The sequence below is a fragment of the Chelatococcus reniformis genome (assembly GCF_014640075.1).
Taxonomy (GTDB): Bacteria; Pseudomonadota; Alphaproteobacteria; order Rhizobiales; family Beijerinckiaceae; genus Camelimonas; species Camelimonas reniformis.
On sequence record NZ_BMGG01000008.1, the window covers coordinates 392285 to 449955 of the forward strand.

Annotated in this window: 49 protein-coding genes (2 of these 49 running past the window's edge); 22 read left to right on the forward strand and 27 right to left on the reverse strand. The window is 68.6% G+C overall.

Annotated elements, in window-relative coordinates; genetic code table 11:
* The 3 genes from IEW34_RS22500 to IEW34_RS22510 form a co-directional block, all read left to right on the forward strand.
* Positions 1-578, forward strand: partial view of a long-chain-fatty-acid--CoA ligase gene (locus IEW34_RS22500; RefSeq protein ID WP_188611449.1) — the 3' end only. It extends 976 nt beyond the left edge of the window; 578 of the gene's 1554 nt are visible here — the last part of the coding sequence; its start codon lies beyond the left edge, outside the window; it ends in the stop codon at positions 576-578.
* Between the two features lie 230 nt (positions 579-808).
* Positions 809-1165 (forward strand): DMT family protein, encoded by a 357-nt coding sequence (locus IEW34_RS22505; RefSeq protein ID WP_188611450.1) that lies wholly within the window; start codon positions 809-811, stop codon positions 1163-1165.
* Between the two features lie 119 nt (positions 1166-1284).
* On the forward strand, positions 1285-1941 hold the full coding sequence (locus IEW34_RS22510) for a TIGR02466 family protein (protein WP_188611451.1): 657 nt from the start codon (positions 1285-1287) through the stop codon (positions 1939-1941).
* Positions 1942-1965: 24 nt separating this feature from the next.
* Here the strand turns inward: IEW34_RS22510 and IEW34_RS22515 are convergent, their stop codons facing one another.
* The 6 genes from IEW34_RS22515 to IEW34_RS22540 form a co-directional block, all read right to left on the reverse strand.
* Positions 1966-2880 (reverse strand): aldose 1-epimerase family protein, encoded by a 915-nt coding sequence (locus tag IEW34_RS22515; RefSeq protein WP_188611452.1) that lies wholly within the window; start codon positions 2878-2880, stop codon positions 1966-1968.
* A 36-nt stretch (positions 2881-2916) separates the two neighbouring features.
* Positions 2917-4134 (reverse strand): MFS transporter, encoded by a 1218-nt coding sequence (locus IEW34_RS22520; protein WP_188611453.1) that lies wholly within the window; start codon positions 4132-4134, stop codon positions 2917-2919.
* Between the two features lie 86 nt (positions 4135-4220).
* Complete coding sequence (locus tag IEW34_RS22525; RefSeq protein ID WP_244642142.1) at positions 4221-5372, reverse strand: adenylate/guanylate cyclase domain-containing protein; 1152 nt, start codon at positions 5370-5372, stop codon at positions 4221-4223.
* Positions 5373-5548: 176 nt separating this feature from the next.
* Positions 5549-7555 carry an RNA polymerase sigma factor RpoD gene (gene rpoD, locus IEW34_RS22530; protein WP_188611455.1) on the reverse strand — a complete coding sequence of 669 codons (2007 nt, stop codon included), beginning with the start codon at positions 7553-7555 and terminating at the stop codon, positions 5549-5551.
* Between the two features lie 560 nt (positions 7556-8115).
* Positions 8116-10101 (reverse strand): DNA primase, encoded by a 1986-nt coding sequence (gene dnaG / locus IEW34_RS22535; protein ID WP_188611456.1) that lies wholly within the window; start codon positions 10099-10101, stop codon positions 8116-8118.
* Positions 10102-10421: 320 nt separating this feature from the next.
* The gene (locus IEW34_RS22540) at positions 10422-10880 is read right to left on the reverse strand and encodes a GatB/YqeY domain-containing protein (RefSeq protein WP_188611457.1); all 459 of its coding nucleotides are present in this window, start codon (positions 10878-10880) and stop codon (positions 10422-10424) included.
* A gap of 176 nt (positions 10881-11056) precedes the next feature.
* Here IEW34_RS22540 and carA point away from each other — a divergent pair, with 176 nt between their 5' ends.
* Positions 11057-12280 (forward strand): glutamine-hydrolyzing carbamoyl-phosphate synthase small subunit, encoded by a 1224-nt coding sequence (gene carA, locus IEW34_RS22545; protein ID WP_188611458.1) that lies wholly within the window; start codon positions 11057-11059, stop codon positions 12278-12280.
* A 126-nt stretch (positions 12281-12406) separates the two neighbouring features.
* Positions 12407-13123 carry a class I SAM-dependent methyltransferase gene (locus IEW34_RS22550; RefSeq protein WP_188611459.1) on the forward strand — a complete coding sequence of 239 codons (717 nt, stop codon included), beginning with the start codon at positions 12407-12409 and terminating at the stop codon, positions 13121-13123.
* Between the two features lie 12 nt (positions 13124-13135).
* Here IEW34_RS22550 and IEW34_RS22555 read toward each other — a convergent pair whose 3' ends face one another.
* The 4 genes from IEW34_RS22555 to IEW34_RS22570 all read right to left on the reverse strand — a co-directional run bounded on the left by IEW34_RS22555 (position 13136) and on the right by IEW34_RS22570 (position 15105).
* Positions 13136-13714 carry an HdeD family acid-resistance protein gene (locus IEW34_RS22555; RefSeq protein ID WP_188611460.1) on the reverse strand — a complete coding sequence of 193 codons (579 nt, stop codon included), beginning with the start codon at positions 13712-13714 and terminating at the stop codon, positions 13136-13138.
* 94 nt (positions 13715-13808) lie between these two features.
* Complete coding sequence (locus IEW34_RS22560; protein WP_188611461.1) at positions 13809-14210, reverse strand: GtrA family protein; 402 nt, start codon at positions 14208-14210, stop codon at positions 13809-13811.
* A 33-nt stretch (positions 14211-14243) separates the two neighbouring features.
* Positions 14244-14741 carry a hypothetical protein gene (locus IEW34_RS22565; protein WP_188611462.1) on the reverse strand — a complete coding sequence of 166 codons (498 nt, stop codon included), beginning with the start codon at positions 14739-14741 and terminating at the stop codon, positions 14244-14246.
* A 154-nt stretch (positions 14742-14895) separates the two neighbouring features.
* Entirely contained in the window at positions 14896-15105 is a 210-nt protein-coding gene (locus tag IEW34_RS22570; RefSeq protein WP_188611463.1) for a TOBE domain-containing protein, read from the reverse strand.
* Between the two features lie 398 nt (positions 15106-15503).
* Here IEW34_RS22570 and carB point away from each other — a divergent pair, with 398 nt between their 5' ends.
* The 6 genes from carB to IEW34_RS22600 all read left to right on the forward strand — a co-directional run bounded on the left by carB (position 15504) and on the right by IEW34_RS22600 (position 23200).
* Positions 15504-18869 carry a carbamoyl-phosphate synthase large subunit gene (gene carB, locus IEW34_RS22575; protein ID WP_188611464.1) on the forward strand — a complete coding sequence of 1122 codons (3366 nt, stop codon included), beginning with the start codon at positions 15504-15506 and terminating at the stop codon, positions 18867-18869.
* Between the two features lie 235 nt (positions 18870-19104).
* Positions 19105-19578, forward strand: coding sequence for a transcription elongation factor GreA (gene greA, locus IEW34_RS22580; RefSeq protein WP_188611465.1), 474 nt, complete (start codon positions 19105-19107; stop codon positions 19576-19578).
* 34 nt (positions 19579-19612) lie between these two features.
* A complete protein-coding gene (locus IEW34_RS22585) occupies positions 19613-20137 on the forward strand; it encodes a hypothetical protein (protein WP_188611466.1) in 525 nt (174 codons plus the stop codon).
* A gap of 49 nt (positions 20138-20186) precedes the next feature.
* The gene (locus IEW34_RS22590; RefSeq protein WP_244642143.1) at positions 20187-21137 is read left to right on the forward strand and encodes a mitochondrial fission ELM1 family protein; all 951 of its coding nucleotides are present in this window, start codon (positions 20187-20189) and stop codon (positions 21135-21137) included.
* 117 nt (positions 21138-21254) lie between these two features.
* Positions 21255-22217, forward strand: coding sequence for a thioredoxin-disulfide reductase (gene trxB, locus IEW34_RS22595; protein ID WP_188611468.1), 963 nt, complete (start codon positions 21255-21257; stop codon positions 22215-22217).
* Between the two features lie 92 nt (positions 22218-22309).
* The gene (locus IEW34_RS22600; protein WP_188611469.1) at positions 22310-23200 is read left to right on the forward strand and encodes a LysR family transcriptional regulator; all 891 of its coding nucleotides are present in this window, start codon (positions 22310-22312) and stop codon (positions 23198-23200) included.
* A gap of 842 nt (positions 23201-24042) precedes the next feature.
* Here IEW34_RS22600 and IEW34_RS22605 read toward each other — a convergent pair.
* The 4 genes from IEW34_RS22605 to IEW34_RS22620 all read right to left on the reverse strand — a co-directional run bounded on the left by IEW34_RS22605 (position 24043) and on the right by IEW34_RS22620 (position 28505).
* Positions 24043-25749 carry an AMP-binding protein gene (locus IEW34_RS22605; protein ID WP_188611470.1) on the reverse strand — a complete coding sequence of 569 codons (1707 nt, stop codon included), beginning with the start codon at positions 25747-25749 and terminating at the stop codon, positions 24043-24045.
* Between the two features lie 124 nt (positions 25750-25873).
* Positions 25874-26380 (reverse strand): DUF992 domain-containing protein, encoded by a 507-nt coding sequence (locus IEW34_RS22610; RefSeq protein WP_188611471.1) that lies wholly within the window; start codon positions 26378-26380, stop codon positions 25874-25876.
* A 249-nt stretch (positions 26381-26629) separates the two neighbouring features.
* Positions 26630-27154: a DUF992 domain-containing protein gene (locus IEW34_RS22615; protein WP_188611472.1), complete on the reverse strand. Its 525-nt coding sequence runs from the start codon at positions 27152-27154 to the stop codon at positions 26630-26632.
* Between the two features lie 148 nt (positions 27155-27302).
* Positions 27303-28505: a pyridoxal phosphate-dependent aminotransferase gene (locus IEW34_RS22620; protein WP_188611473.1), complete on the reverse strand. Its 1203-nt coding sequence runs from the start codon at positions 28503-28505 to the stop codon at positions 27303-27305.
* Between the two features lie 385 nt (positions 28506-28890).
* Between IEW34_RS22620 and IEW34_RS22625 the strand changes: the two genes are divergently transcribed.
* On the forward strand, positions 28891-29118 hold the full coding sequence (locus IEW34_RS22625; protein WP_188611474.1) for a hypothetical protein: 228 nt from the start codon (positions 28891-28893) through the stop codon (positions 29116-29118).
* Positions 29119-29147: 29 nt separating this feature from the next.
* Positions 29148-30305 carry a PQQ-dependent sugar dehydrogenase gene (locus IEW34_RS22630; protein ID WP_244642144.1) on the forward strand — a complete coding sequence of 386 codons (1158 nt, stop codon included), beginning with the start codon at positions 29148-29150 and terminating at the stop codon, positions 30303-30305.
* Positions 30306-30346: 41 nt separating this feature from the next.
* Here the strand turns inward: IEW34_RS22630 and IEW34_RS22635 are convergent, their stop codons facing one another.
* On the reverse strand, positions 30347-31060 hold the full coding sequence (locus IEW34_RS22635; RefSeq protein WP_188611475.1) for a class I SAM-dependent methyltransferase: 714 nt from the start codon (positions 31058-31060) through the stop codon (positions 30347-30349).
* A 306-nt stretch (positions 31061-31366) separates the two neighbouring features.
* Between IEW34_RS22635 and IEW34_RS22640 the strand changes: the two genes are divergently transcribed.
* Positions 31367-31777, forward strand: coding sequence for a (R)-mandelonitrile lyase (locus IEW34_RS22640; RefSeq protein WP_188611476.1), 411 nt, complete (start codon positions 31367-31369; stop codon positions 31775-31777).
* A 128-nt stretch (positions 31778-31905) separates the two neighbouring features.
* Positions 31906-32376: a type ISP restriction/modification enzyme gene (locus IEW34_RS22645; RefSeq protein ID WP_210324561.1), complete on the forward strand. Its 471-nt coding sequence runs from the start codon at positions 31906-31908 to the stop codon at positions 32374-32376.
* Between the two features lie 469 nt (positions 32377-32845).
* Here IEW34_RS22645 and IEW34_RS22650 read toward each other — a convergent pair whose 3' ends face one another.
* The 5 genes from IEW34_RS22650 to IEW34_RS22670 all read right to left on the reverse strand — a co-directional run bounded on the left by IEW34_RS22650 (position 32846) and on the right by IEW34_RS22670 (position 37364).
* The gene (locus IEW34_RS22650; protein WP_188611478.1) at positions 32846-33370 is read right to left on the reverse strand and encodes an RNA polymerase sigma factor; all 525 of its coding nucleotides are present in this window, start codon (positions 33368-33370) and stop codon (positions 32846-32848) included.
* Between the two features lie 164 nt (positions 33371-33534).
* Entirely contained in the window at positions 33535-35028 is a 1494-nt protein-coding gene (locus tag IEW34_RS22655; protein ID WP_188611532.1) for a DHA2 family efflux MFS transporter permease subunit, read from the reverse strand.
* Positions 35029-35146: 118 nt separating this feature from the next.
* Positions 35147-35650, reverse strand: a complete 504-nt coding sequence (locus IEW34_RS22660) for an isoprenylcysteine carboxyl methyltransferase family protein (RefSeq protein ID WP_188611479.1) — start codon at positions 35648-35650, stop codon at positions 35147-35149.
* Entirely contained in the window at positions 35647-36693 is a 1047-nt protein-coding gene (locus IEW34_RS22665) for a type III polyketide synthase (RefSeq protein ID WP_244642146.1), read from the reverse strand. Before IEW34_RS22665 ends, IEW34_RS22660 begins: the two co-directional genes overlap by 4 nt.
* 167 nt (positions 36694-36860) lie before the next feature.
* Positions 36861-37364, reverse strand: coding sequence for a GFA family protein (locus IEW34_RS22670; RefSeq protein WP_188611481.1), 504 nt, complete (start codon positions 37362-37364; stop codon positions 36861-36863).
* A 237-nt stretch (positions 37365-37601) separates the two neighbouring features.
* On the opposite strand from IEW34_RS22670, the gene IEW34_RS22675 reads away from it, so the two are divergent.
* On the forward strand, positions 37602-38075 hold the full coding sequence (locus tag IEW34_RS22675; RefSeq protein ID WP_188611482.1) for a PaaI family thioesterase: 474 nt from the start codon (positions 37602-37604) through the stop codon (positions 38073-38075).
* Here the strand turns inward: IEW34_RS22675 and IEW34_RS22680 are convergent.
* Both IEW34_RS22680 and IEW34_RS22685 read right to left on the reverse strand, forming a co-directional pair.
* On the reverse strand, positions 38059-39132 hold the full coding sequence (locus tag IEW34_RS22680; RefSeq protein ID WP_188611483.1) for a DUF2855 family protein: 1074 nt from the start codon (positions 39130-39132) through the stop codon (positions 38059-38061). The genes IEW34_RS22675 and IEW34_RS22680 overlap by 17 nt on opposite strands.
* Positions 39133-39218: 86 nt before the next feature.
* Positions 39219-40142 carry a LysR family transcriptional regulator gene (locus IEW34_RS22685; protein ID WP_188611484.1) on the reverse strand — a complete coding sequence of 308 codons (924 nt, stop codon included), beginning with the start codon at positions 40140-40142 and terminating at the stop codon, positions 39219-39221.
* Between the two features lie 441 nt (positions 40143-40583).
* Here IEW34_RS22685 and IEW34_RS22690 point away from each other — a divergent pair, with 441 nt between their 5' ends.
* The 6 genes from IEW34_RS22690 (at position 40584) to uvrB (ending at position 51665) form a co-directional block, all read left to right on the forward strand.
* Positions 40584-43751 (forward strand): efflux RND transporter permease subunit, encoded by a 3168-nt coding sequence (locus tag IEW34_RS22690; protein ID WP_188611485.1) that lies wholly within the window; start codon positions 40584-40586, stop codon positions 43749-43751.
* A gap of 13 nt (positions 43752-43764) precedes the next feature.
* Positions 43765-44940, forward strand: a complete 1176-nt coding sequence (locus IEW34_RS22695; protein WP_188611486.1) for an efflux RND transporter periplasmic adaptor subunit — start codon at positions 43765-43767, stop codon at positions 44938-44940.
* Between the two features lie 831 nt (positions 44941-45771).
* The gene (locus tag IEW34_RS22700) at positions 45772-46575 is read left to right on the forward strand and encodes a phytanoyl-CoA dioxygenase family protein (RefSeq protein WP_194446528.1); all 804 of its coding nucleotides are present in this window, start codon (positions 45772-45774) and stop codon (positions 46573-46575) included.
* A 32-nt stretch (positions 46576-46607) separates the two neighbouring features.
* Positions 46608-47819, forward strand: a complete 1212-nt coding sequence (locus IEW34_RS22705) for an ABC transporter substrate-binding protein (RefSeq protein ID WP_188611488.1) — start codon at positions 46608-46610, stop codon at positions 47817-47819.
* Between the two features lie 128 nt (positions 47820-47947).
* Positions 47948-48733, forward strand: coding sequence for a phytanoyl-CoA dioxygenase family protein (locus IEW34_RS22710; protein ID WP_188611489.1), 786 nt, complete (start codon positions 47948-47950; stop codon positions 48731-48733).
* A gap of 142 nt (positions 48734-48875) precedes the next feature.
* A complete protein-coding gene (gene uvrB, locus IEW34_RS22715) occupies positions 48876-51665 on the forward strand; it encodes an excinuclease ABC subunit UvrB (protein ID WP_188611490.1) in 2790 nt (929 codons plus the stop codon).
* A gap of 77 nt (positions 51666-51742) precedes the next feature.
* On the opposite strand, the gene IEW34_RS22720 is transcribed toward uvrB, so the two are convergent.
* From IEW34_RS22720 to IEW34_RS22740, 5 genes are all read right to left on the reverse strand, one after another.
* Complete coding sequence (locus tag IEW34_RS22720) at positions 51743-52522, reverse strand: DUF169 domain-containing protein (protein WP_188611491.1); 780 nt, start codon at positions 52520-52522, stop codon at positions 51743-51745.
* Positions 52523-53306: 784 nt separating this feature from the next.
* Entirely contained in the window at positions 53307-55040 is a 1734-nt protein-coding gene (locus IEW34_RS22725; protein ID WP_188611492.1) for an alpha-galactosidase, read from the reverse strand.
* A 337-nt stretch (positions 55041-55377) separates the two neighbouring features.
* Positions 55378-56376, reverse strand: coding sequence for a branched-chain amino acid ABC transporter permease (locus IEW34_RS22730; RefSeq protein WP_210324562.1), 999 nt, complete (start codon positions 56374-56376; stop codon positions 55378-55380).
* Positions 56376-57242: a branched-chain amino acid ABC transporter permease gene (locus IEW34_RS22735; RefSeq protein ID WP_188611493.1), complete on the reverse strand. Its 867-nt coding sequence runs from the start codon at positions 57240-57242 to the stop codon at positions 56376-56378. The genes IEW34_RS22730 and IEW34_RS22735 overlap by 1 nt, the downstream gene beginning before the upstream one ends.
* On the reverse strand, positions 57239-57671 hold the 3' portion of the coding sequence (locus IEW34_RS22740) for an ABC transporter ATP-binding protein (RefSeq protein WP_188611494.1). It continues 299 nt past the right edge of the window; only the last 433 of its 732 coding nucleotides appear in the window; its start codon lies off the right edge, out of view — the gene reads right to left on this strand; the stop codon is at positions 57239-57241. The genes IEW34_RS22735 and IEW34_RS22740 overlap by 4 nt, the downstream gene beginning before the upstream one ends.

Below are 57671 nucleotides of genomic sequence, written 5' to 3' on the forward strand. Positions count from 1 at the left end.
CCAAGGGGCGGCACCGTTCCGCCGGCCGGGCGGCCATCGGCGTCGACGTGCGCATCGTCGACGAGGATGACAACGAGGTGCCGCGCGGCACCATCGGCGAGATCGTGGCGCGCGGCGCCAACGTGATGATGGGCTACTGGAACCGGCCGGAGGAGACGGCCAAGGCCGTTGTCGACGGCTGGATGCACACCGGCGACGGCGGCTACATGGACGAGGACGGCTTCGTCTACGTGGTCGACCGCATCAAGGACATGATCATCTCTGGCGGCGAGAACATCTACTCGACCGAGGTGGAGAACACGGTCGCGCAATACCCCGGCGTGCTTCAGTGCGCCGTCATCGGCATCCCCGACGAGCGCTGGGGCGAGGCGGTGCACGCCATCATCGTCGTGCGACCGGACGCCGAGATCGACCCGGCCCAGGTCATCGCCTTCTGCAAGGAACGCATCGCCGGTTACAAATGCCCGCGCAGCGTCGAGGCCCGCACCGAGCCGCTGCCCATGTCGGGGGCCGGCAAGATCCTGAAGCGCGACCTGCGCCAGCCGTTCTGGCAGGACCGGAACCGCCGCGTCGCCTGAGCCCGGCAAGGTGCCCGCATCAGCGTCATGGCCGGGCTTGACCCGGCCATCCATCCGCTGAGAAACGTGGCGTCGGGTCAGCCCTGAAGCTGGATCTTATTGGATTGATGGATGGCCGGATCGACTCCGGCCATGACGGCAGGGCGCGATTCGCCCTCGTCGCGCCGCGAGGCGCTTTGCAAGTCGCGCTCCATCTGGCAAAGGCTCCACGCCACCGGAGCTCAGATTCCATGGATCGCACCACGGCGCTCGTGCTGCCCGTCGTCATGTTGATGGCCTCGAACGTGTTCATGACGTTCGCCTGGTACGGCCATCTCCGCTTCACCGAGCGGCCGTTGTGGCTGGTGATCGTGGCGAGCTGGGCCATCGCCTTCGCCGAATATTGCCTCGCGGTGCCCGCCAATCGCATCGGCTACGCCGTCTACAGCGCCGCCGAATTGAAGACGATGCAGGAGGTCATCACCCTCGTCGTCTTCGCCGGCTTTTCGGTGCTGTTCCTCAAGGAAAGCCTCACCATCAATCACGCCATCGGCTTCGCCTTCATCATGCTCGGCGCCTTCTTCGTCTTCAAAGGGCCGCTGGGCTGATGGCGCGGGGTGACCGCCGACGCAATTCATCGCGGCGCAAGGCGCGGCAATAGGAGTTGGAGCTCTTCTATCCGGACAGAGATTGAATTCGACCGGATAGAGATGCTCTCGAGACCCGCATGACCATCATCGAGCACCTCTTCGCCACGCCGATCTACCGCGCCGAACTCGCCGGCGACGGCGGCCCGTCCGCCCTCGTCGCCGAGCTCGACGCCGCCTGCCGCTCCGTCGCCGTGGACGACGAGGCCGGGCAGCGCTGGTGCGCCAGGAACGGCTACCCCGGCTACACCTCCTACGCCTCGCTCGACGACCTGCCTTGGCGCCTCCCGGTGTTCGGCCGGCTCGTCAAGCAAATCGACCGGCACGTCGCCGCCTTCACCAAGGCGCTCGAGTTCGATCTCTCCGGCGGCAAGCTCGTGTGCGACTCGCTCTGGATCAACGTGCTGCCGCCGGGCGGTGTGCACACCTCCCACATCCACCCGCATGCGGTGGTGAGCGGCACTTTCTATGTCGCCATTCCACCCGGCGCGAGCGCGCTCAAATTCGAGGACCCACGGCTCGGCTTCATGATGGCGGCCCCGCCGAGGAAGCGGAAGGCTGCGCAACAGAACCGGCAGTTCGTCTCGATCGCTCCGGCGCCCGGCACGCTGCTTTTGTGGGAGAGCTGGTTACGCCACGAGGTGCCGCTGAACGAGGCGGACGAGGAGCGCATCAGCGTGAGCTTCAACTACGCCTGGAAGGACGGCGGCGAGCGCCGACGCGGCAAGGGCGCCTGACGTCGCTGTCCGCAGGCCTGCTGATCACCCGCCCTGCGCCAGCGTGACGGAGAAGCCGAAGCTGCGACTCTGCGTCGGCGCGACCTCGACGATGCCGGGTTTGGCGAACAGATCCGCCGGCTTCTGATCGGCGCCCGCGGGCCGGGCATCGTCGGCGTAACCCTGCCACGGCTCAATGCAGATGTAGGGGGCGCCGGCTCCCGGTTTGGTCCAGATCCCGAGGCTCGTCATCTCCGGGAAGTCCACGACGAGGGACGGCCCTCCCGGCGCACCATAGACGATGCGGCGGCTCGCCGTCTGCTTGAAGACGAGGGCCCCCGCGGCGAGCAGCGCGTCGGAGAGCGGCAACGTGCGGCCGATGACCGGGTTCGGCTCGGGCCGGGTCAACAGACCGTCCGCGTCTGGACGGACGACCGGCGCCGTCTCGTCCCTGTCGAAGGTGAGGGTGTGGGCGGCGCGCTCCGCGCCGTAGGGCAGCGGCCAGCAGAAGGCCGGATGGAAACCCAGCGAGAACGGCAGGGGCTTGCGGCCGGTGTTGGTCACGCTCGCGGTGACAGAGAGGGTGGAACCCGCCAGCGCGTAGGTGACATCCAGGCGGAACGGGAACGGATACACCGCCCGCGTCGCCTCGCTTTCGGTCAGCCGCAGGGTGGCCTGGTCGGAATGGCGCTCGACCAGGCTGAACTCGCTGCGGCGGGCAAAGCCATGCTGCGGGAGACGGTAGACTTCTCGACCGATGCGGTAGGCCCCGCCGGCCAGCGCGCCGACGATGGGGAACAGAAGTGGCGCATGCCCGCTCCACACGGCGGGATCCCCGTTCCAGAGCAGATCGCGGCCGTCGCCGTCCCGCAGCACGACCATTTCGGCGCCGAGCGTGGCGACCTCCACGAACAGACCATCGGATTTGATCGAGATGCGATCGTCGTTGCTCGCCTGCATCGGATGTCACTCGCAGTGTGGAGTTGAACCAGTCGATCACTTCCCCGCCAGCGCCGGTCGCACCGCCGGCGTGCGCCGGAGCGTCATCGTCGCGGCGAGCACGATCAGCCCGCCAGCGAACAGCAACAGCCAGATCGGGACGGCCATGGTGAGCAGCGCTGCGGCGAGGCCGGCCACGAAGAAAGCCAGCGCCGTCATCGCCGCGCCGATGCCGAGCGCCCAGCCCTGCTCATCGGCCGAGGCGGAATCGCTGATCAAGGCGAGCAGGCCGACGAAGGCCGGCAGGTTGGCGGCTGCGACGATGAACGCCAGCGCCCATTGCACGTGGACCGGCAGCGGCGCCGCGGCAACGAGGATGCCGATGCCGCAGGCCCAGCAGCCGATGGCGGCCACCCGCCTCTCGTCCTTCAACCGTGCCGCCAGCCCATTATAGACAACGGTCGTGCCGATGACGAAGCCAAGCCCCACGGTCCCCGAGAATAGGCCGAGCTCGAGCGAGGACAAGCCGTAGACCCGCTGCATGATGACCAGGATGTAGATGTAGTAGAGCGCAAAGCCGAGTTGGAACAACAGGAACGTCAGCGCCAGCGGACCGATGACGGGATGGCGCAACGCCCGCACGAAGAGCTCGACGGGGCGCCGCCAGCTCAACCGCAGTGGCCGCAGCACCCCGTCAGCCAGCGGCGCCAGGCCGATGAGCGCCAGCGCCGCGAGGCACAGCACCAGCGCAAAGGCCAGTGGCGCGCGCAGGTCCAGATGGCTCAGCGCGCCGCCCGCCATCGGCCCGACCACCAGCCCGACGCAATTCACGAACACCACCATCGACAGATCCCGACCGCGCTCTTCGTCCGTCGACCTGTCCATCATCGCCGCCTGGGCGATGGGGCCGGTTCCCGCCATCAGTCCCGACATGAGTCGGCCGGCGAGGAAGAGGAGGAGCTCCCGCGTCTCCACCGCGAGCCACATCAACGCGTAGGCGACGGCAAGGCCAGCCATGCAGAGCATCAGCGTGCGCTTGCGCCCGAACGCATCCGACAGGTCGCCGAGCAGGCTCGCGCCGAAGAACATGCCAAGGGGGAATAACGAGAACGCGAGCGACAGATAAACCTCGCGCAGGGCCGGCCGGTAGATGCCGACCACCGCCGGATCGTGGAAGAGCGCCACGATGACCGGATACATCAGCCCGAACGAGAAAATGTCGATGAAGACCGCCGCGAACAGCGGCAGCATGGCCTTGATACGCGGATCAAACATCTCGTGGCCCCCGCCGGTGCGCGCAAGGTGCCCGTTCCGGGGAGCGGCGTCAAAGCGGCCGGCCCCAGTGCGCGCCGGGGCGTTCCTCAGGCTCCGAGGACCGGCACCGCGAACAGCCGCTGGGGCGTGGCGAAGCCGCGCAGCGAAAACGCGCCGAGCGGCGTCAGCTGCTCGGGCGCGTGGTGGGCGAACTCCTGGGAGGCGATGATGGGGTGGCCGAGATCCGCCGTCATCCCCTCGATGCGAGCCGCCAGGTTCACCGCCGGCCCGATGCAGGTGAAGTCGAGCCGGTTGCCACCGCCGACGTTGCCCCAGAGCACGTCACCGAAGTGCAACGCCAGGCCGTGGCGAAGATCCGGCGCCTTGGCGGCCAGCTCCGCGCTGGCCTGGCGCGCCGCCCGCAGGGCAGCGGCGCACGTCGCCGCCGCAGCGGCCTCGACGCCCGCCGGAAAGATCGCCAGCAGCCCGTCACCCAGGAACTTCAGCACCTCGCCCCCATGCTCGGCGATCGCGGGCACCTGACAGTCGAAGTAGAGATTGAGGGTCGCCGTCAGCTCCGCCGGCGACAGGCGATCGGCGAGCGGCGTGAAGCCGCGCAGGTCCGACAGCCAGACGGCGGCCCGCACGCTCTCCGTGTCACCGCGCCGAATGTGGCCCGCGAGAATGCGCGCGCCGGCGTTCCGGCCGACATAGGTGTCGAGCAGTGTCGTCGCCGTGCGCCGCATGGCCCAGATCTCGGCCAGCCGCGCCAGCGGGGCCATGAGCGCCTCGAGGGCGGCGACCTGCGGGTCGGCGAACCCCTGGGGAGCCGCCGTCGCCCAGGTGCCGACCTGAACATCGCCATTGGTGAAGCGCAGCGGCATCGCCAGAAAGTCGGTGACACCCTGTTCGCGCAGATCCGCCAGGATGGGGAAGTCGAACGGGCAACCGGGATCGATCAGCCGCCGGCGCAGCCCCACGCCGGTGCGTCCCACGGCCGACACGGGGCTGTCGCGGAAGACGTCGCTGTCGCGGAAGGCCAGCGGCGCATCATTGATGCTCACGCCCTCGCCCGCCCGCCAGATCAGCGCCCGGCCCATGATGTCCGGATGCAGCATTTCCACGAAGGCCGCAGCTCGTGTCAGGGGCAGTCCGGCGGCCAGCAGCCGCTCGCAGGTGCCGGAAAGGACCTCCTCCGCCGCGGCAGCGCCAGGCGCGCCGGCGATCAGCCAGCGCATCACCGCCCCGGTGTCGGTCACGCCTGCCTCCCGGCTGCGTCGGCGCATGGCGCCGACGCATGGCGTCCTTCCCGCAGGCGCCGCAGCGCTCCGTGCTCAAGGATGTGGAGCATCTCGATCCGACCGGACGATGCCATCCGATGAAACGATGTCCGAGGCCCGGGGCCGATCCCGCCGGCCCTCGGACCACGCCCGGATCAGTTGTCGAGGAAGCTGCGCAGCTTGCGCGAGCGGCTCGGGTGCTTGAGCTTGCGGAGCGCCTTGGCCTCGATCTGACGGATGCGTTCGCGGGTCACCGAGAACTGCTGGCCGACCTCCTCCAGCGTGTGGTCGGTGTTCATGCCGATGCCGAAGCGCATGCGCAGCACGCGCTCCTCGCGCGGCGTCAGCGAGGCGAGCACGCGTGTCGTCGTCTCGCGCAGGTTCGACTGGATCGCTGCATCGATCGGCAGGATCGCGTTCTTGTCTTCGATGAAGTCGCCGAGGTGGCTGTCCTCCTCGTCGCCGATAGGCGTCTCGAGCGAGATCGGCTCCTTGGCGATCTTCAGCACCTTGCGCACCTTCTCGAGCGGCATGGCCAGCTTCTCGGCCAGTTCCTCCGGCGTCGGCTCGCGGCCGATCTCGTGCAGCATCTGCCGTGAGGTGCGGACGATCTTGTTGATCGTCTCGATCATGTGCACCGGGATGCGGATGGTGCGGGCCTGGTCGGCGATCGAGCGGGTGATGGCCTGCCGGATCCACCACGTCGCGTAGGTGGAGAACTTGTAGCCGCGCCGGTACTCGAACTTGTCCACCGCCTTCATCAGGCCGATGTTGCCCTCCTGGATCAGGTCCAGGAACTGCAGACCGCGGTTGGTGTACTTCTTGGCGATGGAGATGACGAGCCGCAGGTTCGCCTCGATCATCTCCTTCTTCGCCTGGCGGGCTTCGCGCTCGCCCTTCTGCACCATCATCACGATCTTGCGGAACTCGGCGATCTCGAGCCCCGTCTCAGCCGCCAGCGTCTGTATGTCCTGACGGATGGCGCGGATGCGGTCCTTCTCCTGGGCGACGAAATTCTTCCAACCGCGGGTGCCGAGCTTGGAGACGCGGAGGATCCACTTGGGGTCGAGCTCGGCGCCTTGCGACTGGCGCAGGAAGTCTTCGCGCGCCACGCCGTAGCTCTCGCCGAGCCGCAGCAGCCTGCTCTCCATGCCGATCAGGCGCTTGTTGATATCGTAGAGCTGCTCGACCAGCGCCTCGATGCGGTTGGCATTGAGCGACAGCGACTTCACGTCGGCGACGATCTCGTCCTTGAGCTTGCGGTACTTGCGCTCCTGGGCGGGCGACAGGCGCAGGCTCTGCAGCCGGTTCTCGATATCCTGGTCCTGCAGGCGGCGCAGGCGCTTGTAGGCGTCGGCGATCTTGTCGAACGTCTCCAGCACGCGCGGCTTGATCTCGGCTTCCATGGCCGACAGGGAGATGTTGTTCTCCATGTCGTCCTCGTCGAGATCGTTCGGCAGCTCCGGCTCGGCGATATCCGGCGCGCCGTCGGCCGCCCCTTCGGCCGCAGCCTCGCCCGCGGCGCCGTCACCACCGATCTCGACCGGCGAGTTCTTGGCGTCGGGACCGGCGTAGGTCGCCTCCAGGTCGATGATGTCGCGCAGCAGCACCTTGCCTTCGACGAGTTCGTCGCGCCAGATGATGATGGCCTGGAAGGTCAACGGGCTTTCGCACAGACCGGCGATCATGGCCTCGCGGCCCGCCTCGATGCGTTTGGCGATGGCGATCTCGCCCTCGCGCGACAAAAGCTCGACCGAGCCCATCTCGCGCAGGTACATGCGGACGGGATCGTCGGTGCGCTCGGACGGCTCGCTCTTGGTCTCGGTCTTGACCACGACGGCGCGCGGCTGCGCCTCCACGAGTTCGCCGCCCTCGGCCTCCTCCTCCTCGGACTCGCCCTCCTGGGCCTCCTCACCCTCGTCCGACTCGACGACGTTGATGCCCATCTCGGAAAGCTGGGACAGCACGTCCTCGATCTGCTCCGAGTTGAACTCCTCCGGCGGCAGAACCTCGTTCAGCTCGTCGTAGGTGACATAGCCGCGCTTCTTGGCAAGCTTGATCATCCGGCGGACGCCGGCGTCGGTCAGATCGAGGAGCGGTCCGTCCGCCTGCGGCTCCGCGGCCTCCGGGGCGTCGTCCCGCTCTGTCGTCTTCGTTGCCATTCGCTCACGCTCCAACTTCGGCCGCAGTGCGCCTGCGGCATCGGGCGCTTTCGCGTCCCTCTGAATCAGGATGCATGCGGGGCGCACCGCCCCACATGCATCCTGACCGATGCACAACCTGCGGTATGAGCCCATTCGGTCCATGCCGCATCCCCGCAGCGGACCCAAGGTCCGGCCGCAGGCTCCGATCTACCCCTGGCCCCAGCACAGCAGGGCGGCGCAGGCCCCCTTGCCCGGCCACCCGATCCATGCTCGATACGCGAACGGATGTCGAATCGTCCGACAGGATATGGCGTCCGCCGATCCGTTCCGACACCCCCTGGCCGGCGAAGCCGCGACCGGCTTCCTGGCGAGCAGGCCGCAGGGGCACCTCGTCCCGGACCAACCGCCGCCGGGCGCTTCCAGAATCTGTCCCGATCAGATGGGCCATCCGCGCGGACCATCCCCAACTCTTTGAATCTGGCTGGCTTCATTGCGAACGGGCGAGCCCGCTCGCTGCGAAGCGCTCTAGCCGCAAGAGAGTTAACCTCTCCTTGCGACGGTATGCCACCGACACTCCTTCATATACGCAGATGGCCGTGGTGACCGAAGCCGTCGATGTCGGCCTCCGTGCCCTCTAAAGAGGTAAGCTGCATCTTCACGTCCCGCAGCCAGGCGAGATTCGCCTCACTCTCGTCTTCGGCGAGCGCGCGCTCGGCTGCCCGCAGCTCGCTATTTAGCGCGCCGGCGCGGCGATGCAAGACCATGACTTGCCGCAGCATTTCCTCCGCGTCGGCCGGATCCGCCTCCGGATCGAGCGCCCAGGTGTCGCCCGGACGCAGCAGCAGCCGCAGACGGGTCAGCGCGTCCTCGAGCCCGGCCCGCCGCACCTGCGCCCGCAGCCGCTCGGCCAAGCCGTCGGCGGGGTCGGGCCCACCTTCGTCATGGTGCGAGGCAGCGCAGTCGATCAGCTGCGCGGCAAGCTTGCGTGTCTCGGCGCCGGTGAACTCGATCTCGGCGAGTTCTTCGCAGTGGCGGGCCAGCAAGCGCGGATGCGCCAGCAGAACCAGCAGAATCAACGCCTCGCGCGGCTCGTCCGCGGGCTTGGTCCGCAGGAAGAGCGGGTGGCGGGAGAGCGCCGCGCTGGCGCGCAAGGGCGCGCCGGCACCGACCGAGGTGCCCAAGCCCCGGCGGAAGCCGCCCGCGGCGGGGCGCGAATCACGTCCAGCCCGGCCCTGATTGTAGCCGGAGCGGCGTGTGGGCCCGCGCGAATCGGGAATCAGCGCCGCGATTCGGCCGTTCATCTCGGCGCGGTAGTGACGCCGCACCGTCTCATCCTGGATGGAGTTGATGATTTCCCGCACGCGATGCTCCAACGCTGCCCGTTGGTCGGGGGTATCGAGTGGCGTTGCCTCCGCTTCGCGCGCCCACAGCAGCTCGACCAGGGGGCGTGCCGCCGCCACGACGGCGCGGACCGCCGCCGCACCCCCGTCCCGTAGCAGGTCGTCGGGGTCCTGCCCCTCCGGCAGGAGGGCGAAGTTCACCGACTTGCCCGGCGTCAGCAGCGGCAGCGCCAGGTCGATGGCCCGATAGGCGGCGCGGCGCCCGGCCCTGTCGCCATCGAAGCAAAGCGTCGGCGCATCGGCTGCCCGCCAGAGCAGCCCGAGCTGTTCCTGCGTCAGCGCGGTTCCCAGCGGTGCGACCGCCTGCGGAAGCCCCGCCCGCGTCATGGCGATGACGTCCACATAGCCCTCCACCACCACGATGGCCGCCGTGTCGGCGGGGCCACTGCTCACCGGCCCGCCGCGAGCCGTCTTGCGCGCCTGATGGAAGTTGTAGAGCAGCGATCCCTTATGGAAGAGCGGCGTCTCGGGGCTATTCAGGTACTTTGGCTGCACGTCGGCCGCCATGGCCCGGCCGCCGAAGGCGACGATTCGGCCCCGAGCATCGGCGATGGGGAACATGACGCGGTCGCGGAACCGGTCATAGGGGACGGCGATGTCGTCGCCGCTGACCAAGAGTCCCGCATCGATCATCGGCTCGCGGCCGAAGCCCTTGCTCGCCAGATAGTCGCGCAGCGCGAAGCGGTCGGCAGGAGCATAGCCGAGGCGAAAGCGGCTGCGCACGTCGGGCCCGAGCTCGCGGCCGTCGAGATAGGCGCGGGCGCGGCCGCCGCGGCTGCCGCCGAGCTCGGCTTCGAAGAAGGCCGCGGCCAGCTCGAGCGCCTCATGCAGCCCTTGCCGGCGCTCCTCGCGCCTGGCGTCATCCGCGGTGAGCTGCGGCAGGGCGATGCCGGCCTCGGCCGCCAATCGCTCCACCGCCTCGTTGAAGCTCAGCCCCTCCGTCTCCATGACGAAGGTAAAAATGTCGCCGTTCTTGCCCGACGAGAAATCGAAATAACGCTGCTTGTCGTCGTTGACGAAGAAGGACGGCGTCTTCTCCGCGTTGAATGGCGAAAGCCCCTTCCACTCACGCCCGGCCTTGATCAGCCGCACGCGCTTGCCGACCACCGCCGTCACCGGCAGCCGCATCTTGATCTCGTCGAGAATGGACGGAGGGAAACGCATGGGCTGTCTGCTGTGGCCCCTCGGCGGGACGATCGCAAGATCGGATCATGCCCGGTTCGGCCACGCCGCTCCACTGCGAGCTGCGTCTGCCTTTCCGGCAGTTGGAGCGCCGGCTCGGGCCTGCGGGTCGGGAGCCTCGGTGGACGCTCGCAGCTGCGAGGCGGCGCACGATCGCGGCAGCGACCTCGCGCCGACGGAGATATCCCCGGTTTTCCCAGTTATCCACAGCCGTCATACGATTGTCGCGGTCGCCAACCTGCGGGCCCACAACGGATCGGCCCTGCCGCCGGCGCGGCCAGACGTCGCCGCGCAGGCCTCAGTCAGCCGGCGCCCAGCTCGTGCTTTACCACGGCGCTCGCCTTGGCGAAGTCCATTTGGCCGGCATAGCTGCCCTTCAGGCTGGCAATGACCTTGCCCATGTCCTTGATCGACGCGGCGCCGGTCTCGGCGATCGCAGCCTTCACCGCAGCGAGGATTGCCGCCTCGTCCATCTGAGCCGGCAGGAAGCTCTCGACGACGATGATCTCCTCGCGCTCCTGCTGCTCAAGCTCGGCGCGGCCGGCCTTGCCGTAGATATCCGCCGATTCCTGGCGCTGTTTGATCATCCTCTGCAGCAGGGCGAGGATCTCTTCATCGGTCGCCTGGCCCTTGCCGGCGCCGCGTGCCTCGATGTCCTTGTCCTTGAGTGCCGCCTGGATGAGGCGCACGGTCGACAGGCGCCGTTTGTCACCGCTCCGCATGGCGTCTTTCAGACTGTCGGAAAAGCGCTCGCGCAGCATGGCATTCTCCCTCGCCGGGTCGTCATCGTTGACGGTGGCTGGCACTGATCCTAAGTGTCCGGTGAAAGATGGGCGACGCCGCAGCTGCGAGCCGCCATAGCCCTCACAGCGCGATACGCCCGCTTCGCCGATCGTCGGAAGGTGTTCGCGCGCCCGCACTTAGGACGACCGCGATCATGGTTCAAGTCAACTCGACTGACGCCCGGGACAGCGACGGCTGGGCCGAGCCCATACCCACGGCGCTCCTGGTGCTGGCGGACGGCACGGTGCTGGAGGGCGCCGGCATCGGCGCAACCGGACAGAGTGCCGGCGAAGTCTGCTTCAACACCGCCATGACCGGCTACGAGGAGATCCTCACCGATCCCTCCTACGCCGGGCAGATCATCACCTTCACCTTCCCGCACATCGGCAACGTCGGCACCAACGAGGAGGATGTCGAGACCATCAACCTCGCGGCCAATTCGGGCGTGCGGGGCGTGGTGCTGCACGCCGACGTCACCGAGCCGGCGAGTTGGCGCGCCACGCGCCATCTGAATGCATGGCTCGCCTCGCGCGGCATCGTCGGCATCACCGGCATCGACACCCGCGCCCTGACGGCGCTGATCCGTGACCGCGGCATGCCCAACGCCATCATCGCGCACGCGCCCGACGGCGGCTTCGACATCGAGGCGCTGAAGCAGGCGGCGGCGGCGCTGCCGTCCATGGCCGGGCTCGACCTGGTGCCGGGCGTGACCAGCGCGCAACGCTTCGACTGGGACGAGACGTCCTGGCAGCTCGGCGACGGTTACGGCAAGCGGGGCGGCGCCAGATACCACATCGTCGCCATCGACTATGGCGTGAAGCGCAACATCCTGCGGCTATTCGCGGACCGCGGCTGCCGCGTGACCGTCGTCCCGGCAACGGCGAGCGCGGCCGACATCATGGCGCTCGAGCCGGACGGCGTCTTCCTCTCCAACGGTCCGGGCGATCCAGCCGCGACTGGCGACTATTCCGTGCCGGTGATCTCGGCTCTCCTGGACAGGAAGCTGCCGACCTTCGGCATCTGCCTCGGCCACCAGATGCTGTCGCTTGCGGTGGGCGCCAAGACCGTCAAGATGCACCAGGGCCACCATGGGGCCAATCACCCGGTGCAGGACCTGACCACGGGCAAGGTCGAGGTGGTGTCCATGAACCACGGCTTCGCCGTCGACCGCGACTCGCTGCCGGCCAACGCCAAGGAGACTCACGTCTCGCTGTTCGATGGCTCCAACTGCGGCATTGCGCTCACCGACATCCCCGCCTTTTCGGTCCAGCATCACCCGGAAGCTTCGCCCGGTCCGCGTGACAGCCACTATCTGTTCGACCGCTTCATTGCCATGATCGAGGCCGAGAAGGCCAAGGCGGCAGCCGTGCCCGCCTGACCAGGGCGTTGCGCCCTTGGATCGGGATCATCCGATGGCGCAGGTCTGCTCCAGTCCTATGCTAACAAAGCGATAGGGCGGCAGCTCCGCTCCTCTCGGAGCGCCTTGCACGCCGGCGGGGCTCGCATGCGCTGGATCGACTATTGGAACTCGGACAGCCCGATTTACGTCAGCGAGCGCCATAAGACGCTGCACTACCAGGGGATTGCGCGCGATACGGCTGCCCTGCTGGCCGAGCTCGGCGCGGGCGCCACGGCGCGCGTGCTCGACTATGGCTGCGGCGAAGCGCTGTCGGCCGAGCGCGTCGCCCGAAGCATTGGCGAACTGGTGCTCTGCGACGGCGCGCCCGCCGTTCGCGACCGGCTTGCGGCGCGCTTCAGCGGCGCGGCGCGCATCGCGGTGCGGTCGCCGGCGGAGGTCGCGGCCGAGCCACCGGGCCGCTACGACGTCATCCTCGTGAACTCGATGATTCAGTACCTCACCCGCGTCGAGCTCGACGGATTGCTCGCGCAATGGCTCCGCGGGCTCGCGCCCGGCGGCACGCTGGCGCTGGCCGACGTCATCCCGCCCGACGTATCGGCCGCCACGGACGCGCTCGCGCTCATGCGCTTCGGCGGGCAAGGGGGCTTCCTGGCGGCGGCTGTCGCCGGCCTGGTACGCACGACCTTCTCGGACTACCGCAAGCTGCGCGGCACGCTGGGCCTCTCCCGCTACAGCGAAGCCGAGATGACGGCCGCGCTGGAGGCAGGCGGCTTCGAGGCCCGGCGGCGCCGGCCGAACCTCGGCCACAACCAGGCCCGCATGACCTTCCTGGCGCGACCGACGGACGCGCCGCACGGCTGAGGACAGACCGGGTCAGGCTGCCGGCTGCGGCAGCTTCCGCGCCGCCAGCGCCAGCGCGATGAAGGCGACGCCTTCAGACAGCAGCTCGATGGCGACGAAGAGACCCAGGACCCAGAAGCCCGACCAGGGCCACTTGGCGAAGATGAGGATGCCGAGGAGCGCGGAGATGATGCCGCTGAACAACAGGATGCCCCAATTGGGCGCCGGCCGCAGTTGGAAGGCCATGACGATGCGCACGATGCCGACGGCGAGGAAAGCCGCGGCGATCAACAGCGTGAGGGTGACGGAGGCGAGGTCCGGATTGGCGATCACGAGCACGCCGGTGACGATGTAGAGCACGGCGATCAGCAAGTGCAGGGCGAAGCCTCCCCAACCCTTCTCGTGGAAGGCATCGATCACCTGGGCACCGCCGCCGACGAGCATCAGCGCGCCGATCCACAGCGCGGTGACAACGGTGAGCGCCGGCAGCATGCCGAGGCCGATGAGGCCGAGCACCACCATGATGATGCCGAGGCCGAGCAGCCAGCCCCAGTTGCGATGGAACCGCTTGGCCAAGGCCTCGGTCGGCAGTGCAGATGTCGGTAGCGTCATGGTCGGATCCTCGCCCCCGGCGGCAGTGCCGCCTCGCCCGCCAGTGTCGCTCGCACCCGGGCCCTCCCGCAAGCGTCCCGCGTGGGGCGGCGCGTCAGACAATCGGCGGGACGGCGAACGTCCACAGCTTGTTGGCGAGAAAGCTCCAGACCAACACCACCCCCGTGGTCGCCACCTGCGCCGGCAAATAGGGCAGATCGAGACGCTCGGTCAGGACGTACATGAACACTCCGGTGAGCGCGAAGCCGACAGCCGCCACCAGGGCAAAGCGCCAGGTCGCCTCGGCGTGGGGACGCTCGCTCTGCCAGGTCAGCCGGCGATTCAGCACGTAGGAGATGGCGCCGCCCGCCAGATAACCGGCGAGAGTGGCCGGCACGGGCCCCCACCCGCCGCGCTCGACCAGACCAATCAAGGTACCGTAGTGTGCGGCCGCCGCCACCAGGCCGACGACGACGAACAGCCTCATCTCCCGTGTGATGTCGGTCGGCTCGCTCATGCACCAGGGATCAAGCCGGTCGCTGTCCGGCCGTCAAGGGGCCGGCTCCCCGAGGTCCACCCGGGCGATCGATGCGGTGACGTGCGCGTCGGCCACGCCGCTCAATTGCAGCAGCAGCGGGCCGCCGCCCACCTCGAAGCGGACGCTCTTGCGCAGGCCCGCGCAGCCGCGCACGCCGGTATGCCCCTTCTCCGGCCGATACTCACCGGCCTCCAGCAGGTCGATCCAGCCCTCGGCCGAGAGCGTCACCTGGTAGAGGCCGGCCGGCAAGGGACCGAATGCCAAGGTGCCACCAAAGGAGGCAGCCGAGCGTAGGGCCCGCTCCGGCGGCCGCGCGAAGCGGACCTGCGCCATCGGCGCCAGAGCGGCCACGAAGGCGCCGGTCGGCAGGGGGCGGACGCTGCCGTCGGCGGCGAGGGTCGGCAGGTCCGCGGCGGCGAACCAGGCGATCTCGCGCATGAGCGGCCAGGCAAAGCGTGCGCACGGGCCTGCCGCGTCCGCATGCGCCGCGCCGCCCGCCGCCCAGAGCACCGCGAGAACCCCGGCGCCGCGGCGCCGGAGCCTGGCTGTCGTGCGGCGCCAACCTGAAGGCGCAGACTCCAAGCAGATCGACGGCATCGCACGACTCCCGATGTATCTGAATGGATATAACGACGGCCGCGGCGATGCCAGTGATCCGTCCCAGTCAGTCGGTGGCGATCAGGACGTCCGAGGACTTGATGATGACGGTCACGGCGGAACCCTCCTTGAGGTCGAGCTCCTCGACCGCTTCGCCGGTGATCGACGAGGTGATGATCTGGCCGCCGATATCGATCTTGACGATGTCGGTCACGGCGCCTTTCTTGATCGACTGAACCTTGCCCTTGATCTGGTTGCGTGCGCTGATCTTGCTCATCCCATCATCTCCAGCAAGCGCGGTATGCGCCCGAACAGGGATAGCCGGTGAGCGGGGACTGCGCCATCGGGGCGTTGCGGCCCCGCCGGGCTCGACCGACAGCAAGCCACCACCCCAGTGAGCCTGAAACGCGTGGGGCTGCTCGATCGCACGGCGGTCGGACCGGCGGCGTTTGCGCACGGCACCCTCGACGCGGTGGTGGCCGCGGCAGGCCGGCACGCTTCCCTAGCCGGCCATAATCGTCTACACGGGCTCACCCTGGGCCGGACCGCGTCCTCTGAGCGTCGACCCTCAGGCCCTAGATCGCCCCAAAGGACGCGCTCCGGCTTGCATGAGGCCGACGGCGCGGCCTTTTTTTATGGCCGGCGCGCGCGCCGGAACAGCAGCAGACCGGACCGATGCCCAAACGCACCGACATTTCCACCATCTTGATCATCGGCGCGGGCCCGATCGTCATCGGCCAGGCGTGCGAGTTCGATTATTCCGGCACACAGGCTTGCAAGGCGCTGAAGGACGAGGGCTACCGCGTCGTCCTGGTCAATTCCAATCCGGCGACGATCATGACCGACCCGGATCTGGCCCACGCGACCTACATCGAGCCGATCACGCCGGAGATCGTGGCGCGCATCATCGAGAAGGAGCGCTACGTCGCGCCGGGCGGCTTCGCGCTGCTACCGACCATGGGCGGCCAGACGGCGCTCAACTGCGCGCTGTCGCTGAAGCGCATGGGCACGCTCGAGCGCTTCGACGTCGAGATGATCGGTGCCACGGCCCACGCCATCGACAAGGCGGAGGACCGGGAGTTGTTCCGCGAGGCGATGACGCGGATCGGCCTGGAGACGCCGCGCTCGCACCATGTGAAGACGCTCGCCTCCGCCCTCGAGGCGCTCGACGACATCGGCCTGCCGGCGATCATCCGGCCCTCGTTCACGCTCGGCGGCACCGGCGGCGGCATCGCCTACAACAAGGCCGAGTTCATCGACATCATCGAGCGCGGCTTCGACGCCTCCCCCACCAACGAGGTGCTGGTCGAGGAGAGCGTGCTCGGCTGGAAGGAGTACGAGATGGAGGTGGTCCGCGACAAGGCGGACAACTGCATCATCATCTGCTCCATCGAGAACATCGACCCGATGGGCGTGCACACGGGCGATTCGATCACCGTCGCCCCGGCGCTGACGCTGACCGACAAAGAATACCAGATCATGCGCGACGCCTCGCTCGCCGTGCTGCGCGAGATCGGGGTGGAGACGGGCGGCTCCAACGTGCAATTCGCCATCGACCCGGCCGACGGCCGCATGGTCGTCATCGAGATGAACCCGCGCGTATCGCGCTCGTCGGCGCTCGCCTCGAAGGCGACCGGCTTTCCGATCGCCAAGGTCGCGGCCAAGCTCGCCGTGGGCTACACCCTCGACGAGATCGACAACGACATCACCGGCGGCGCGACACCGGCCGCCTTCGAGCCGACCATCGATTACGTCGTCACCAAGGTGCCGCGCTTCGCCTTCGAGAAGTTTCCCGGCGCCGAGCCGATCCTGACCACCGCCATGAAGTCGGTCGGCGAGGCCATGGCCATCGGCCGCACCTTCCAGGAGAGCCTCCAGAAGGCCCTGCGCTCGCTGGAGACGGGGCTCACCGGGCTCAACGAGATCGACATTCCGGGGCTCGGCCTCGGCGACGACAAGAATGCGGTCCGTGCGGCGCTCGGCATGCCGACGCCTGACCGCCTGCTCAAGGTGGCCCAGGCCCTGCGGCTCGGGGTCGAGCCCGCCCTGATTCACGAATCCTGCAAGATCGACCCGTGGTTCATCGCCCAATTGCAGGGCATCGTGGAAACGGAGGCCAAGGTGCGCCGGCTTGGCCTGCCGGCCACGGCAGGCGCCTTCCGCAAGCTCAAGGCCATGGGCTTCTCCGACGCCCGCCTCGGCGTGCTGGCGGGCCTCGCCGAAACCGAGGTGACGGCGCGCCGGCGGGCGCTCGAGGTGCGGCCGGTCTACAAGCGGATCGATACCTGCGCGGCCGAGTTCGCCTCGCCCACCGCCTACATGTACTCGACCTACGAGGCGCCCTTCGCCGGTCGGCCCGTCAGCGAAGCCCAGCCGAGCGGGGCCCGCAAGGTCGCCATCCTCGGCGGTGGCCCCAACCGCATCGGCCAGGGCATCGAGTTCGACTATTGCTGCTGCCATGCCGCCTTCGCGCTGGAGGAGGCCGGCTTCGAGACCATCATGGTCAACTGCAACCCCGAGACGGTGTCGACGGACTACGACACCTCCGACAGGCTCTATTTCGAGCCGCTCACCGTCGAGGACGTGGTCGAGATCCTCGACGTGGAGCGCAGCAGGGGCACGCTGGTGGGGGTCATCGTGCAGTTCGGCGGCCAGACGCCGCTCAAGCTCGCCCATGCCTTGGAGGAGGCGGGCATTCCGATCCTCGGCACCTCGCCCGACATGATCGACCTCGCCGAGGACCGGGACCGCTTCAAGCGGCTGCTCGACAAGCTCGGCCTGAAGCAGCCCAACAACGGCATCGCCTATTCGGTGGAGCAGAGCCGCCTCGTCGCGACCGACCTCGGCATGCCGCTCGTGGTGCGCCCCTCCTACGTGCTCGGCGGCCGCGCCATGGCCATCCTGCGCGACGAGGGGCAGCTCAACGACTACCTGTTCGACACCCTCCCAGCCCTGGTGTCGCCCGAGATCAAGGCGCGCTATCCCAACGACAAGACCGGCCAGATCAATACGCTGCTGGGCAAGAACGCCCTGCTGTTCGACCGCTACCTGTCGGACGCGGTCGAGGTGGATGTCGACGCGCTCGCCGACGGCGACGACGTCTTCATCTGCGGCATCATGGAGCACATCGAGGAAGCCGGCATCCACTCCGGCGACAGCGCCTGCTCGCTGCCTCCCCGCTCGCTCAGCCCCGAGACCATCGCCGAGCTCGAGCGTCAGACCGGCCTGCTGGCCAAGGCGCTGCAGGTCGGCGGGCTGATGAACGTCCAATACGCCATCAAGGACGGCACCATCTACCTGCTGGAGGTCAACCCGCGCGCCTCGCGCACGGTGCCCTTCGTGGCCAAGGTCATCGGCGTGCCCATCGCCAAGATCGCCGCCCGGGTGATGGCCGGCGAGAAGCTGGCGAGCTTCGGCCTGGAGCGGCGGCAACTGAACCACATCGGCGTCAAGGAATCGGTGTTCCCCTTCGCCCGCTTCCCCGGGGTGGACATCTTGCTCGGCCCGGAAATGCGCTCGACCGGCGAGGTCATGGGGCTCGACTTCGGCTTTGGCGTCGCTTTCGCCAAGAGCCAGCTCGGCGGCGGCACCAAGGTGCCGGTCTCGGGCACCGTGTTCGTCTCGGTGCGCGACCAGGACAAGCCACGCATCCTGCCGACGATCAAGCTGCTCGTCGAGCTCGGCTTCGACGTGACCGCCACGTCCGGCACGCAGCGCTTCCTGGAGAGCCACGGGGTGCCGTCCGCGCGTATCAACAAGGTTCTCGAAGGGCGCCCGCACGTCGTCGACGCCATCAAGAACGGCCGCATCCAGCTGGTCTTCAACACGACCGAAGGGGCGCAGGCCCTACACGACTCACGGTCGCTGCGCCGGGCGGCCCTCTTGCATAAGGTACCCTATTACACCACTCTGGCAGGCGCGATGGCTTCGGCGGAGGGCATCAAGGCCTACCGCAGCGGCGAATTGGAGGTCTGTGCGCTCCAGGAGTATTTCCTGGAGCAGGAGACGCCGCGGGACAACGCCGCGGTCGGCGGCGCGTGACCGCGCAGCAGAGCATGGCCGCGTGACGGCCGCTCCGCTGCCCTCCAGTCAACCGTCCATCGCAAGAACGGACGATGCGGTCGGCTAAGCCACGCATCGGCGTTCGATCCAGCAGGCAGCCGCTCAGGCTGTCCTCGGCTGCTGGCAACCGGGGCAGGCCAAAGCCGCCGCGGTCGTTTTCTGTTGCCCGGTGGCTTGCGAGCAGCTCGGGCATTGTGTCGAAGTGGGAACACGAATGGACAAGGTTCCGATCACGACGGCGGGCGCCGTTGCGCTCAACGAAGAGCTGAAGCACCGCCAGCAGGTGGAGCGCCCGCGCATTATCAATGCCATCGCCGAGGCACGCGCGTTGGGCGACCTCTCCGAGAACGCCGAATACCACGCGGCGAAAGAGGCCCAGAGCCTCAACGAGGGCCGCGTGCTCGAGCTGGAGGGGCTCATCTCCCGCGCCGAGATCATCGACGTCAGCAAGCTGAACGGGACCAACGTGATGTTCGGCGCCACGGTGACGCTGATCGACGAGGAGACCGAGGAGGAGAAGGTCTACCAGATCGTCGGCGAGCCAGAGGCCGACGTCCGTTCCGGACGCGTATCGATCACCTCGCCCATCGCGCGGGCACTGATCGGCAAGAAGGTCGGCGACAGCGTCGAGGTCATCGCGCCGGGCGGCGGTAAATCCTATGAGGTCGTCGACATCGCCTTCAAGTAGCGCCGGCGGCGCCGTGCCGGTGGGGAGAACCGAGATGACCCTTGCTCGGCGGCGTTCGTTCGCGGCGTTCCTGGCGACGGTCGTGATGTGTGTGCTGAGCCTGGTGCCGGCGCGCGCCGCGCCGACGGCGGCCGGCGGCTATTCCCACGTTTCCATCGACGTCAGCGTGCTCGAGGCGCAGGGCCTCGGCCCCATGGCGCGCTTCGTCGGGGCGCAGCTCCACGCCCAAATGCGCCGGCAGTTCGCCGGACGGCTCGGTGTACGCGGCGCACCCGCCATCCTGGTGCGGCTGACCGGGCTGTCGCTGCCATCCTATGTAGGCGGCTCCGGCCTGGGCTTCGGCGGTCGCCGGGGCGGCGGCGTCGGCAGCGACTTCCTGGAAGGGGACACGCTGGTCATCGCGCGTAGCGGCGCCGTCATCTACAGCCAGCACATCCTCACCAACCTGCCGTCGAGCTCGGGCGGTGCCTGGTACGATCCGGATGTCGATGCGAAGCGCATCGCTGCCATATGCGGCGCCTACGCCGGCTGGAGCTACCGCTACGTCACCGGTCGATAGCCCAAGCGCGCCGGCCCTCGCGGGGGCCACGGGCAAACCGTCGGCCTGGGTGCTGAGCGACGGCAAAGCCGGCGACGAACTCCAGTGCCTCGCCGTGGTGCGGGAACTGGGCCTCGAGCCCGTCATCCGCCGGGTGGCGCCGCGGCCGCCCTGGGTCTGGGCCATGCCGCACGGGCCGATCGACCCGCGCGAGCGACCATCAGCCGCCGGCAGCCCGATCGAGCCCCCCTTCCCCGATCTGCTGGTGGCGTCGGGACGGCGAACGGTGCCCTACGTGCGCGCCGTGAGGAAGCTCTCCGGCGGCCATACCTTCACGGTCATCCTCAAGGACCCGCGCACGGGAGCCGGCACCGCCGATCTGATCTGGGTGCCCGAGCACGACAGGCTGCACGGTGCCAATGTCATCCGGACCCTGACCAGTCCGCACGGATTGAGCCCGGCCATCCAGGCCGCGGCGCGCGCCGCCGCCCGTCGCGCGCTGCTCGACCTGCCGGCTCCGCGTGCCGCCGTGCTCGTCGGCGGCGACAGCCGCCATCACCGCTTCACGTCAGGCGACCGCGCCCGCCTCGTCGGCCAGCTCGATCGGCTCGCGGACTGCGGGGTCGGATTGATGGGCACGACGTCGCGGCGCACGCCGGCCGAGCTGCGCGACGCGTTGGCCGGCCTGTTCGAGCGGCGGGGCGGCTTTCTGTGGGACGGCCAGGACAGCAACCCCTACGCCGAGTTGATGGGGCTGGCCGACGTGGTGGTCGTCACCGCTGATTCGACCAACATGGTCGGCGAGGCGGCCGCGACCGGCCGGCCGGTGCTGGTGTTCAGCCCCAGCGGCGGCCATCGCAAGATCGATGCGTTGCTGTCGGGGCTCAGGGCACGGGGAATTGTGCACGATTTTGCCGGAAGACTTGCAGGCAGTGCATACCCACCCCTAAATTCGACACCTGTCATCGCCGCTGCGATCGGGCAGGCCCTCGCGGCCCGCCGCCAAGCCGAAGCGACCTGACAGGCGGCGGAGTCCACCGGTCTCATCCTTGGCCGAACGGGGAACCCGCTTTGCTTCCTTTCGGCGATCCCGGATCGGCATGGTGCGGAACCGGTTCGCCCGCTGCGCGGCGAGACAATGGCTCATACGCATACCAAGCTCCTCATCATCGGGTCGGGCCCGGCCGGCTACACCGCCGCCATCTATGCGGCCCGCGCGATGCTCGAACCCGTGCTCGTCTCCGGCTACCAGTCCGGAGGACAGCTGATGATCACGACCGACGTGGAGAACTATCCCGGCTTCGCCGATCCGATCCAGGGCCCGTGGCTCATGGAGCAGATGCGGGCCCAGGCCGAGCACGTGGGCGCCCGGCTCGTCTCCGACCACATCGTGCAGGTCGACCTCGCCGTCTACCCGTTTCGGGCCACGGCGGACAGCGGCGACACCTTCAGCTGCGATGCCCTGGTGATCGCCACCGGCGCCCAGGCGCAGTGGCTCGGCCTGCCGTCGGAGGCGGCGTTCCAGGGCTTCGGCGTTTCCGCCTGCGCCACCTGCGACGGCTTCTTCTTCCGCGGCCGGAACGTCGTGGTGGTCGGCGGCGGCAACACCGCCGTGGAAGAGGCGCTATATCTGGCGAACCTTGCGGCCAAGGTCACGCTGGTCCACCGCCGCGGCACGCTGCGTGCCGAGCGCATCCTGCAGGAGCGGCTGTTCAAGCACCCGAAGATCGAGGTGGTATGGGACCACGCGATCGACGAGATCTGCGGCGGACGGGAGCCGCCGACGGTGACGCACGTGCGCCTCAAGAGCACGCAGACCGGCGCGATCACCGAACTCCCGACCGATGGCGTGTTCATCGCGATCGGCCACAAGCCGGCGAGCGAACTCTTCGCCGGCAAGCTCGACATGAAGCCGGCCGGCTACATCTGGACGGCGCCCGACTCGACGGCGACCAACGTCCCCGGCGTCTTCGCCGCGGGCGACGTCACCGACGACGTGTTCCGGCAGGCGGTCACGGCCGCCGGCATGGGCTGCATGGCCGCCCTCGAGGCTGAGCGCTGGCTGGTTGCCCAGGAGCTCGACCGGGCAGCGGCCGAGTGATGCGCCGGGCCGGACCATGCACTGCCGATTGACGACAATTACGAGCCGGCCCTGAACGGAAGGGGCCGCCGTTGGAGGGGGGCTGACACGCCGTGGATTGGGACAAGATCAGGATCTTCTATACGGTCGCGGAGGCCGGCAGCTTCACCCGGGCCGGCGACGAGCTCGGCCTCAGCCAATCGGCGGTGAGCCGGCAGGTCAGCGCGCTGGAACGGGAGCTCAAGGCGCCCCTGTTTCATCGGCACGCCCGCGGCCTGATCCTCACCGAGCAGGGCGAGTTGCTGTTCCGTACGGCGCGCGAGATGACCATGCGGCTCGACGCGACGCGCGCCCGGCTGACCGATTCGCGCGAGCGGCCGTCGGGCGAACTGAAGGTCACGACGACGCTCGGCCTCGGCTCCAATTGGTTGACGCCGCGACTGGGCGAGTTTCTCGACCTCTATCCCGACGTGCGCATCGAGCTCATCCTCACCGACGAGGAGCTCGATCTGTCCATGCGCCAGGCGGATATCGCGCTGCGCCTGCGCCAGCCTGTGCAGGCCGACCTGATCCAGCGCCGGCTGTTCACCGTCCACTTCCACATCTATGCCTCCCAGGACTACCTGAAGCGCCATGGCCAGCCGGAGACGATCGAGGACATCGATCGGCACCGGATCCTGTCGTACGGCGGCACCGTGCCGCCCTACCTGCTGACGGCGCACTGGCTGGCGTCGGCCGGGCGCGATCCCAAGGACCCGCGTACCTATCACATGGTGGTGAACAACATCTCCGCCCTACGGCGCGCCGTGGACGCCGGCATCGGCATCGCCGTCCTGCCCGACTACCTGATCGAGCCGACTTCGGGCCTGGTGCAGATATTGCCCGGCAACGAGATGCCATCGCTCGATTCCTACCTGGTCTATCCAGAGGAAATGAAGTCGGTCGCGCGCGTGCAGGTCTTCCGAGATTTCCTGATCGGCAAGGCGCAACGATGGGCCTATTGACCCTCCGGTTGTGGGCCCCGGCACAAAAACATGCGGAAGCTGCATGGCTGGCATGCCCTCTGCTGCGTTGCGCAACGCTCGGCGCAGAGCAAAGATGATTGCGGTTGGACCAAGGCTCCGCACCGCCTCCCGGCGTTGAGCGTTGTTTCTGCCGTTCCCCTCTGGAAGTGTTCCGACCAGTGTCGGATCAACTATTCGGCCGGATTTCCGCAAGGAAATCCGGCCTTTTTTATTCCAGCCACATGCAGAACGTGATCAAGAACTTCACTGATCCAGCTTTCGCGGCTCCATCAGCCGGCGCGAGGGGCAACGGCGCCCGCACTTGGCACTTCCTTAAAAACAGCAATATATCAATTACTTATGCGAATTGGCGACGTTCGAGCGGGCCGCATGGCGGCCCTCGCGTGAGGGCCGGCAAAAGCTGTCCCATTGGCGGCCGCATGCCATATCTCAACCGAATCCCGCGCCGCCGAGCTTGACCGCCTATGCAACCAGGCAGGTTGTATCGCCCTTGGGGATGATCGGCCATGCGCGGAGCGGAGGAGCGGCAGGCGATTCGGTCGCGCGGATATCGGGCGGTCCCGCTCCCGTGGCCCATCGTGCCTCGCCAACGGCCGATGTGGCGGACACCAGCACAGCGGTGCCGAGCACGGCGGCAGGATTGCGGGCGTCACGACAGCGCGTCTCGGCGTCGCGGGGGTGACCGAGCAGCGGGATCCGCTTGAATCCAGCACCCCTCGGCCGGTCGGGCCCACGCCAGCCGCTGTGCGCCTGGGCGGAATCCCCCAGGTGCAAAGCGCTCCTGATTCAAAAAGACGATGAGGCGCGGCGGCGGACCGGGCTCAGGCGGGCGACGATGCCTCCTCGCGCAGGGCCCGGCGGAGCACCTTGCCGACGTTCGTCTTGGGCAGGGCCTCGCGGAATACGACGGTCTTCGGCACCTTGTAGGCGGCGAGCTGCTCGCGGGCGAAGGCCCGCAGCTCATCTTCCGTCAGGCTCTCGTCTCGCTTGACGACATAGGCGACGACGCGCTCGCCGCTGCCCTCGTCCGGCATGCCGACGACGGCCGCCTCCAGCACCTTCGCGTGGAGGGCCAGCACGTCTTCGACCTCATTGGGATAGACGTTGAAGCCGGACACCAGGATCATGTCCTTGGCGCGGTCGACGATCTTGAATTGCCCGTCCGGCAGCATGATGGCGATGTCACCGGTACGGAAGAAGCCGTCGTCGGTCATCACCTTTGCGGTCTCCTCCGGACGGTTCCAATAGCCGGGCATGACCTGCGGCCCCTTCACGCAGAGCTCGCCCGGCGTGCCCGGCGGCAGGTCGTGGCCCAGCGCGTCGCGGATGCGCACGTCGGTGGACGGCATCGGATAGCCGATGGTGCCGGAGAACTCGGCCAGGTTCGCCGGGTTGGTGGTGACCGTCGGCGAGGTCTCCGAGAGGCCGTAGCCCTCCAGGATCGGCTTGCCGGTGATCGCCTTCCATTTCTTGGCGACCGCCAGTTGCGTCGCCATCCCGCCGGAGACGGAAAACGCCAAATGCGAGAAGTCCAAGCTGCCGATGTCGGGATGGTGGGCCAGCGCATTGTAGAGCGTGTTGACCCCGGAGAAGCGCGTGAAGCGGGTGCCCTTCAGGGTCCTCACGAAGCCGTCGATGTCGCGCGGGTTGGCGATCAGCAGGGCGCAGCCGCCGCTCTTCAGCGTGTACATACAACAGGCGGTCAGGGCGAAGATGTGGTAGAGCGGCAGCGCCGTCACCATCACCGGCCGGTCCTCCGGCGGGTTGCCGGCGTTGAACCAGAGGTAGGACTGCTCGACGTTGGCCGCGACGTTGGCGTGGGTCAGCATGGCACCCTTGGAGACGCCGGTGGTTCCCCCGGTATACTGGAGGAAAGCGAGGTCCCCCTGCGCGACCGCGACCGGCCTCGGCGGGCTGCGCCGGCCGGCCGCCAGGGCCGATGCGAAGCTCACGGACTGCGCAATGCGATAGCTGGGCACCGCCTTCTTCACGTGCCGGGATACCGCGTTCACCACCAGCCCCTTCAGGCCCATGAGATCGCCGGGACTGGCAACGACGATGGCGTCGAGCTTGAGGCTCGGCAGCGCCTCTTGGACCGTGTGGGCGAAGTTCTCCAGCACGACCAGGATGCGCGCACCGGAATCGTTGAGCTGGTGGATGAGCTCGCGCGGCGTATAGAGCGGATTGACGTTCACAACCGTGTAGCCGCCGCACAGCGCCCCGAACATCGCCGCGGGAAAGGCGAGCACGTTGGGCATCATCAGCGCGACGCGGTCACCTTTGGCGAGGCCGCGCTGCTGGAGCCATGAGGTGAAGGCGTCGGCGGCATCGGCCACCTGCCGGTAGGTCAGCTGGGCGCCGAAGCTCTCGAAGGCCGGCCGCTCGGCGAATGCCTTGACGCTGCTCCGGAAGAGGTCGACCAGCGTCCCGACGGCCTCGACCTCGAATTCCGCCGGAACGCCGGGCAAGTAGTGATCGAGCCAAGGCCTCGCCCCGCCGTCCTGCTTGGCATCGGTCATCACGGTCATCGCGCCATCCTCCCGCCCGGCGACACACGCCCCTGCTTCGTGTCGTCGTATCCGGACTGACGGCGGAGTCTATCGTCGGTTGGTCGGAACGTCGACCTAACTTCAGGCTAAGCTCGCCGCCGCGTCAGCGGTTGCGAAAGAAGGCCGGCTCGAGCGAGATCGCGCCGACGCCGGCCGCAAGACTGATGCCGCGTTGTCCCTGAATGGAGAGCGGCTGGAGGCTGATGGTGCGGCTGTTGCCGCCGACCAGGACGTTGGCGCCGGCCCCCAGGCCCGCCGTCGCCTCGGCCGAGGCGCCGCCATAGCCTCCGGCCAGCGCCCCGCGCGGCAGCAGGCCCGTCGGCGCAAACACCGCCCAGACCAGCGTGCCGCCAGAGGTGATGCCGACGTCGAAGCCGAGCCGCGTGATCGTGCCCACATAGGCATCGCGCCGGCCCTGGCGCGACCTGAACACGCAGCTCAGCGACTTCTGCGAGCCGACGATCAGGCCCACACCGGGTGCGACGCTGCAGGTGAGCGTGCCCACCTTGGCGCTGTTGCGCGCCGCCGCGGGGCTGGCGGCCACCAGAAGGAGCGCCGCCGGCAGGCAGATGGTTCGGATGAGGCGGCCCAAGGGAAAGGACGAGATCATGGCAAAGCCCCCGTGCTGAGCGAGGCACCTGCCCCGCCCGAGTGCATGATGCCCGGGACCGGATCCCCGTCCCCGGCGAAGATCATGCTCGATACAGCAACTTAGGGCGGAGCGGCGGCACTTCGAGTGACATTCAAGAAGATCGCGCCAAGAAAGGATGCGCCGGGGCGGCTGCGCCATCGCCCCGGCCTCTGATCTGCCGCGACCGGCTGCGCCGGGCCGGCGAAGCGGAGCCCCTGTGCGGCGGGCTCAGCGGCGACGGGCGGGCGCCGGCGGCGGCGGCGTCATCGGCACATTCGGCACCGCGACCAGGGTGATGCCGGCGACGCCCGCCGCCAGGCTGAGGCCCACCTGACCCTGCACCGACAGTGGCTGGAGGCTGATGGTCTGGTTGGAGCCGCCCACCAGCACGTTGGCGCCAACCCCGGCGACCGCCGTCGCCTCGGCGCCCGCGCCGACGTAGGTGCCGGCCAGGGCGTCGTCGGCGATGCGGGACGGCGCGAACACCGCCCAGACCAGGCGCCCGGCGCCGGTGAAGCCGATGTCGATGCCGAGCCGCGTGATCGTGCCGTTGTAAACGTCGAGCTCACCCTGTGCCGAGGTGAACAGGCAGTCGAGCGCCTTCTGCGAACCGACCAGGACGCCGATTCCGGCGGCCACGTTGCAGGTAAGGGTGCCGACCTGGGTCTTCTGCTGCGCTTGAGCGGCGCCGGACAAGCCCACGACGACGGCGGCGACAGCGCCCGTGCCCAGCGCAAAACGACGAAAACCCATGGCTAACCTCCCCCTGAACCGCCAAAGCGCCGATGCGGCGGGCGGAACGCCGACGGTTGTAACCGAGGCCGTGGCAGCATTCAACGCGATGGCGCGCCGCGCCATCGCGGCCATCCGCCCGGCACCCCGGCCGCGGCGGAACGAGGGGTCAGCGCAGGGACGCGCAGAAGCGCTGAATGCGCGTGCACGCATCCTCCAGCTGCCGGGTGGAGGTGGCGTAGGAGACGCGGAAGTTCGGCCCCAGGCCGAAGGCGGAGCCGTGGACCACGGCGACCCCCTCCGCTTCCAGGAGCTCGGAGACGAAGTCCTCGTCGGAGCGGATCTCGGTGCCGCCCGCGGTCCGCTTGCCGACGGCCTCGGCGCAGGACGGATAGACGTAGAACGCCCCCTCTGGCATCGGGCAGCGCAGATACGAAGCCTGGTTGAGCATCGAGACCACGAGGTCGCGCCGCTCCTCGAAGGCCTTCCGGAAGGTCACGAGATGGTCCTGCGGCCCATCCAGGGCCTCCACCGCCGCCCATTGAGCCATCGTCGCGGCGCCCGAGGTCTGCTGGCCCTGGAGCGTATCCATGGCCTTGATCAGGTGCTCGGGGCCGGCGGCATAGCCGATGCGCCAGCCGGTCATGGCGTAGGCCTTGGACACGCCGTTCATGGTCAGGGTGCGCTCGTAGAGCGAGGGCTCGACCTCGGCCGGGGTGACGAAGGTGAAATCGCCGTAGACCAGGTGCTCGTACATGTCGTCGGTCAACACCCAGACGTGCGGATGGCGCACCAGGACGTCGGTCAGCTGCTTCATCTCGTCGAATGAATAGGCCGCGCCGGACGGGTTGGATGGCGAATTCAGGATGATCCACTTGGTGCGTGGGGTGATCGCGCGCTCCAGCGCCGCAGCCTGGAGCTTAAAATTGTGCTCGATGCGCGTCTCGGCGAAAACGGCCGTGCCGCCGCAGAGCGCCACCATCTCCGGGTAGCTCACCCAATAGGGTGTCGGCACGACGACCTCGTCGCCCGGATTCAGCGTCGCCATCAGCGCGTTGAACAGAATCTGCTTGCCGCCGGTGCCGACGATGGTCTGGCTCGGCTTGTAGTCCAGGTGGTTCTCGCGCTTGAACTTGCGGACGATCGCCTCACGCAGGGGCACGATGCCGGCCACCGGCGGATACTTGGTCTCGCCGCGCTCGATGGCGGCGATGCCGGCCCGCTTGATGTTCTCGGGCGTGTCGAAATCGGGCTCGCCGACCGACAACGAGATGATGTCGCGGCCTTTGGCTTTCAGATTCCGCGCCTTTTGCGTCACCGCGATGGTCGCGGAGGGCTTCATGCGGGCGAGAGCATCCGAGAGAAAGGCCAACGTCGTTTCTCCTTGTCGAGGAGCCTGAAGGGGTGCAACCGGGCTCGTGTAATTGCGGCCGCCGGACCGAGCAAGCGAAACCGGCGCGCAGGACCGTTGCGCGCCCGGACTGCGACGAAGGTATGGCACGGCCGAACGGTCGGCCGTCGCCGCGATTCGATCTTCGCCGCCCGGCGCATCCGCCGAGCAGCTTCTTCCGTATGGAAGATTGATCCGTATCGCGCCGCGGCGGAACTTTACTTGAGCCCGACGGGTTGTGGGATCCGACACGTTTTCCAAGCCGCGGATCGCTCGCTGTGCCGCGTGCGCCAACGCACCGCCGATCGTCGTCTGCTGCCGCATCTTCCAAGCGTCGGCAATGGCCGGCGCCGCAAGGACTACGATGATGAACAGCAATGACCCTATCCGCATGAGTGATCTGCGCCGTGCCCAGGCAGCGACCTCCAGCGTGACCCGCATCGAAGCGGAGCGGCAGTTCAAGCTGTCGTTCGCGCTGGTGGCGGTGTTGACGATGGCGACGCTGACGGCGATGGCGACGGTGCCGATGAGCGGTTGGGGCAACGGCAACAGCACGGGTCCTCAGGTCGCTTCGACCACCGCGATCGTCCGCTGACCGGCGACTCTCCTGCTTCGCGCCAGGGCATGATCGCCGGACGCGTTCCGCTGAACATTTTGAGCATGGTGGCGGTGGCGGCGCTCGCCGCGGCGGGCGAGAGTGCGCGAGCCGCGCCCGGCAAGGCCGAGCGCAGCGCCAAGGCCACGTTCGTGGTCGAGACGGTGGCGCGAGGGCTCGATACGCCCTGGGGCTTGGCGTTCTTACCCGACGGCCGCTTCCTGGTGAGCGAGCGCGATGGTCGATTGCGGACGGTGGCTCAGGACGGACGCGTTTCGCCCGCGATCAGCGGGGTTCCATCGGTCGCCGCGGCCGGCCAGGGCGGGCTGCTCGATGTTGTTCTCGATCCGCAATTCGCCGACAACCGGTTGCTGTACATCAGCTATGCCGAGCCGCGCGACGGCCGCTCGGCGGGGACCAGCGTGGCGCGGGCGCGCCTGAGCGGCGATGCCGGCCGGCTGGAGAACGTCGAGGTCATTTTTCGCCAGCAACCGGCCCACACCGGTGGCAATCATTTCGGTTCGCGGCTTGTCTTCGGCCGCGATGGCACGCTGTTCGTCACGCTGGGGGAGCGCTTCGACCTGCGCGCCGGCGCGCAGGACCTGTCGACGACCTTGGGTAAGATCGTCCGCATCCGCACGGACGGCTCGACGCCGCCGGACAATCCCTTCGTCGACAGGCCCGGCGCCGATCCCACCATCTGGTCTTACGGCCACCGCAACGTGCAAGGCGCCGCGATCAATCCGGCCAGCGGCGAGCTCTGGACCGCGGAGCATGGCGCGCGCGGCGGCGACGAAATCAATATCCCGCGCAAAGGCCGCAACTACGGCTGGCCGGTCATCAGCTACGGCGTCAACTACAGCGGATCCAAGATCGGCGAAGGCACCGCCAAGGCCGGAATGGAGCAGCCGGTCTACTATTGGGACCCGTCGATCGCCCCCTCCGGCATGATCTTCTACACCGGGACGGCCTTTCCGGCCTGGCGCGGCAGCATTTTCGTCGGCGCACTCGCGGGCCAGTTGGTGGCGCGGCTCGAAACCGAGGGCGACAAGGTCACCCGCGAGGAACGCCTGCTGACCGGTCTGGAGGAGCGCATCCGCGACGTTCGCCAGGGGCCGGACGGGCTGATCTATCTGCTCACGGACTCGACGGAAGGCCGGCTGCTACGACTGCGGCCCGCGGGCTGAGCCCGCGCGACGGCGACGCGGACCGACACAGCACCGCAATTCTAGATCCGCACGTCCTGCCGCCGCACGACGAAGACGCTGGCGCCGGTAAACTTGCGCCAATGGTGCGGACGGATGTTGGCGCGGACGAGATCCCCCTCCGTGAACGCGCCCAGCAGATCGTAGCGCTCCGGCATGCGGAAGAGCATGCCCAAAGTGTCGCCGATGAAGGCGCGGCCGAAATTCCGGTAGTGGCGGAAGGGGCCGAAGCGCTCGGCCTTTTCGTCGGGAGAGCCGGTGACGATGTGATCCCAGAAGTCGTCGCCGTCTATCGGCACCGAGAACAGCAATGCGCCGCCGTCGGTCAGCGCCCGCGCGAGGCGAAGCAGCACGGCGGAGTAGTTGCACTCGATGTGCTCGAGCACGTGGTTCATGACGATCAGGTCGTAGCCCCGCTCGGGAAGCGAGAAGACGTCGCGGCAAAGGTCGAACGGCTGGACGCCCAGGCCCGGATAGTTCTCCGGCGCGATGTCCACCGCGCGATAGTTGGCCGCGCCGACCCGGTCGCGCAGCAGCGCTTGCAGGCCCCGCTCCGGCGCGAAGTGCAAAACCCTGCTGCCGGAGCCAAGCGCGAGTGTATGGGCGATATGCAGGGCGCAGACGCGGGCCCGCTCCAGCGAGCCGCAGGCGGCGCAGCGCACCTTGGGCCGCCCGGGCAAGTCCACGAAGTCTGTACCGCCGCAGATGTTGCAGCGCGGCGTGATGGTCTGCGTCATTGCGCGTGAGGCCCGGCCCGGACGGAGCGAGAAGGACGAGAGGTCCGGCGGTGCCTCTCTGGCGCCATCCCGCGGCGGGCGCAAGCGTCGCGTCGCCACGACCATATGGTCCGGCGCCCTCGTCGCCGGCTGACGGAACCGCAGCCGCGCCGCGCGCGGACTGGCCGAGGTTCCGGCGCGACCGGTCTTCGTCCGTGAGGGCATGGTTCCGATCCGGTCATCGACAGGGCTGGGCTTGTCGACGGGCCTGCCCTCGGCCCATGGTGCTCCTGTTCGGCGTGCTGCCGCGGGAGGGATGAGGTTCGCATGCGCTATTTCAAGAACGGCGAGCGGCCGAGCCGCGCGGGTCCGCCGGCCTATTTCACCGGTGCGGTGATCCTGGACGAGATCATCTCGGCGCAGGCGCCCGCGCGTGCCAACCTGGCGCGCGTGACCTTCCCGCCCGGCGCACGCACCGCCTGGCACACCCATCCGCTCGGCCAGACGCTGCACGTCCTCGCCGGCGTCTGCCTCGTCCAGGAGGCTGGCCAGCCGGCCGCGCGCCTCCAGCCGGGCGATACGGTATGGATTCCACCGGGCGTCAAGCATTGGCACGGCGCCACCGCGACCACCCTGATGACGCATCTGGCGCTGCAGGAGGGTGACGACACCGGCAAGGCGGCCGACTGGCTCGAGCAGGTGAGCGACGCGGACTACGCGGCGGCCCAACCGGCGTGAGCACGCTCGAACTCTCTGCGCACGGCGCCGAGTCGGCCAGGCCCGTGCTGGTTGCATTCGCACTCGCGCCCACCGGATCACCGGCCGCGCGCCGGGAGGCCATCGCGCAAGCGGTTGCGGCCTGGTGCATGGCGAATGGGGCCAGCGGCACAGCGAACGGCGAGGATGGACTCGCGCGGGTCTACGCCGACCTTCATCTGCGCGCCTGCGCCGCTGCCGGCAACCAGCCGGACCCAGCGAGCCCCGGCGCCACCATCGCCCTCGGCCACCGCCTGCTGGCCCTGCACGCGTCAGTCCCCCGGCCCTGGCCGATCATGCGCATCGACATGATCGACCCGGACTTCAGCGCCCGCAGGCCGAAGCTGCTGCTGCGTCCGCAGCCGGCCTGGGGCACGCTGCGGGTGGACGGCGAGACCCTGATCGGCGGCATTCCATCGGTCGCCTGGCAGCACGACGTCGGCGGCGAGCCCCTGCTCGCCTGGGCGATCGCACGCGCCAAGGCTGAGGCCGAGGCCTTCGCCAAGGACGCCTTCATCGACCACCTCGCCAGGCTATGCCGCATCGCGGTGGAGACCGTGGCCGTGGTGAGGACGAGCTAGAGCATTTCCGCGTTTCTTCGAATCGCCGAAATGCTCTATCTGTTTGTTTTGTCGCGTTTTCTTCACGCGAACCGGCGTCCACTTCGCTCGAAAACGCTCTAAGGCATTCCGCCGTTGGATGAGATCTTCCAACGGGCGCCCCAGGACTTTGGATCGAAAGCGCCCCTCAGCGGTTTCCACCCAATTGCAAAGCGCTCGGTCGCGCTGCGCATGCGCGGGCTGATCGTGCGGTCATCGGAATGCCCGGCAGCATCGCCCGCAAGCGCTCCTGTGGCGCCGCGGCCAGCGGCGGCGCGTGAGCCTCCCGGAACGGCAGGCCGCCCCGCGCCAGGACGGCGAGGCGTGCGGCCGCAGCCGGGGTCGGCGGCGACCAGCGCCTCGATGCGGGCGCGCGACCCGCTATCCAGTTCGCCGTCGAGGTAAACGACGAAGCCCTCGTCGTCGGGGTGCCCGACGCCCGCCGCGCCGCTCATCGGCCGGCCGTTGCGCGCGCCGGCGGGCCATCCGAACCGGCTTCCGCCGCGAGCTTGGCCCGGGCCGCCGCCAGACGGCTCATGACGGTGCCGACCGGAACTTCGAGCAGTTCCGCCACCTCGCGATAGCTGAGGCCCTCGACATAGGCCAGGAACACAGCCTCCCGCTGGGCCTCCGGCAGGTCCTGCATCCGGCGCAGGATCTGGCCGGCCAGGACATGGCGCTCGGCCTGACCGGCGCCGTCCACCACCAGCACCGCCTCGGCGTCGACGAAGCCCTGGCCCTGGCGAATGCGCCCGGCCCGCACCTCGTTGAGCCAGATGGAGCGCAGAATGGCGAACAGCCAGCGGTCGAGCCGCGTTCCCGGCGCGAACTGGGTCGCGCGCTCGAGCGCCCGCGCGCAGGTGGCCTGCACCAGGTCTTCGGCCACCTCGCGCCGGTGGCTGAGCATGATTGCATATCGCCATAGCCGCGACAGATGCGCGCTCAGCCCGGCGCGGACCTCTTCGCTGGAGCCCATGGCCGTACTCCGACCGTCCGTCGTGAGCCTCTGCGCACGCCGTGGCGCCGGATGGGCCTCGCGCCACGCCTCGCCGCGGGGCCGCAACGCGGCCGCCGCAGCCGTGCACGGGGTTTGTCCCCGACCGGCGGGGCAAAAGCATGGCCGCAGAAGCGCTGCGCCGGTCATCGCGGCATCGCCTCGCCACGGGGACGCCAGCGCACGAACGGCACCAGCACGAGCGCCAAGAGCGTGAGCGCCGCGGTCAGCGCCCAGGCCAGGTTCGTCGTCTCGACGAACGCCGCCCGCTCGATCAGCGGCCGCACCAGGGCGAGGGCTGCGGGATCGTCGAGCGCGTCGGCCCCCGCCGCCAGCATCTCGGGCGGGATTCCGATGGCCACGGCCGTGGCCGCGTCACCCGCGCGCAGACGCTCCAGGATGGCGGTGCCGTGGGCCGCAGCCCGGCCGTAGATGACCGTGTCGATGAGCGCCAGGCCGATGGCGCCTCCCAGGTTGCGCATCAGGTTGAAGAGGCCGCTCGCGTCGGGCACGCGGTGCAGCGGCAGGTGGCCGAGTGCCAGCCGTGTCGGTGGCAGCAGGCAGAACATGATGGCGCCGCCGCGCAGGATCTGCGGCCACAGCATTTCATCGAAATCCGTCTCGGCGGTCTGACGGGCGCTCAAGCCCAGGCCCAAGCCGAACAGGGCAAAGCCGAAGCCGGTGAGCAGCCGCGGATCGAGCCGTCGCTCCAGCGCCACGGCGATCGGTGCGGAGGCGAGCTGCGCGGCGCCGGTGACCAGCATGATGCGGCCGATCTCCAGCGCGCCATGGCCGCGGACGTAGGCCAGGAATAGCGGCATCAAGTAGACGGAGCCGAACAGACCGATGCCCAGCACGAAGCTCAGCGCCGCGCCAATGGCGAAGTTGCGGTCGCCGAGCAGGGTGAGATCCACCAAGGGCCGGCGGCGTGCCAGGACGCGCCGGGTAAAGAGCGCGACCGCCGTCCCGGTCCAGGCCAGCAGCGCGAGGATCGGCGGCGACACCCAGCCGCGGTCGGGCGCCTGCTTGAGCGCAATCTCCAGCGCGGCCAGAGCCGTCGCCAGCAGCAACAGCGACGTGAGGTCGACAGCTGCGCCGGTGTCGCGGCCAGGTGCATCGTGCGGCAGGAACAGCCACGCGCCCAGTGCTGCGGTGACGCCCGGCACCAGGTTGACGAGAAACAGCCAATGCCACGAATAGGTCTCGGTGATCCAACCGCCGACGACGGGCCCGACCGTCGGCGCCAGCACCGCCAGGACACCGGCGAACGTCGTCGCGACGCCCTGCAGGCGCACCGGGAACAGGAGGAAGACGGCCGAAAACACCGCGGGGATCAGCAAGCCGCCGGAAAACCCCTGCAGCACGCGCGCGGCGATCAGCGTGGCGAAGCCGGCGCTCACCGCGCACAGCGCCGAGGCGGCGGTGAAGACGGAGACCGCGATGACGAACAGCCGGCGCATGCCCACGAGCTGGGTGAGCAGGCCGGTAAGCGGGATCGCCACCACCTCGGCGATGAGATAGGCGGTCTGCACCCAACTGATCTGGTCCTGAGCGATGGCAAGCGCAGCCTGAATGGTCGGCAGCGAGGTGGCGACGATCTGCACGTCGAGGATTGCCATGAACATGCCGAGGCACATCATCGCGAAGCCGGCGAAGACCCGCACGGCGGCGGCCGGCTCGGCCGTAGACCGGCCGGTAAGCCCGCTCACGCCCGCGTCCCGCCGCGGCGGAGCCGACCAGCGGCAGCGCGGCGCCGGCTCACGGCCCACCCGCTGCGCTCTCGGCCAACGCTGCCTGCTCGGCCCGGATGCGAACCGCCAGGACGGCCGCGTTCAGCAGGCTGAAGATGCCGGCGAAGACGGGCAGGCCGAAGGCCAGCGGCAGCGCGGCGATCTCGCCGATCACCACCGCATAGTTCGGATGGGAGAGAAGGCGATACGGCCCCGTGCGCACCAGCGGCGTGTCGGGTAGCACGATGATGCGCGTCGTCCAGCGCTCCCTCAGCGTCGCCAGCACCCAGACGCGCAGCGCCTGCAGCACGACGAAGGCGGCGAGCCAGCGCGGGTCCACCGGCTGCGCCGGCGCCAGGAGCCAGAGACCTGCAAGCCAGGCCGCATGGACCGCGACGATCGCCGGGTAGTGGCCCGGCGCCACCTCGACGCCGCCGCGCGCCAGCAGCGCGCGCGTGTTGCGACGGGCGAGCGCGAGCTCGCCGAGGCGCTGCGCCGTCACCAGGGCCAGGACGATGACGGTGAGGCTCACGCCGCGGCCCTCAAGGTGAGGCCGCTCGCGGTGAAGCCGGGACCAAGGGCGAGCAGCGCAGCGCGGCCGGCAAGCCCGCGCGCGAGGACGCGCTCCAGGACGAAAAGCACCGTCGGCGCCGACATGTTGCCGTAGTCGGCGAGCACCGCGCGCTCATCAGCGAGGTCGCCGGACGCCAGCCGCAGCGCGTGCTCCAGCGCGTCGACCACCTTGGTTCCGCCGGGATGGCAGACGAAGCGGGCGATGTCGCCGTGGACCAGACCGGCGCCGGCCAGCATCGCCTCGACCGCCGCCCCGACATGGGCTTCGGCGAAGGGCGGGATGGCGCGGTCGAAGACGACGCCGAGCCCTTGTTCTTCGACCCGCCAGCCCATGATGTCGAGCGTATCCGGCCACAGGCGCTGGCCGCCCCACTCGATGGTGGGCCGGCCGCCAGCCCCGGCGCGCAGGACGCAGGCGGCGGCGCCATCGGCGAACAGCGCCGTGGCCACGATGCTGGCCTTGGACAAATCGTCGGGCCGGAAGGCGAGCGAGCAGGTCTCGACGGCGATGAACAGTACGGTCGTGCCCGGCCGCGCTTCCGCCAGCCGCGCGGCCGTGGTCAGCCCGGACACGCCGCCGGCGCAGCCGAGACCGAAGATCGGCACCCGCTCCACGTCGGCGCGGAACCCCATGCGGCCGGCGACCCGGGCTTCGAGACTGGGGGCGGCAATGCCGGTCGATGTCACCGTGACGATGGCGTCGACGTCGGCCGCCCGCACGTCGGCGGCGTCGAGGGCCCGTGTCGCGGCGATGACGAAGAGGTCGCTGGCCCCCTCCAGGAAGGCGTCGCTGCGCTCCTCCCAGCCCCGCGGCGTCATGAACCAGTCCAGCGGCCGGACGAGATGCCGTTTTCGGATGCCTGTCGTCTCGAACACCCGCGCCATGCGCTCGTAACCGTGGACCCGCGTGCCGAACACGGTCGCTGCGGCCGCCGCTGCATCCGCCTGCGACACCTGGTGCGCGGGCACGGCGGTTGCCAGGGCCAGAAGTGCTGTCGCCACTCGCTTTCCCACCATGGCGGGGTCGGCACGGCGGGCCGCCGTGATCCCGCGGTGAACACGCGAGGGACTGAAAAATTCGCGGCTCGGTGGCGTCGCCATGCGCTAAAGCCTTCGCGAATGGGTGGATCCACCCGAGCGCGACGGGCACGGTGCGCCCAGGGCCAAGCTCAGAACATCGGCTCCGGGGGGCGCCGCTTCCTGGCGCGCGGGCGCTCCCACACGACGCCGGGGTAGCCTTTCAGCGGTGCCAGCGGCCGGCCGCCGTAGGCCCAGTCGACGGCCTCCTCGACAGCAAGATGATAGCGCGGCTCGCGGCCCGTCCGGCTGGCAAAGAGCGCGCGGGGTATGTCGACCATGTGCGGTGAGCGCCGGCGCTCGTAAAACAGCGGCGTGCCGCAGCGCCCGCAGAAGCTGCGGGTGGTGCCCGCCGCCGCATCCTCGAAGCGGCTGACACGCTCGGCACCGCCGAGGATGCGAAAGCGACTGCGCCAGCTGCCGACATACGTGACGTAGGCGCACCCGTGCGCCTGGCGGCTCGCCTCGGAATGGTCGTGCCAGGCCCAGAACGCCGGCACGTCGATCTCGAAGCGGACCTCGCCGCAGACGCATTGGCCCATGGCCTGGACCGCCGACGCCTTGCCAGCCTTGGTTCCGCCCGCGCTCTTGCCCATCTTCAATTGGTCCTCCCCGGCATTCGACGGAGCCGGCTCCGGCCTGACGATACCGGCAGCCATCCCGTCGCGCAGCCAGGTCGGCAGGATCCATCCGCGATCCCCCGGCCTTTCGACCATCGGCAGCGGCCTTGCGCGGCATGCAAGCCGTGCCTTGCGCTTTGCGCTGGACCGCAACATGCGGCCTCGGCCATGTCCGGCAGGCTGAGGCTGGTGATGCCAAGCAGGAGACGTGACATGGAAGGGACGCCGCCCCGCGGCTTTGCGCCGTTTTCCCGCATCGCCCCGGTGCTCGAGCCGTGGACGCCGATCTACGCCTGCGAGGACGGCGATATCCTGCGCCTCGGCACCTTCATCCGTCGACCGCTCTGCAACAACCGCGGCCTCGTGCACGGCGGCGTCGTCTCGACGCTGGCCGATATCGCCATGGGCGTGAGCCTGGTGATGGCGCGGCGACGGCATTTCCCAGACCAGGCGTCGCCGCTGACGACCTCGCTCGCCGTCGACTATATCGCCGGCGGCACCCTCGGTCTCTGGTTGGAGGTTGTGCCGCGCATCGTGCACGCCGGCCGGGCGAGCGGCGTGGTCGACGCCATCGTCACCGTCGGCGACGAGGTCGTCGCGCGCGCGGCCGCCACCTTCCGCCTGCGCGCCGAGAGCACCTTGCGACCGGATGATCGGACGGCTGTGAGCGTCACACCCGCAGGATGAGGCCCTCGGCCGGCGACAGGCGGCCCTCGACCGCGCTCAGCCAGTAGCGGCCCACCGCCTCGGGCCCGCTCGCCCGCACGATGGTGAGCCAGCGGCGGGCGTCCACTTCAAAGGCGGTGAAGTCGGCATCGAGGCGGGCGGCGTAATTGTCGTGGCCCCATTCGGCCGCACGCCGCGCCATATGCTTGGGCGCAAAGAAGTAGTGCGGCGCTGCCCCCGGCAGATCCGGCTCCCAAGGGCCGATTGCCGACCAATCGGTGGCCCCGACGGCGCAGTCGTAGACGAGGCTCCGGCGAAAATGCGCGTGCACGGCGCGGCGCAGCGGAGCCGACCCGGCGAAATCGGCATAGACGATCTCCCCATCCGCGGACAGGGCGTCGATGCGATCGTAGGGTATGACGCGGTCGTAGCAGCCGAGGCCCTCGACGAAGGCGGCGTTGCCGGACGATGTCAGTCCGATCGTCTCCACTCGGCCGCGCCGCTTCAGGCACCAGGCAAGCCCCATGGCCGTCTTGCTTGAGGCGCTCGATAATGCGATCCGCCGGGCGCCGAAGCACTCGGCGTCCGCCAGAAACGCGTCGATGACCCACGCCGTGGAGAACAGCAGCCGCAACAGCATGTTCATCGCCTCGGCGTCGGCGTCCCCCCGAGCCCTTCGATAGGAATTGTAGAAGGACGGCAGCGCCCGGCGATGCACCGCGTGGTCGATGAAGGCGCCGGCGCGCACGGCCCCCGGCACGACGACGAGATGGGTGCCGATGGGGAAGTAGCCGAAGACGCGCGTCCCGGGCTCCAGTTCCGCCGCCCGCGAGGCCACCACCTCGCCATGGCCCCAGCATGGCACGCGCCCCCAGCCCGGTTCGGAGCAGGGGAAGAAATCCCAGTAACGCATGTCGTCGCCGACCGCGGCATAGGTCACGGTGGTCGCCGTCAGCGCGAAGCTGTCGACCCGGAGCAGGGCCTCGCCTTCGGCAAGCTCAGGTAGCGGCGTCGCGACGAAATGGCTGCTCCGCAGGTCGTCGCGCCGCACCAGGAGATCGGTCGCCACTTCGCCCATCGCACCCTCGCAAGCGCCCTCTGACGGAAGGTGCTAGCACGCCGTGCCATGCCCCGTGACGCAAAGGTCGCGCGGCCCGTTGCGGGTCATGCAACGGCCACACGCGCGGTGGCGAAGGCGTCCGGCGTGGCGCGGGCGGCGCTGACGAGCCAGTCGCGGACGCGCTTCACCTCGCGCCGGGGCCGGCCGTGCGGCGCGACCAGGCGATAGGCGCCGTCCAGCGGCGCGGGAGCGGCCGGCAAGCCGAGGGGGACCAGCCGCCCGGCGTCCAGGTAGGGCCCGACGGACGGGCTGGCGGCCAGCGCCACGCCGAACCCCCGGGCGGCCATCTCGTAGGCGGCGTGCTGCACGTCGAAGGTCGCCGCCGCGGGCAATCCGTTCGGCCAGCCGGTTGCGGCCGCCCATTGGCCCCAGACGTCAGGCGGCTGCGCCACCGCAAGCAGCCGCTGGCGCGACAGATCGCGGCCGTCGGCCGCGAAGGCGGCAGCGACCGCGGGGGCGGCGACCGGCGCGACGGTGACCACGAACAGCGGCTGGGCAATGAGGCCGTCCACGGCGATATCCGCATAGCAAATGGCGAGGTCCACCTCGCCGCGGCGTAGCGCGGCCGTGTCGCGGGCGGTGGTCAGGGCGAGGTGCACGTCCGGATGCGCGGCGCGCAACGCTTCCAGCCGCGGGATGAGCCAGCCGACCGCCAGCGAATGCGACAGCGACAGGCGGACCGTCCGGTCCGCCGCCGTCTCGCGTGCCACCGCGGCGGCCGCACGGCGCAGCTCCAGATAGGCGGGCTCCAGCTCACGAGCGCAGCGGGCGCCCGCCTCGGTCAGGCGAAGGGCGCCGCCGCGCCGCTCGAACAGCGCCAGCCCCATATGGGCCGAGAACGCCTGGATGCGACGCGAGAACGCAGCGGGGCTCAAGGCGCAGCGCTCCGCCGCCTCGCGAAAGGTTGGCGCGCGGGTTGCTTCGATGAAGGCCTCGATCTGCTCGAGCGGAGGCAGGCGCTTGCGCATGGAGGCGAGCTTACCATGGTGTGCACGGCGCCGACATCGGCTCTGGAGCGGCGGCCGGCCCCGTGTCGGCGGGGGCTCCTCCGGAACGTCCTTGGTCTTGACACCGCCAGGGGCCGCCCCAACAAGGAGCTGCACACGTCATGGTCGATCGCGCCCACTCCGTCCTTCGTTCCGCTTCCGAAGCGAGCGCCGCCCGTCCAGACGCCGGCTCCGGAAGTGTTGCTCTCCTGCCGCGCCGGCAAACGAACGCAACGGTGCGCGGTTGTTCACCCTGGCGGAGTCGAAGCCTGACACATAGATCGTGCCCGGTTGCCGCGCGGATGTGATCACCCGGGCGGACACAGTGCTTCAAGTCTTTGAATTTTTGAATCTGGGGCGCTTCCGGGCTTGGGCGCGCCCCGCCTGGACGTGCTCCAGGCTCCGATGCAGCGGACGGCTTTGATGGTCAATTTCTTTATTCAGCGCCCGATCTTTGCCTCCGCCGTCGCCATCATCATGGTGCTCGCCGGCGCCATCTCCTACTTCCTGCTGCCGGTGTCGCAGTTCCCCGACATCACGCCGCCGCAGGTGGTGGTGGCCGCGGTCTACCCGGGCGCCAGCGCCCAGGTGGTCGCCGACACGGTCACGACACCGCTGGAGCAGCAGATCAACGGCGTCGAGGGCATGACCTACATGTCCTCCACGAGCTCCAACGATGGCTCGTCGACCATCACCATCACCTTCGACGTGGGCTATCCGCTCAATATCGCGGCCGTCGACGTGCAGAACCGCGTCTCGCAGGCCTCGTCGGTGCTTCCGGCGATCGTCAACCAGGCGGGCGTCATCATCAAGAAGCAGAACCCGAGCTTCGTGCTGATCGTCAACCTGACCTCGCCGGACGGCTCGGTCGATCCGGTGGCGCTCAGCAACTATGCTTATTTGCAGATCGCCGATCCGCTCAAGCGCGTCCCTGGGGTCGGCGATGTCCAGATCTTCGGCGAGCGGCGCTATTCCATGCGCATCTGGCTCGACCCGGACAAGCTCGCCAACCTCGGCATTACGGCCGTCGACGTGCAGAACGCGGTGGCCGAGCAGAACGTCCAGGTGGCCGCGGGCAAGATCGGCCAGTCGCCGGCGCCGGCGGGCACGGCGTTCGAGATGCAGGTCAATGCCGTCGGCCGCCTGAGCGACCCCAAGGAGTTCGAGAACATCATCGTCCGCGCCGACCCGCAGGCCGGCTCCGTCGTGCGCCTGCGCGACGTAGCCCGGGTCGAGCTCGGCGCCCTGCAATACGCCTCGTCCGGCTTCTTCGGCGAAGACCCCAGCGTGGTGCTCGGCATCTTCCAGCTGCCCGGCTCCAACGCGATCGAGCTGCAGGAGAACATCAAGAAGAAGATGGACGAGCTGGCCCAGCGCTTCCCCAAGGGGATCGCCTACGCCATGCACTACGACACCACGCGCTTCGTCTCGGCGGCCATGGAAGACGTGGTGAAGACCCTGGTCGAGGCCCTGCTGCTGGTGGTCCTCGTGGTCTATATCTTCCTGCAGAGCTGGCGCACGACGATCATTCCGATCATCGCGATTCCCGTCTCGCTCATCGCCACCCTGGCGGTAATGCTGGCGCTCGGCTTTTCGCTCAACATGCTCAGCCTGCTCGGCATGGTGCTGGCCATCGGCCTCGTCGTCGACGACGCCATCGTCGTCGTCGAGAACGTGGAGCGCCAGCTCGAGGCGGGGCTGCCGCCGCTCGCCGCCGCGCGCAAGGCCATGTCCGAGGTCACCGGACCGATCATCGCGACGACGGCCGTGCTGATGGCGGTGTTCATTCCCGTCGCCTTTATCCCCGGCGTCGCCGGCCGGCTCTACAACCAGTTCGCCCTGACCGTGGCCATCTCGGTCGGCATCTCGGCGTTCAATTCGCTGACCCTGAGCCCGGCCCTCGCCGCCGCCTTCCTGCGCCACCGCGGCGAGGTCAAGTTCCCGCCATTCCGCTGGTTCAACGCCGGCTTCGACCGGATGTCGCACGCCTACGCGCGCAGCATCCGCACCCTGATCCGCTTCCGCTGGCTGATGATCGCCCTGTTCATTGCCGGCGGCGCCGGCACCTACTGGGTGTCGCTGCGCATCCCGTCGACCTTCCTTCCCGTCGAGGACCAGGGCTACTTCTTCGTCGTCATCCAGCTGCCGGAGGGCGCCTCGCTCGAACGGACGGATGCCGTTGCCAAGAAGGCGCGGGAGATCCTGCAGGCGACCCCCGGCGTCGAGATCGTCGGCTCGATCAGCGGTCTCAACTTCCTCACCAACGCCGCCCAGTCCAATTCGGCGGTGGAGTTCGCCATCCTGAAGCCATGGGCCGAACGTCCGCCCGAGCTCAGCGCCTCCAACATCGTCGCCGCGGTGCGGCCCAAGCTGCTGCAGATCCCCGAAGCGATCGCGCTGAGCTTCGACCCGCCGTCGATTCCCGGCCTCGGCGCCACCGGCGGCTTCGAGTTCCAGATCGAGGACCTCAACGGCCGCGGCAGCGCTGCGTTGAACGAGGCGGTACAGGCGGTCATTGCCGAGGCGCGTAAGCAACCGGAGATCGACGGGCATCAGCTGTTCAGCACTTTCAGCACGTCGACGCCGCAGTTCCAGTACGACCTCGACCGCAACAAGGCAAAGCTCCTCGGCCTCAGCCTGCCTGACGTGTTCAACACGCTGCAGATCTATCTCGGCTCGCTCTATGTGAACGATTTCAACCTGTTCGGCCGCAACTTCCGCGTCACCATCCAGGCCGACAAGGACGCGCGCGCCAACGCGGACGACATCTCGCGGCTCTATGTGCGCAACGCCAGCGGCGGCATGGTGCCACTCAGCACGCTCGGGACGCTGAAGCCGATCGTCGGACCGGAAACGGTGCCGCACTACAACAATTACGCCTCCGCCCTCATCAACGGCGGGGCCGCACCGGGCTATAGCTCGGGCCAGGCGGTCGCGGCCATGGAGCGGGCCGCGGCGGCGGCGCTGCCGCGTGACTTCACCTATGAGTGGACCGGCATCACCTTCCAGGAGCTGAAGGCCGGCTCGCTCGCCGCCGTCATCTTCGCCCTGGCCATCGTCTTCGTGTTTCTCATCCTGGCGGCGCAGTACGAGAGCTGGTCGATGCCGTTCATGGTGTTGCTGGCGGTGCCCCTGGCGCTCTTCGGGGCGCTCGCCGGGTTGTGGATACGGGGCCTGCAGATCGACGTCTATTCGCAGATCGGCTTCGTCATGCTCATCGGCCTCGCCGCCAAGAACGCCATCCTGATCGTCGAGTTCGCCAAGCACCTGCGCGAGGGCGGCATGAGCATCGTCGAGGCGGCCATGGAGGCGGGCCGGCTACGCCTGCGGCCCATCCTGATGACGGCTTTCGCCTTCATTCTGGGCGTGGTGCCGCTGATGATCGCCACGGGCGCCGGCGCCGCGAGCCGGCAGTCGATCGGCACCACGGTGTTCTTCGGCATGCTCGCCGCCACCATCCTCACCCTGCTGTTCGTGCCTGTCTTCTACGCCATGATCGAAGAGCTGCGCGAACGTCGTTCAAACGAGAAGGCCCCTCACGGCGCCGAGCCGCCCGTCGCGCTCGGTCCCAAGACGAGCGCGGCCGAATAGGACTGGAAGCCCGATGCGCATGTGGAAACTCGGTCTCGGCATCGTCGCGGTCGCTGCGGTCGCGGGGGGGGCCTATTTCGGCCTGAAGGACCGGCTGACGCCCGGCGGCACCGCGCCGGCCGCAGCGGCAGCGCCCGGCGGCTTCGCCATGCCGGTCCCCGTCGCCTCCGTCGTCAAGCGGACGCTGCCGATCTACCTGGAGTATTCGGCACGGACGGAATCGATCCGCAACATCACGTTGCAGGCGCGTGTCGCCGGTTACGTGCAGGAGCAGCCGGCGCCGGACGGGGCGAATGTCAAGAAGGGCGATCTGCTCTACAAGATCGACCCGCGCGACTACCAGGCGGCGCTGGACCAAGCCAAGGCCCAGGTACAGCGCGACGAGGCGGCGCTCGAATACGCGCGCTCCAACCTCAGCCGCGGCACCGAGCTTGCCAAGAGCGGCTACCTCGCGCGCGATACCTTCGACCAGCGCACCAGTACCCAGCGCCAGGCGGAGGCGGCGCTCGCCATGGACCGGGCGGCCGTGCGCACGGCCGAGCTCAACCTGAGCTACACGGAAATCCGCGCGCCGTTCGCCGGCCGCATCGGCCGCAACCAGGCGCCGATCGGCACCCTGATCAGCGTCGCCGGCGCGCCGCTGAATACGCTGGTGCAGCTCGATCCGATCTATGTGACCTTCAATCCGAGCGAGTCGGATCTGGCCGAGATCCAGAAGGCCAAGGCCGTCGGCAAGGTGGAGGCCGACGTCTTGCTGCCCGGCGAGACCGAACCGCGCTACAAGGGCGAGCTCACCTTCATCGACAACGTCATCGACCGCGCCACCGGTACGCTGACGGCGCGGGCCACCATCGCCAACAGCGACATGTCCCTGCTGCCCGGCCAGTACGTGCGCGTGCGCCTGCTGATCAAGCAGCAGCCGAACGCGCTCATGGTGCCGCAGGCGGCGCTCGGCTCCAGCCAGTTCGGCAAGTACGTCTACGTGGTCGGGCCCGACCACAAGGCCGAGCAGCGGATCGTCACCCTCGGCCCCGTCAGCGGCGAGCTCGTCGCGCTGCTCAAGGGCGTCTCCGAGAGCGACCAGATCATCACCGGCAACCTCCAAAAGATCGGCCCGGGCGTGCCGGTGCAGCCGCTGCCGCCGCAGCCCGCCCAGGGACAGCAGCAGCCGGCGCAGGGGAAGGGCTAGCTCGAAGCGCTCGGCGATGAGGCGCCCCGTCGCCGAGCGCTCGGGATTCAGTCTATCCGATCAGATGAACACATCCGATCGGGAAACAGGCGAGAGCTTCGGCTCCCAAGGCGGCCCGCCGGCTTTGGACAGGCAGATGCGGCAGCAAAGGCTTGGCGTGGGATGACGATGAGGATCGCCCCGCTCTGAGATTTGGGCGAGCAGATCCGGCTGCCCCCTCACGATCATTGGCAACGACAGCCGCATACCCCGCCAACGCGCCAGCGCTCGGCGGAGCGCCCGCGCGGACCGCGGCGGCCTCTGCATGCAACTGAAGCTGCGCAGCGGCCCAGACGGCCACCTTGACAAATTCTAGAGTGCACTCTCAAAATGTTTCCAAAGGGACACCGCGCGACAAAGTCGCGGTGCTCGAGGAAACGTCTCATGAATGACAAGAGGGATCAGGCGTCCCCGATCAATGCTGGGATTGTTCTGGCCAAGAGCATGGGGGCTCCACGTCTCCGCGCGCTCTTTGACGTCCATCGTGGACACCTGGATGCCCGTTCGCGGTCGAGCCCCGACGAAGGCTTCCGCCTGACCGACGCGCGGCACGCGGCGCCAGACCGCCGTGCGGGGCCGGCGCTGCGCGCAGCCGCCGCGAGGCCGGCGTGTTCGCCATCCCCGCCGATCCAGGGTGCTGCAGCCGCTTGACCGCGAGGTCGCGCAGCGCACCGTCATCTCGATGAGGCTCGGCCGCGCCGATGCGGAGGGCGAGCTCTCCGTCCACCCCCGGTGCCGGCACACGATTGCAACGGGCAACTGCAGGACGCCGTCATGGAACCGACGACTCAATTGCACCGCACCGGCGAGAGGCTGCAGGCCGCCACAGCACAGTTGCACGAAGAGGGTTGGTGCGTGGTGCCCGACGTGCTGAGCCGGGAGGAAGCAGCCGGCGTGCTGGAACGCCTCTGGGCAGCCGCCGAGGCGTTTCGCCGGCGCGGGCGCGAGACGCACCTGGCGCAACTGGATCCGAATGCCGCGAATGTGCGTGTGTTCGATCTGCTCGACCTCGATCCGGTCTTTCGAGGCTTGATCCGAAAGCCGCTTGCGCTCGATCTCGTGCGTGAGCTGCTGGGCGCTGAGTTCATCGTCTCGAACTTCACAGCCAACATCGCCCGGCCGGGCTCGGGCTCGATGAACCTGCACTCCGACCAGGCCCTGGTGGTGCCGGAGCCATGGCTCGAGGCATGGTCGATCAATGTGATCTGGTGCCTGACGGACGCCACCTTCGAGAATGGCGCCACGCTGTTCATTCCGGGCAGCCACAAGGTGGAGCGCCTTGCCGAGCTCGGCCCCGATGCGGCCGCCCGGCTGCGCCCCTTCGAGGCCAAAGCCGGCTCGATCGTCGCGATGGACGGACGCATCTGGCACACGTCGGGCGCCAACGTCACCACCGACCAGGATCGCGCGTTGATGTTCGCCTACTACACGCGCAGCTTCCTCCGGCAGCAGGTCAATTGGAACGTCGCGCTCTCGCCCGAGGTCCAGCAGGAGCTGGATCCGGAGCTCCGCGGCCTGTTGGGGCTGGAGGCCACGGCGAACACCGGGCTGGGGGCAAAGTTGCTCGCGGCAAACGTGGGGCGTCGCACGGGGTAGGCAGGCAAGACACCAAAAATGGGGAGGCGAGGATGCACGAGGCCAAGCGCAAGCTGGTCGTCGCGGCTGCAATAGCGTTCGGAGGGCTGGCGAGCAGCGCCCAGGCGCAGACGGCTTACGACACCGGGGCCACGGACACCGAGATCAAGATCGGCAACATCGTGCCGTATTCCGGGCCGGTGTCGATGCTGGGAACATACGGCAGGGCGCTCGCAGCCTACTTCGACAAGATCAATGCCGAGGGCGGCATCAACGGCCGCAAGATCAAGTACATCTCGCTGGACGACGGATACAATCCGGCGAAGACCGTCGAGGCCGCCCGCCGGCTGGTCGAACAGGACGAGGTGCTCATGCTCGTGTCCCCGGTGGGCACGGCTCAGAACGCGGCCATTGGCGCCTACATGAACAGCAGAAAGGTCCCGCACCTCTTCGTCGGGACGGGGGCGCCGCGGTGGGGCGACTACAAGAAGACGCCCTGGAGCATGGGGTGGAATCCGAGCCTCCTGGCCGAGGGGCGCATCTACGCCCAGCATGTCCTACAGACCCGGCCGGGCGCGAAGGTCGCGATCCTCTTCCAGAACGACGATTATGGCAGGGACTTGCTCAGGGGGGTCACGCAGGCCTTCGGTGAGAAGGCTGGCGCCATGATCGTCGCCCAGCAGGCCTACGAAGCCACTGATCCGACGGTCGACAGCCAGCTCGCCACCGCAAAATCCAGCGGCGCGGATGTCTTCATCGACCTCTCCACGCCGAAATTTACCGCCATGGCCATCCGGCGCATCGCCGAGCTCGGCTGGAAGCCCGTACACTACATCTCCTATTCGTCGCACTCCGTCGCCTCCGTGCTCGCGCCGGCGGGCCTGGACAACGCGGTCGGCGTGATCTCGTCGACCTACCTTCGCGACCCGACCGATCCTCGCTGGAAAGACACCCCGGAGTTCGCCGGGTACACGGCCTTCATGAAGACCTACTATCCGGGCGGCAACGTCGACGATTTCCTGAACGCCGGTGGCTACACCATCGGGCAGGCGGTCGAGCAGGTGCTACGCCAGGCCGGCGACAATCTCACGCGCGCCAACATCATGAAGCAGGCCGCCAACTTGGACATGACTTTGCCGATGCTCTACCCGGGCGTCCGGGTCAAGACGGCTGCGGATGACTACTATCCGATCAAGCAGATGCAGCCGATCCGCTTCAACGGGCGCACCTACGAGCCGATCGGCGGAATGCTCAAGGGGCAGTAGCACGCACCGTCGGGGCGCCACCTACCGCCCCGGCGGGCCGGCCGAGATCCGGCCCATTGCGATATCTTCCATGGCTGGCACATGGCTGCGCGGCGCCTGCCCGCAGGAACTCTGGGGAGGAGCACAAGTTGCGGACGGCCCTACCACCCATCACCGATGACCTCGGCCAGGCCGAGCGCGACCTTCGGGAGCATGGCATCTGCCTCGTCACCGGGGTGCTCACCCCCGCGCAGCTGGCCGACGTGCGCAGTGCGTTGTACCGTGCGGCGAAGCTGGACGCTCAGCGCAACGTCACCCACAGCGGCTTCAAACTCGACTACGGCGAGGGCAACCATCGCGTCTGGAACACGCTGAGCCTGGACCCCGTGTTCGCGGACCTCGTCGAGCATCCCGTCGCGCTGCGGCTCGTCCGATCCGTTCTCGGCTGGCCCGCACTGCTGGGCAACCAATCCGCGAATATCGCGCTGCCGGGCTGCGTCGGCGGCATGCTGCACGCCGACCAGATCTTCGTCCAGGAGCCGTGGCCGGCGTTGCCGCAGGGGTGCAACGTGGCCTGGTGCATCGACGAGTTCACCGAAGAGAACGGCGCAACCCGCTTCGTTCCCGGCAGCCATCTCCACCACCGCCCGCCCGGCGAAGACGACCGGGACATCTCGGTGCCGGCCGTCGGGCCGGCCGGCACGGTCGTGGTGTTCGAAAGCCGTCTCTGGCATCGCACCGGGGAGAACCGCACCACGGACCGGACCCGCGCGGGGCTGTTCGGCTGGTACACCCGGCCCATCTACCGGGCTCAGGAGAACTGGTTCCTATCGCTCAATCCCAGGATCCTGGAGGGGGCATCGGACGACCTGCTGGTCCTGCTGGGCTACAAGACCGAGGGCTTGGGAAAGATCAACGGTCGCTCGCCCAGGTAGCGGGCCGCCCGGCCGCATCCCCGAATGCGAGTGGGCATCGCCGATCAATATCGCTCGGCCGGTCACCCCCGTGACGGCGGTGGACGCAAGGTCCGAGTCGATCACCCTTTCCGCCGTGGCGGTTCCGTCCCATATTGGGACGATGCCGAAAGCCCCCAAGATTCCCGTATCGGGTCAGCCGGAGACGCCCAAGCGGCCGCGCGCCAGCCGGGGCAAGGCGGGCAAGCCCGAGCTCAAGCCGCTCGACGAGCACCTGGCCGATCTGCTCAACCCCGGCATCAAGCGGGGGCGCGCCGCTCCCGGTACGGCGGCGAGCGACCGCCACGGCTTGGGCGAGCGCGGCCTGGATGAACGCGGCTTGGACGAACGCGGGATGGGCGAGCGGCCGCAGGCCGCCTACGATGTCTCCCGCGGCGACGCGCTGGCGTCGGATTCGGCCCTGGTGCCCAAGCGCGGCCGCAAATGGGGGCCGGGTGACGAGAGTCTTAGCCGCGACGACATTCTCAAGGCCGCGCCCCGCCGCGTGCGCGAAGGCAACGTCGCCCGCGACGGCGAGGATGACGACAGCGCCCTGACGACGGGTGCGTCGGCAACGCTCGATGCGCTGAGCAAGCTGCTGACTGAGGGCGACCCGACCCACAAGGACAAGCCGTGGACGCCGCACCGGCCGTCGCGGCCAGAGAAGTCCGAGGGCGGAATCGGCTTCACCCTCGTCTCCGACTTCGCGCCCGCCGGCGACCAGCCCCAGGCCATCACCGAACTGGTGGACGGGGTGAACCGCCTGGAGCGCGACCAGGTGCTGCTCGGCGTCACCGGCTCGGGCAAGACCTTCACCGCCGCGCAGATCATCCAGGCGACGCAGCGCCCTGCCCTGGTGCTGGCGCCGAACAAGACGTTGGCCGCGCAGCTCTACGGTGAGTTCAAGTCGTTTTTTCCCAATAACGCGGTCGAATACTTCGTATCATACTACGATTACTATCAGCCGGAAGCCTACGTTCCACGCTCCGACACTTATATCGAGAAGGAAAGCTCGGTCAACGAGCAGATCGACCGCATGCGCCACTCGGCGACGCGCGCCCTGCTGGAACGCGACGACGTCATCATCGTCGCCTCGGTCTCGTGCATCTACGGTATCGGCTCGGTCGAGACCTATACGGCCATGACCTTCTCGATAAAGGTGGGCGAGCGCATCGAGCAGCGCCAGTTGCTGGCCGATCTGGTGGCGCTGCAATACAAGCGCATCCAGAGCGATTTCGCCCGCGGCACCTTCCGCGTGCGCGGCGACGTCATCGAGCTGTTTCCCGCCCACATGGAAGACCGGGCCTGGCGCATCGGTCTGTTCGGCGACGAGGTCGAGACCATCGTCGAGTTCGACCCGCTCACGGGGCACAAGACCGCCGACCTGTCCTTCGTCAAGGTCTACGCCAACTCCCACTACGTCACGCCCAAGCCGACGCTGGGCCAGGCCGTCAAGTCGATCAAGGAGGAGCTGAAGTGGCGCCTCGACGACCTGAACCGGAGCGGCCGTTATCTGGAGGCGCAGCGGCTGGAGCAGCGCACCAGCTTCGATATCGAGATGCTGGAGGCGACCGGCGTCTGCGCCGGCATCGAGAACTATTCCCGCTACCTCACCGGGCGCCGGCCGGGCGAGCCGCCGCCGACCCTGTTCGAGTACCTGCCCGACAATGCTCTGGTCTTCGTCGACGAGAGCCACGTCACCGTGCCGCAGATCGGGGCGATGTACCGCGGCGACTTCCGCCGCAAGGCGACCTTGGCCGAGTACGGCTTCCGCCTGCCCTCGTGCATGGACAATCGGCCGCTGCGCTTCGAGGAATGGGAGGCGATGCGGCCGCAGACCGTCCATGTCTCGGCCACGCCCGGTGACTGGGAGATGGAGCGCACCGGCGGCGTCTTCGTCGAGCAGGTGATCCGGCCCACCGGCCTGGTCGACCCGCCGGTGGAGATGCGGCCGGCGCGCAGTCAGGTCGACGACGTGCTCGGCGAGATCCGCGCGACGGCGGCGCAGGGCTATCGCGCGCTGGTCACCGTGCTCACCAAGCGCATGGCCGAGGACCTGACGGAATACCTGCACGAGAACGGGGTGCGCGTGCGTTACATGCACTCGGACATCGACACCCTGGAGCGCATCGAGATCATCCGCGACCTCCGGCTCGGCGCCTTCGACGTCCTGGTCGGCATCAATCTGCTGCGCGAGGGCCTCGACATTCCCGAGTGCGCGCTGGTCGCCATCCTCGACGCCGACAAGGAGGGTTTCCTGCGCTCGGAGACCTCGCTGATCCAGACCATCGGCCGCGCCGCCCGCAACGTCGACGGCCGTGTTCTGCTCTATGCCGACCACGTCACCGGCTCGATCGAGCGGGCACTGGCGGAAACCAACCGTCGCCGCGACAAGCAACTCGCCTGGAACGCCGCCAACGGCATCACGCCGCAGAGCGTCAAGAAGAACATCGCCGACATCCTCGACAGCGTCTACGAGCGCGACCACGTCATCGTCGACGCGGGCCTGGCCAAGGCGGCGGCGCCCATCGGCCACAACCTCAAGACGGTGCTGGCCGATCTGGAAAAGCGCATGCGGGCCGCCGCCGCCGACCTCGACTTCGAGACCGCGGCGCGCCTGCGCGACGAGATCAAGCGCCTGCAGGCGACCGAGCTTGCCATCGCCGACGATCCCCTCGCCCGCCAGACCGAGGTTCAGGACAAGGCGGGCGGCTTCGCCGGCCAGCGCCGCTACGGCGCCGCCGGCAACCTGCCGCCGCCGGAGACCACGCGTGCCCGCAAGCCCACCCTCGACGAAATGGGCCCGCACAACCGCGAACTCCCGCTGACCCCGGAGAACTATGTCCCCCCGGCCCGCTCCACCGCAGGCTGGCCCGGCCAGAAGCCGAAATATCGGGGGCGGAAGGGAAAATAAGGCGCACGCGCTGACCTGGCCGATTTCGCAGCACGCTCGCAGCACCGCCACCCACACCGCAAACGGTCTGACCTGACCTATGCGGCCGGCTTACCGTCCGCGTAGCTCACCCCCATGCCGGCGCGCACATCCTGCTGAATGCCATATTGCGGAAATGGATAGCGCAGGCCGTTCCTGGACAGGGCCTCCATGCCGGCGATTGCCTGACCGAGCATGTCGGGCGGCAGGGCCATCAGCATCTCATCGTCCAGCACGCCGCCGTAGCGGCGTTCGGCGAAGCAGGGGATCGACAAGCTGGGCTGGCGTGTCTTCAAGGCGCGGCCCCAGGAGTCGGCGCAGGCGGATTCGCCCACGACACTCCAGTCGAAGCGCTTGTAGCCGGCCCATTGCAACCCGTTGATGAAATACATCATGGCTCCCGGCGTTGCATAAAACAGCGCGATATCGGGTGGATCGAGCCGCCCGGATGATAGCGGCGAGACGGCGATCGCCTGATATCGGCCATCCTCGACGCAGTTCATTGCCGCTTGGTGGGCGCCGGCATCCTCAGGTGTCGAATACCAGACGCCGACCATGCGCTGCCCGGATGTCCATTCGGCATCCTTGGCGTTGCCGAGGCCGATCACCGCTCTGCACTGTGCGCCCACCAAGTCCTCAGCGGTCGCCCCTACGGTCCATCCAAGCCGAGCAGCCTGTGCGACGACCTGATCGAAGGCGTGAATGGCCTTTGGGCGGCGGATGCGCGGAATGGCCGCCATGTCCTCAACACGCTCGAACAGCTTCATGCCGAATGGCGCGTTGCGCAACTTCAGCAGCCGTTCAAGTTCAGCCGCCTGGCCGAGCAGATCATTAGGCATCGTGGTCTCCTGCGAAGTGCTCGCGGCCGCTCGCCGATGACGGCCCCGGGCCAGAGTAAGGAAACCCGGGAGCTCTGTCCTCGCCAAGTTCGGCCGACCTTGGGCCGCGAAGTGCGAGGCGCGATCGACCGTCTTGAGCCGGATGTTGTCGCCTGATTCGTCATCCAGCCCATAGAGTCCGCATCGCAATTCACGGGTGGGCGTTGCACCTGATGAGATCGCCGACCGCGGCGACTAGAGCGTTTTTCGAGCGAAGTGGACGCCGGTTCGCGTGAAGAAAACGCGGCAAATCAAACAGATAGAGCATTTCGGCGATTCGAAGGAACGCGGAAATACGCTAGGTGCTCGCTGAGGACATGCTCACCACGCCTCTGTCCGCAGCGGTCCGGTAGAGAGCGTCAGCCGCCGATGGCGGCACGTAGGCTGGTTGTTCGCCGTCGATGAACACGACATCGTCCGGCTCGATCTCAAACGTCCCGCAGCTCCGGTGTCTCGCCCTCGTCGCGCGCCGACGAAAGCCATGGTCGAGCCCCATCGCCACCACACCCGCGGGCCGTCCGGATGGCGAGCCGCGAGCCCGCAAGACACGCCCGTGTTCCCACAGCACCTCTGTCGCACCATCAGCGTGCGCCAGCGACCATGCCCCTCCCGGACGCGCCAGCCGGGCAGCCTGGTGGTGCCGAACCGCGCCTCGTCATCCCATCGTCCGGACCGCGCATCACTCCAGGCGACCAGGGATCGTTCTCATCCAGATATTCTTGCGTGAATTCTCGCCCGCGGCCGATTACAGATCCTCATCCAGCCATACCCGCCCGAAGACGAAGCCGCGCGGCGCCCGGATCGTCGCTCGCACGTGTCCATCGCCGACCTTCAAATCGCCCTGTCCTCCCAGGATCTCGCAAGCGGACGCCTGGAGCAGCGGCACCGGCATGGTCGCTTCCGCTGCCGGGCTGAGCTCGCGGAACAGCAGGAGATAGCCCGATCGCCGGTCGGGAGCGATGGCGGCGAAGCCCGTCCAGCTCACACCGTCCGGTGCCGCGCCGATGGGCAGAATCGAGCCGGCGAAGACGGCGTCGCGATAGGCCTTCCAGGTGGCGATCAGGGGTGCCGCTTCGGCGAAATAGCTCTCCGGCAGCCCGGACACTTCGAACCAGGCCAGGGGCGATGCGAACATCACCGTGGCGAAGACGCAATCCGGGCGATAGGAGGCCGGCGCCAACGGATCGTCGGTGTACTTGTCCACATGACGGGCGTTGTTCAGCCACTCCATGCGCAGGCGCAGCGGATCCAGGTAGTGGGCCAGCTGCCATAGGCTGCGCAGGGTCGCGTGCGGCCAGTAGCGCCGGGTGTCCGTGTAGCGGTTCTCGATGAACAGCGGTCCGGCATCCAGCCGGCCGAAATAGCCGGGTCGCGTTTCCGCCGTGACGTCGCAGTCGAGCAGGATGCGGCCGTCCGACCGGCGCAGCACATGGTCGAAGAAGGCGTGCAGGTTGCGTTCGCCGCGCTTGCTGCGCAGCTTGACGCTGTCGACCTTGAAATGGTCGATGCCATGGTCCGCATGAAGCTGCAGAAGACGCTCGGCGTCTTTGTGCCAATGGGCGAAGTCGTCGGCGGAATCGGGAGCGAACCACAGGCCGAGACGCACGCCCAGCGCCTTGGCCTGTTGCACCAGCGGCGCCAGCCCGTGGGGAAAGCGCTCGGGATGCACGGCCCAGAAGTCCTGGTCGGCCCCGTGGAAGCCTTCCCAGACGCCGCCGGTGACGTCTGCGCGGACAGAATTGCTGGTGGTGCCCTTCTGCCAGCCGTCATCGATCTGGACGACCTCGACACCCAGCCGGTGGGCGGCGGTGATTTCCGCGCTCAGGAACGCCGCATTGATGCGGCCGTCGCGGTTGCGGTCGCCCCAGGTGTTGGAGAGCAGCAAACCGTCGCGGCCGATGCGATAGGGGCGCACGGCGCGCTGGTGTGCCTGCAACGCGGCCGTCCGGCCCGCGCGGCCGTCGCTGGAGAGGATGACTGTCCACCCGTAGCCCGGCTGATCGTCGTCGACCGTGTTGCCGTGCCCCTTGAGCATCACACGCCGCTCGTTCGCGCGCACGACGAGATCAACGGGCGTAGGGACGGGCCGGGCATAGGGGAGCGGCGCCTGCTTGAGCAGGAGCAGCCCGCCGCCCGTCAGCACATCCTCCACGGCGAAGAGGCAGCCTGCCAGGCGCAACTCCTGCTCCGACGGATGCAGCAGCCACTCGGCCTCCTGCACGAGCTCGTTGCGAGCATCGGTCCCATCGTGGAAGTCGACCCGGGTCAGCCTCAGATGGAACGGGGTCAGAGCGAGCGCTTCCAGCACGTCGGCGCCATCGCCCTGGCCGGGCGTGTCAAGGCCGGTCGCGGCGAGGCGCGTGGTCACCGCGGCGACGCCGGGACTAATCTCGAAGCCATAGGTCAGACTGGATCCGGCACCGACGGCGCTCAGCACAGCCGCCAGGGTGCCGTCCGCATCGTGCGTGGTCAGCGTCACCACGCGATCCTCTGCAACGGGCTGTCCCACGGGGACGGGAGCGGGGCTCCGTCGCCTGTCCTGAAGCCATTCTGTGCGCGTGGGCTTGTGATAGAGCGACGTCGCGACGAGGCCGCCGCCCGCATCGACACGCCATCGGCGTTCGATCAGATCGTTGCCGGCAACGAACTCGCGTCCCCGTCGTTCGAGCCGAGCGTAGCACGGGCCGGCCGCTCCCATATGCATCGCACACTCCTCGCCCACTCCTGCGATGCAGGCGGCTGGCCCATGGCGGTCGCGCCGCGTGGCAGCGCCCGGTATATGGCGCAGTCCATGGCGCTCCGGCGACGGCCGGCGGTCAATCTTTTACGGTTCGCACATCGGGCATGGAGCCCGCTACCGACTCGCCTCGCCGGCGCCCCAGCGCAACCAGGGAGCGGCCAAGTCCGACCAGGCCGCCCGGCAGGAAAGCCAGTACGACGACCAGCACACTGCCCAGCACGATCTTGTCGACGTAGCCACCGAACGAGAAGAACTTCTCCTGGATCTGGACCAGGGCGACCCCGATCAGGGGACCGAGCAGCAGGCGGCGGCCGACCAGCACCACCGACGTCAGCATCAGGATGAGGAAATAGGTCTCCAGCAGGTCGGCGCTGACGAAGGAACGCTGGTAGGCATAGAGCCAGCCAGCCGCGGCGGTGACCGGTGCGGAGAGCAGGAAGATCTGGAGCCGCGTGCGCTTGGGATCGATCCCCGACATCGTTGCCAGGCGGGGGTTGAGGTGAACCATGACCGCCGCCTGGCCGAGGCGGGAGCGGCGGAAGGCGTGCATGAGATAGAGCGTCACCAGCAGCAGTCCGTAGGCGACCGGCCAGAGCTGCGCATCGGTTTCGGCGCGCAGGCCAAGCGGCGCGAGGGTGAACGGCGGAATGCCGCGCAGGCCGTCGGAGCCGCCGAGGAATTCCCAGTTGGCGGCGACGGTCATGGCGACCACGGCGACGGCGTAGGTCACCAGCGAGAAGACGAATTCCTTCAGCCGCAGCGTCACCACGCCGAGGATCGCTGCGGCGACGACGGCAAGAATGATGGCGCCGAGGAGGGTCGCCACGGGGCCGAGGCCAAGCCGGGTCGCCAGCATGGCCGCCGCGTAAGCGCCGATGGCGAAGAATACCGTGTGCGCCAGGCTGACCTCGCCCAGGTCCGACACGATCATGTCGAGGCCGTAGGCCATGACCGCGAAGATGGCGATCAGCACGGCCGCGCTGTAGACGGCGCCGGTGCCCCCGAGCAGCGCCGGAGCGAACAGGCCGGCGGCGGCGATCGCGACGATCAGCGCGAGGCGCAGCGCAGGCGCCATCAGCGGCTCCCGGGAGCGGCGGCGAAACCGCCGGGCCGCAACACGAGCATGGCGATCATCACCAGAAAGGCCGCCGCCGTCGTGTAGGCCGGCGACACGAGGGCGCCGAAGAAGGCGGTGAACAGACCCAACGCGAGCCCGGCGAAATAGGAGCCGAGGACGCTGCCGATGCCGCCGAGGACGACCACGACGAAGGTGACGATGACCTCGTCGAAGCCCATGGAGGTCAGGATCGGCGTGCGCGGCGCCACCAGCGCCGCCGCCAGCGCCACCGCCGCGCCCTCGAAGGCGAAGACGCCGAGGTAGACCTTCTTGACGTTGATGCCGGCGAGCAGCGCCAGCGGCGGGTCTTCCGCTACCATGCGAGCGGTGCGTCCGACCGCGGTGTGGTCGATGACATATTTGAGCACAATGAAGAACACGATCGCGGCGACGACGAGCGCCACGTCCTGCCAGGTGAGCCAGAGATCACCCCAGTAGATGTCGAGGCGCGAGAGCGGCGTCTCGAGGATCTGGCCGGTGGAACCGAAGACGAGGGCGGCGGCGCCGTTCAGCACGTAGCCGAAGCCCAGCGTCACGATCATGATCGAGACGAGGTCCTGCTTCAATGTGAGCTGCAGCATCACCCGTTGCATGACGTAACCGACGGCGACGCCGGCGAGCATGGCCGCCGGCACGGCGACCAGATACGGCAGGCCGAGGCGCGAGACCGTGTACCAGGTCACGAAGGCGCCCAGCATATACATCTGGCCGTGGCCGAAATTGACCAGTCGGGCGACGCCGAGCAGCACGGTCCAGCCGATGGCGATCAGCGCGTAGGCATGGCCGAGAACGATCCCGTTGATCAGCTGCTGCGCCAGGTTCATGTCGCGTGCGCTCCCAGGTAAGCTTCGGCGATGCGGGGATCGTCGCGCATGGCGCCGGCCGGCCCTTGGGCGACGATGCTGCCGCGCTCGATGAGGACCAGCCGATCGACGACCTCGATGGCGGCGCGCACGTTCTGCTCGACCAGCAGCACCGCGAGGCCATCGGCGGCCAGTTGCTTCACCGTCGCAAGGACGGTGGCGACAAGGCGCGGCGCCAGCCCGATCGACGGCTCGTCGAGCAGCAGCGCGCGCGGCCCGAGCCGCAACGCCCGGGCGATTCCGAGCATCTGACGTTCGCCGCCGGACAACTGCGCCCCGAGGTGGCCGCGCCGCTCCTTCAAGCCCGGGAAGAGATCGTAGATGTCGTCCAGCGCGTAGGCGCGGCGCCTGTCGCCCAACAGCTGGCCGCCGACGGCCAGCAGGTTGTCC

What these genes read in the sequence shown, in the direction of transcription:
- IEW34_RS22505 (WP_188611450.1), top strand. Translation starts at nt 809, where the DNA reads ATGGATCGCACCACGGCGCTCGTGCTGCCCGTCGTCATGTTGATGGCC.
- IEW34_RS22510 (WP_188611451.1), top strand. Translation starts at nt 1,285, where the DNA reads ATGACCATCATCGAGCACCTCTTCGCCACGCCGATCTACCGCGCCGAA.
- IEW34_RS22515 (WP_188611452.1), bottom strand. Translation starts at nt 2,880, where the DNA reads ATGCAGGCGAGCAACGACGATCGCATCTCGATCAAATCCGATGGTCTG.
- IEW34_RS22520 (WP_188611453.1), bottom strand. Translation starts at nt 4,134, where the DNA reads ATGTTTGATCCGCGTATCAAGGCCATGCTGCCGCTGTTCGCGGCGGTC.
- rpoD (WP_188611455.1), bottom strand. Translation starts at nt 7,555, where the DNA reads ATGGCAACGAAGACGACAGAGCGGGACGACGCCCCGGAGGCCGCGGAG.
- dnaG (WP_188611456.1), bottom strand. Translation starts at nt 10,101, where the DNA reads ATGCGTTTCCCTCCGTCCATTCTCGACGAGATCAAGATGCGGCTGCCG.
- IEW34_RS22540 (WP_188611457.1), bottom strand. Translation starts at nt 10,880, where the DNA reads ATGCTGCGCGAGCGCTTTTCCGACAGTCTGAAAGACGCCATGCGGAGC.
- carA (WP_188611458.1), top strand. Translation starts at nt 11,057, where the DNA reads ATGGTTCAAGTCAACTCGACTGACGCCCGGGACAGCGACGGCTGGGCC.
- IEW34_RS22550 (WP_188611459.1), top strand. Translation starts at nt 12,407, where the DNA reads ATGCGCTGGATCGACTATTGGAACTCGGACAGCCCGATTTACGTCAGC.
- IEW34_RS22555 (WP_188611460.1), bottom strand. Translation starts at nt 13,714, where the DNA reads ATGACGCTACCGACATCTGCACTGCCGACCGAGGCCTTGGCCAAGCGG.
- IEW34_RS22560 (WP_188611461.1), bottom strand. Translation starts at nt 14,210, where the DNA reads ATGAGCGAGCCGACCGACATCACACGGGAGATGAGGCTGTTCGTCGTC.
- IEW34_RS22570 (WP_188611463.1), bottom strand. Translation starts at nt 15,105, where the DNA reads ATGAGCAAGATCAGCGCACGCAACCAGATCAAGGGCAAGGTTCAGTCG.
- carB (WP_188611464.1), top strand. Translation starts at nt 15,504, where the DNA reads ATGCCCAAACGCACCGACATTTCCACCATCTTGATCATCGGCGCGGGC.
- greA (WP_188611465.1), top strand. Translation starts at nt 19,105, where the DNA reads ATGGACAAGGTTCCGATCACGACGGCGGGCGCCGTTGCGCTCAACGAA.
- IEW34_RS22585 (WP_188611466.1), top strand. Translation starts at nt 19,613, where the DNA reads ATGACCCTTGCTCGGCGGCGTTCGTTCGCGGCGTTCCTGGCGACGGTC.
- trxB (WP_188611468.1), top strand. Translation starts at nt 21,255, where the DNA reads ATGGCTCATACGCATACCAAGCTCCTCATCATCGGGTCGGGCCCGGCC.
- IEW34_RS22605 (WP_188611470.1), bottom strand. Translation starts at nt 25,749, where the DNA reads ATGACCGTGATGACCGATGCCAAGCAGGACGGCGGGGCGAGGCCTTGG.
- IEW34_RS22610 (WP_188611471.1), bottom strand. Translation starts at nt 26,380, where the DNA reads ATGATCTCGTCCTTTCCCTTGGGCCGCCTCATCCGAACCATCTGCCTG.
- IEW34_RS22615 (WP_188611472.1), bottom strand. Translation starts at nt 27,154, where the DNA reads ATGGGTTTTCGTCGTTTTGCGCTGGGCACGGGCGCTGTCGCCGCCGTC.
- IEW34_RS22625 (WP_188611474.1), top strand. Translation starts at nt 28,891, where the DNA reads ATGAACAGCAATGACCCTATCCGCATGAGTGATCTGCGCCGTGCCCAG.
- IEW34_RS22630 (WP_244642144.1), top strand. Translation starts at nt 29,148, where the DNA reads ATGATCGCCGGACGCGTTCCGCTGAACATTTTGAGCATGGTGGCGGTG.
- IEW34_RS22635 (WP_188611475.1), bottom strand. Translation starts at nt 31,060, where the DNA reads ATGACGCAGACCATCACGCCGCGCTGCAACATCTGCGGCGGTACAGAC.
- IEW34_RS22640 (WP_188611476.1), top strand. Translation starts at nt 31,367, where the DNA reads ATGCGCTATTTCAAGAACGGCGAGCGGCCGAGCCGCGCGGGTCCGCCG.
- IEW34_RS22645 (WP_210324561.1), top strand. Translation starts at nt 31,906, where the DNA reads ATGGCGAATGGGGCCAGCGGCACAGCGAACGGCGAGGATGGACTCGCG.
- IEW34_RS22650 (WP_188611478.1), bottom strand. Translation starts at nt 33,370, where the DNA reads ATGGGCTCCAGCGAAGAGGTCCGCGCCGGGCTGAGCGCGCATCTGTCG.
- IEW34_RS22655 (WP_188611532.1), bottom strand. Translation starts at nt 35,028, where the DNA reads ATGATGTGCCTCGGCATGTTCATGGCAATCCTCGACGTGCAGATCGTC.
- IEW34_RS22670 (WP_188611481.1), bottom strand. Translation starts at nt 37,364, where the DNA reads ATGGGCAAGAGCGCGGGCGGAACCAAGGCTGGCAAGGCGTCGGCGGTC.
- IEW34_RS22675 (WP_188611482.1), top strand. Translation starts at nt 37,602, where the DNA reads ATGGAAGGGACGCCGCCCCGCGGCTTTGCGCCGTTTTCCCGCATCGCC.
- IEW34_RS22680 (WP_188611483.1), bottom strand. Translation starts at nt 39,132, where the DNA reads ATGGGCGAAGTGGCGACCGATCTCCTGGTGCGGCGCGACGACCTGCGG.
- IEW34_RS22685 (WP_188611484.1), bottom strand. Translation starts at nt 40,142, where the DNA reads ATGCGCAAGCGCCTGCCTCCGCTCGAGCAGATCGAGGCCTTCATCGAA.
- IEW34_RS22690 (WP_188611485.1), top strand. Translation starts at nt 40,584, where the DNA reads ATGGTCAATTTCTTTATTCAGCGCCCGATCTTTGCCTCCGCCGTCGCC.
- IEW34_RS22695 (WP_188611486.1), top strand. Translation starts at nt 43,765, where the DNA reads ATGCGCATGTGGAAACTCGGTCTCGGCATCGTCGCGGTCGCTGCGGTC.
- IEW34_RS22705 (WP_188611488.1), top strand. Translation starts at nt 46,608, where the DNA reads ATGCACGAGGCCAAGCGCAAGCTGGTCGTCGCGGCTGCAATAGCGTTC.
- uvrB (WP_188611490.1), top strand. Translation starts at nt 48,876, where the DNA reads ATGCCGAAAGCCCCCAAGATTCCCGTATCGGGTCAGCCGGAGACGCCC.
- IEW34_RS22720 (WP_188611491.1), bottom strand. Translation starts at nt 52,522, where the DNA reads ATGCCTAATGATCTGCTCGGCCAGGCGGCTGAACTTGAACGGCTGCTG.
- IEW34_RS22730 (WP_210324562.1), bottom strand. Translation starts at nt 56,376, where the DNA reads ATGGCGCCTGCGCTGCGCCTCGCGCTGATCGTCGCGATCGCCGCCGCC.
- IEW34_RS22735 (WP_188611493.1), bottom strand. Translation starts at nt 57,242, where the DNA reads ATGAACCTGGCGCAGCAGCTGATCAACGGGATCGTTCTCGGCCATGCC.